The 54,943-nt window shown below is 65.9% G+C and carries 54 protein-coding genes and 1 tRNA gene (2 of these 55 cut by a window edge); 23 read left to right on the top strand and 32 right to left on the bottom strand.

Annotation, left to right across the window (positions count from 1 at the left end; translation table 11 throughout):
- A protein-coding gene (locus AC1DX2_RS11990; protein ID WP_477196568.1) for a YicC/YloC family endoribonuclease crosses the window boundary here: on the bottom strand, positions 1 to 542 show its 5' portion. 376 nt of this gene lie to the left of the window's left edge; 542 of the gene's 918 nt are visible here — the first part of the coding sequence; it begins with the start codon at positions 540 to 542; its stop codon lies beyond the left edge, outside the window.
- Between the two features lie 75 nt (positions 543 to 617).
- Here AC1DX2_RS11990 and AC1DX2_RS11985 point away from each other — a divergent pair, with 75 nt between their 5' ends.
- The 6 genes from AC1DX2_RS11985 (at position 618) to AC1DX2_RS11960 (ending at position 5,891) form a co-directional block, all read left to right on the top strand.
- Positions 618 to 1,628 carry a serine/threonine protein kinase gene (locus AC1DX2_RS11985; RefSeq protein WP_477196567.1) on the top strand — a complete coding sequence of 337 codons (1,011 nt, stop codon included), beginning with the start codon at positions 618 to 620 and terminating at the stop codon, positions 1,626 to 1,628.
- Complete coding sequence (locus AC1DX2_RS11980; RefSeq protein ID WP_477196566.1) at positions 1,625 to 2,542, top strand: PP2C family protein-serine/threonine phosphatase; 918 nt, start codon at positions 1,625 to 1,627, stop codon at positions 2,540 to 2,542. The genes AC1DX2_RS11985 and AC1DX2_RS11980 overlap by 4 nt, the downstream gene beginning before the upstream one ends.
- Positions 2,543 to 2,596: 54 nt before the next feature.
- Complete coding sequence (rph, locus tag AC1DX2_RS11975; protein WP_477196565.1) at positions 2,597 to 3,328, top strand: ribonuclease PH; 732 nt, start codon at positions 2,597 to 2,599, stop codon at positions 3,326 to 3,328.
- A 16-nt stretch (positions 3,329 to 3,344) separates the two neighbouring features.
- Positions 3,345 to 3,947 carry an RdgB/HAM1 family non-canonical purine NTP pyrophosphatase gene (gene rdgB / locus AC1DX2_RS11970; RefSeq protein WP_477196564.1) on the top strand — a complete coding sequence of 201 codons (603 nt, stop codon included), beginning with the start codon at positions 3,345 to 3,347 and terminating at the stop codon, positions 3,945 to 3,947.
- Positions 3,947 to 5,182, top strand: coding sequence for a radical SAM family heme chaperone HemW (gene hemW, locus AC1DX2_RS11965; RefSeq protein ID WP_477196676.1), 1,236 nt, complete (start codon positions 3,947 to 3,949; stop codon positions 5,180 to 5,182). Before rdgB ends, hemW begins: the two co-directional genes overlap by 1 nt.
- Before the next feature lie 97 nt (positions 5,183 to 5,279).
- Positions 5,280 to 5,891 (top strand): CBS domain-containing protein, encoded by a 612-nt coding sequence (locus AC1DX2_RS11960; protein ID WP_477196563.1) that lies wholly within the window; start codon positions 5,280 to 5,282, stop codon positions 5,889 to 5,891.
- 6 nt (positions 5,892 to 5,897) lie between these two features.
- Here AC1DX2_RS11960 and AC1DX2_RS11955 read toward each other — a convergent pair whose 3' ends face one another.
- The 11 genes from AC1DX2_RS11955 to ureE form a co-directional block, all read right to left on the bottom strand.
- A complete protein-coding gene (locus AC1DX2_RS11955; RefSeq protein WP_477196562.1) occupies positions 5,898 to 7,841 on the bottom strand; it encodes a M61 family metallopeptidase in 1,944 nt (647 codons plus the stop codon).
- 74 nt (positions 7,842 to 7,915) lie between these two features.
- Positions 7,916 to 8,284: a hypothetical protein gene (locus tag AC1DX2_RS11950; RefSeq protein ID WP_477196561.1), complete on the bottom strand. Its 369-nt coding sequence runs from the start codon at positions 8,282 to 8,284 to the stop codon at positions 7,916 to 7,918.
- Positions 8,285 to 8,427: 143 nt separating this feature from the next.
- Positions 8,428 to 9,612: a DUF2325 domain-containing protein gene (locus tag AC1DX2_RS11945; protein ID WP_477196560.1), complete on the bottom strand. Its 1,185-nt coding sequence runs from the start codon at positions 9,610 to 9,612 to the stop codon at positions 8,428 to 8,430.
- An 87-nt stretch (positions 9,613 to 9,699) separates the two neighbouring features.
- Positions 9,700 to 10,428: a class I SAM-dependent methyltransferase gene (locus AC1DX2_RS11940; protein ID WP_477196559.1), complete on the bottom strand. Its 729-nt coding sequence runs from the start codon at positions 10,426 to 10,428 to the stop codon at positions 9,700 to 9,702.
- Between the two features lie 12 nt (positions 10,429 to 10,440).
- On the bottom strand, positions 10,441 to 10,899 hold the full coding sequence (locus tag AC1DX2_RS11935; RefSeq protein ID WP_477196558.1) for an SRPBCC family protein: 459 nt from the start codon (positions 10,897 to 10,899) through the stop codon (positions 10,441 to 10,443).
- Positions 10,896 to 11,243: an ArsR/SmtB family transcription factor gene (locus tag AC1DX2_RS11930; protein WP_477196557.1), complete on the bottom strand. Its 348-nt coding sequence runs from the start codon at positions 11,241 to 11,243 to the stop codon at positions 10,896 to 10,898. Before AC1DX2_RS11930 ends, AC1DX2_RS11935 begins: the two co-directional genes overlap by 4 nt.
- Positions 11,240 to 11,929 (bottom strand): glutathione S-transferase family protein, encoded by a 690-nt coding sequence (locus AC1DX2_RS11925; protein ID WP_477196556.1) that lies wholly within the window; start codon positions 11,927 to 11,929, stop codon positions 11,240 to 11,242. Before AC1DX2_RS11925 ends, AC1DX2_RS11930 begins: the two co-directional genes overlap by 4 nt.
- Before the next feature lie 169 nt (positions 11,930 to 12,098).
- Positions 12,099 to 12,188 (bottom strand) — tRNA-Ser (locus AC1DX2_RS11920).
- Between the two features lie 65 nt (positions 12,189 to 12,253).
- Positions 12,254 to 12,913, bottom strand: coding sequence for an urease accessory protein UreG (gene ureG / locus AC1DX2_RS11915; RefSeq protein WP_477196555.1), 660 nt, complete (start codon positions 12,911 to 12,913; stop codon positions 12,254 to 12,256).
- A 30-nt stretch (positions 12,914 to 12,943) separates the two neighbouring features.
- Positions 12,944 to 13,651: an urease accessory protein UreF gene (locus AC1DX2_RS11910; RefSeq protein ID WP_477196554.1), complete on the bottom strand. Its 708-nt coding sequence runs from the start codon at positions 13,649 to 13,651 to the stop codon at positions 12,944 to 12,946.
- Between the two features lie 3 nt (positions 13,652 to 13,654).
- Complete coding sequence (gene ureE / locus AC1DX2_RS11905) at positions 13,655 to 14,263, bottom strand: urease accessory protein UreE (RefSeq protein WP_477196553.1); 609 nt, start codon at positions 14,261 to 14,263, stop codon at positions 13,655 to 13,657.
- A gap of 74 nt (positions 14,264 to 14,337) precedes the next feature.
- Here ureE and AC1DX2_RS11900 point away from each other — a divergent pair, with 74 nt between their 5' ends.
- Positions 14,338 to 14,562, top strand: a complete 225-nt coding sequence (locus AC1DX2_RS11900) for an AbrB/MazE/SpoVT family DNA-binding domain-containing protein (protein WP_477196552.1) — start codon at positions 14,338 to 14,340, stop codon at positions 14,560 to 14,562.
- Positions 14,559 to 14,951: a type II toxin-antitoxin system death-on-curing family toxin gene (locus AC1DX2_RS11895; RefSeq protein ID WP_477196551.1), complete on the top strand. Its 393-nt coding sequence runs from the start codon at positions 14,559 to 14,561 to the stop codon at positions 14,949 to 14,951. Before AC1DX2_RS11900 ends, AC1DX2_RS11895 begins: the two co-directional genes overlap by 4 nt.
- 4 nt (positions 14,952 to 14,955) lie before the next feature.
- On the opposite strand, the gene ureC is transcribed toward AC1DX2_RS11895, so the two are convergent.
- Genes ureC through AC1DX2_RS11875 form a run of 4 tightly spaced genes read right to left on the bottom strand, consistent with a single transcriptional unit; the run spans position 14,956 to position 18,026 of the window.
- Complete coding sequence (ureC, locus tag AC1DX2_RS11890; protein ID WP_477196550.1) at positions 14,956 to 16,674, bottom strand: urease subunit alpha; 1,719 nt, start codon at positions 16,672 to 16,674, stop codon at positions 14,956 to 14,958.
- Entirely contained in the window at positions 16,674 to 17,021 is a 348-nt protein-coding gene (locus AC1DX2_RS11885) for an urease subunit beta (RefSeq protein ID WP_477196549.1), read from the bottom strand. Before AC1DX2_RS11885 ends, ureC begins: the two co-directional genes overlap by 1 nt.
- Before the next feature lie 37 nt (positions 17,022 to 17,058).
- Positions 17,059 to 17,664, bottom strand: coding sequence for a HupE/UreJ family protein (locus tag AC1DX2_RS11880; RefSeq protein WP_477196548.1), 606 nt, complete (start codon positions 17,662 to 17,664; stop codon positions 17,059 to 17,061).
- 59 nt (positions 17,665 to 17,723) lie between these two features.
- Positions 17,724 to 18,026, bottom strand: a complete 303-nt coding sequence (locus AC1DX2_RS11875; RefSeq protein ID WP_477196547.1) for an urease subunit gamma — start codon at positions 18,024 to 18,026, stop codon at positions 17,724 to 17,726.
- A 139-nt stretch (positions 18,027 to 18,165) separates the two neighbouring features.
- Between AC1DX2_RS11875 and AC1DX2_RS11870 the strand changes: the two genes are divergently transcribed.
- Positions 18,166 to 19,275, top strand: coding sequence for an adenylate/guanylate cyclase domain-containing protein (locus AC1DX2_RS11870; protein WP_477196546.1), 1,110 nt, complete (start codon positions 18,166 to 18,168; stop codon positions 19,273 to 19,275).
- 191 nt (positions 19,276 to 19,466) lie between these two features.
- Positions 19,467 to 20,072 (top strand): PEP-CTERM sorting domain-containing protein, encoded by a 606-nt coding sequence (locus AC1DX2_RS11865; RefSeq protein ID WP_477196545.1) that lies wholly within the window; start codon positions 19,467 to 19,469, stop codon positions 20,070 to 20,072.
- Positions 20,073 to 20,120: 48 nt separating this feature from the next.
- Here the strand turns inward: AC1DX2_RS11865 and AC1DX2_RS11860 are convergent, their stop codons facing one another.
- The 6 genes from AC1DX2_RS11860 to puuE all read right to left on the bottom strand — a co-directional run bounded on the left by AC1DX2_RS11860 (position 20,121) and on the right by puuE (position 29,582).
- Complete coding sequence (locus AC1DX2_RS11860) at positions 20,121 to 22,931, bottom strand: ATP-binding protein (protein ID WP_477196544.1); 2,811 nt, start codon at positions 22,929 to 22,931, stop codon at positions 20,121 to 20,123.
- 80 nt (positions 22,932 to 23,011) lie between these two features.
- Positions 23,012 to 24,679, bottom strand: coding sequence for a response regulator (locus tag AC1DX2_RS11855; protein ID WP_477196543.1), 1,668 nt, complete (start codon positions 24,677 to 24,679; stop codon positions 23,012 to 23,014).
- 62 nt (positions 24,680 to 24,741) lie between these two features.
- Positions 24,742 to 25,581: an urease accessory protein UreD gene (locus AC1DX2_RS11850; protein WP_477196542.1), complete on the bottom strand. Its 840-nt coding sequence runs from the start codon at positions 25,579 to 25,581 to the stop codon at positions 24,742 to 24,744.
- Positions 25,582 to 25,628: 47 nt separating this feature from the next.
- On the bottom strand, positions 25,629 to 26,855 hold the full coding sequence (locus tag AC1DX2_RS11845; RefSeq protein WP_477196541.1) for a M20 family metallopeptidase: 1,227 nt from the start codon (positions 26,853 to 26,855) through the stop codon (positions 25,629 to 25,631).
- Between the two features lie 4 nt (positions 26,856 to 26,859).
- Positions 26,860 to 28,641: a 2-oxo-4-hydroxy-4-carboxy-5-ureidoimidazoline decarboxylase gene (gene uraD / locus AC1DX2_RS11840; protein ID WP_477196540.1), complete on the bottom strand. Its 1,782-nt coding sequence runs from the start codon at positions 28,639 to 28,641 to the stop codon at positions 26,860 to 26,862.
- 2 nt (positions 28,642 to 28,643) lie between these two features.
- Positions 28,644 to 29,582, bottom strand: coding sequence for an allantoinase PuuE (gene puuE / locus AC1DX2_RS11835; RefSeq protein ID WP_477196539.1), 939 nt, complete (start codon positions 29,580 to 29,582; stop codon positions 28,644 to 28,646).
- Positions 29,583 to 29,695: 113 nt separating this feature from the next.
- Between puuE and uraH the strand changes: the two genes are divergently transcribed.
- Positions 29,696 to 30,049 carry a hydroxyisourate hydrolase gene (gene uraH / locus AC1DX2_RS11830; RefSeq protein ID WP_477196538.1) on the top strand — a complete coding sequence of 118 codons (354 nt, stop codon included), beginning with the start codon at positions 29,696 to 29,698 and terminating at the stop codon, positions 30,047 to 30,049.
- A gap of 13 nt (positions 30,050 to 30,062) precedes the next feature.
- On the opposite strand, the gene AC1DX2_RS11825 is transcribed toward uraH, so the two are convergent.
- Together AC1DX2_RS11825 and AC1DX2_RS11820 are read right to left on the bottom strand one after the other, a co-directional pair.
- Entirely contained in the window at positions 30,063 to 31,202 is a 1,140-nt protein-coding gene (locus tag AC1DX2_RS11825; protein WP_477196537.1) for an AIR synthase-related protein, read from the bottom strand.
- 43 nt (positions 31,203 to 31,245) lie between these two features.
- Entirely contained in the window at positions 31,246 to 31,770 is a 525-nt protein-coding gene (locus tag AC1DX2_RS11820; protein WP_477196675.1) for a hypothetical protein, read from the bottom strand.
- Between the two features lie 342 nt (positions 31,771 to 32,112).
- Between AC1DX2_RS11820 and xdhC the strand changes: the two genes are divergently transcribed.
- The 3 genes from xdhC (at position 32,113) to AC1DX2_RS11805 (ending at position 35,286) form a co-directional block, all read left to right on the top strand.
- On the top strand, positions 32,113 to 32,874 hold the full coding sequence (gene xdhC, locus AC1DX2_RS11815; RefSeq protein ID WP_477196674.1) for a xanthine dehydrogenase accessory protein XdhC: 762 nt from the start codon (positions 32,113 to 32,115) through the stop codon (positions 32,872 to 32,874).
- A gap of 137 nt (positions 32,875 to 33,011) precedes the next feature.
- Positions 33,012 to 34,208 (top strand): urate hydroxylase PuuD, encoded by a 1,197-nt coding sequence (locus tag AC1DX2_RS11810; RefSeq protein WP_477196536.1) that lies wholly within the window; start codon positions 33,012 to 33,014, stop codon positions 34,206 to 34,208.
- A 61-nt stretch (positions 34,209 to 34,269) separates the two neighbouring features.
- Entirely contained in the window at positions 34,270 to 35,286 is a 1,017-nt protein-coding gene (locus AC1DX2_RS11805; protein WP_477196535.1) for a DUF2804 domain-containing protein, read from the top strand.
- 16 nt (positions 35,287 to 35,302) lie between these two features.
- Here AC1DX2_RS11805 and AC1DX2_RS11800 read toward each other — a convergent pair whose 3' ends face one another.
- A complete protein-coding gene (locus AC1DX2_RS11800; RefSeq protein ID WP_477196534.1) occupies positions 35,303 to 35,821 on the bottom strand; it encodes an SRPBCC family protein in 519 nt (172 codons plus the stop codon).
- A 102-nt stretch (positions 35,822 to 35,923) separates the two neighbouring features.
- On the opposite strand from AC1DX2_RS11800, the gene AC1DX2_RS11795 reads away from it, so the two are divergent.
- The gene (locus AC1DX2_RS11795; protein ID WP_477196533.1) at positions 35,924 to 36,160 is read left to right on the top strand and encodes a hypothetical protein; all 237 of its coding nucleotides are present in this window, start codon (positions 35,924 to 35,926) and stop codon (positions 36,158 to 36,160) included.
- Complete coding sequence (locus tag AC1DX2_RS11790; RefSeq protein ID WP_477196532.1) at positions 36,157 to 37,518, top strand: NHL repeat-containing protein; 1,362 nt, start codon at positions 36,157 to 36,159, stop codon at positions 37,516 to 37,518. The genes AC1DX2_RS11795 and AC1DX2_RS11790 overlap by 4 nt, the downstream gene beginning before the upstream one ends.
- Before the next feature lie 17 nt (positions 37,519 to 37,535).
- On the opposite strand, the gene AC1DX2_RS11785 is transcribed toward AC1DX2_RS11790, so the two are convergent.
- From AC1DX2_RS11785 to xdhA, 3 genes are read right to left on the bottom strand one after another with little or no spacing between them, the layout of a single operon-like run.
- A complete protein-coding gene (locus tag AC1DX2_RS11785) occupies positions 37,536 to 37,838 on the bottom strand; it encodes a putative signal transducing protein (RefSeq protein ID WP_477196531.1) in 303 nt (100 codons plus the stop codon).
- A gap of 8 nt (positions 37,839 to 37,846) precedes the next feature.
- Complete coding sequence (xdhB, locus tag AC1DX2_RS11780; protein ID WP_477196530.1) at positions 37,847 to 40,216, bottom strand: xanthine dehydrogenase molybdopterin binding subunit; 2,370 nt, start codon at positions 40,214 to 40,216, stop codon at positions 37,847 to 37,849.
- Positions 40,213 to 41,703: a xanthine dehydrogenase small subunit gene (gene xdhA / locus AC1DX2_RS11775; RefSeq protein WP_477196529.1), complete on the bottom strand. Its 1,491-nt coding sequence runs from the start codon at positions 41,701 to 41,703 to the stop codon at positions 40,213 to 40,215. Before xdhA ends, xdhB begins: the two co-directional genes overlap by 4 nt.
- 138 nt (positions 41,704 to 41,841) lie before the next feature.
- Here xdhA and AC1DX2_RS11770 point away from each other — a divergent pair, with 138 nt between their 5' ends.
- Together AC1DX2_RS11770 and guaD are read left to right on the top strand one after the other, a co-directional pair.
- Complete coding sequence (locus tag AC1DX2_RS11770; protein WP_477196528.1) at positions 41,842 to 42,888, top strand: adenosine deaminase; 1,047 nt, start codon at positions 41,842 to 41,844, stop codon at positions 42,886 to 42,888.
- Positions 42,889 to 42,899: 11 nt separating this feature from the next.
- A complete protein-coding gene (gene guaD, locus AC1DX2_RS11765) occupies positions 42,900 to 44,219 on the top strand; it encodes a guanine deaminase (protein ID WP_477196527.1) in 1,320 nt (439 codons plus the stop codon).
- Between the two features lies 1 nt (position 44,220).
- On the opposite strand, the gene AC1DX2_RS11760 is transcribed toward guaD, so the two are convergent.
- Positions 44,221 to 47,139: a sensor domain-containing protein gene (locus AC1DX2_RS11760; RefSeq protein ID WP_477196526.1), complete on the bottom strand. Its 2,919-nt coding sequence runs from the start codon at positions 47,137 to 47,139 to the stop codon at positions 44,221 to 44,223.
- Positions 47,140 to 47,216: 77 nt separating this feature from the next.
- On the opposite strand from AC1DX2_RS11760, the gene dcd reads away from it, so the two are divergent.
- On the top strand, positions 47,217 to 47,783 hold the full coding sequence (dcd, locus tag AC1DX2_RS11755; protein ID WP_477196525.1) for a dCTP deaminase: 567 nt from the start codon (positions 47,217 to 47,219) through the stop codon (positions 47,781 to 47,783).
- Between the two features lie 25 nt (positions 47,784 to 47,808).
- Here the strand turns inward: dcd and AC1DX2_RS11750 are convergent, their stop codons facing one another.
- Both AC1DX2_RS11750 and AC1DX2_RS11745 read right to left on the bottom strand, forming a co-directional pair.
- Positions 47,809 to 48,723, bottom strand: a complete 915-nt coding sequence (locus AC1DX2_RS11750) for a delta(1)-pyrroline-2-carboxylate reductase family protein (RefSeq protein ID WP_477196524.1) — start codon at positions 48,721 to 48,723, stop codon at positions 47,809 to 47,811.
- Between the two features lie 43 nt (positions 48,724 to 48,766).
- The gene (locus AC1DX2_RS11745; protein ID WP_477196523.1) at positions 48,767 to 50,467 is read right to left on the bottom strand and encodes a sensor domain-containing diguanylate cyclase; all 1,701 of its coding nucleotides are present in this window, start codon (positions 50,465 to 50,467) and stop codon (positions 48,767 to 48,769) included.
- A 96-nt stretch (positions 50,468 to 50,563) separates the two neighbouring features.
- Here AC1DX2_RS11745 and ypfJ point away from each other — a divergent pair, with 96 nt between their 5' ends.
- Together ypfJ and AC1DX2_RS11735 are read left to right on the top strand one after the other, a co-directional pair.
- Positions 50,564 to 51,445, top strand: coding sequence for a KPN_02809 family neutral zinc metallopeptidase (gene ypfJ, locus AC1DX2_RS11740; protein ID WP_477196522.1), 882 nt, complete (start codon positions 50,564 to 50,566; stop codon positions 51,443 to 51,445).
- A 131-nt stretch (positions 51,446 to 51,576) separates the two neighbouring features.
- Entirely contained in the window at positions 51,577 to 53,070 is a 1,494-nt protein-coding gene (locus tag AC1DX2_RS11735) for a DEAD/DEAH box helicase (protein ID WP_477196521.1), read from the top strand.
- A gap of 74 nt (positions 53,071 to 53,144) precedes the next feature.
- Here the strand turns inward: AC1DX2_RS11735 and AC1DX2_RS11730 are convergent, their stop codons facing one another.
- Positions 53,145 to 53,996 (bottom strand): symmetrical bis(5'-nucleosyl)-tetraphosphatase, encoded by an 852-nt coding sequence (locus AC1DX2_RS11730; RefSeq protein WP_477196520.1) that lies wholly within the window; start codon positions 53,994 to 53,996, stop codon positions 53,145 to 53,147.
- A gap of 130 nt (positions 53,997 to 54,126) precedes the next feature.
- On the opposite strand from AC1DX2_RS11730, the gene AC1DX2_RS11725 reads away from it, so the two are divergent.
- Both AC1DX2_RS11725 and AC1DX2_RS11720 read left to right on the top strand, forming a co-directional pair.
- Positions 54,127 to 54,423 (top strand): H-NS histone family protein, encoded by a 297-nt coding sequence (locus tag AC1DX2_RS11725; RefSeq protein WP_477196519.1) that lies wholly within the window; start codon positions 54,127 to 54,129, stop codon positions 54,421 to 54,423.
- Positions 54,424 to 54,566: 143 nt separating this feature from the next.
- Positions 54,567 to 54,943 carry the beginning of a hemolysin family protein gene (locus tag AC1DX2_RS11720; RefSeq protein WP_477196518.1) on the top strand. 922 nt of this gene lie beyond the right edge of the window, so only the first 377 of its 1,299 coding nucleotides appear in the window; it begins with the start codon at positions 54,567 to 54,569; its stop codon lies beyond the right edge, outside the window.

Below are 54,943 nucleotides of genomic sequence, written 5' to 3'. Positions count from 1 at the left end.
ACGGCTTGCCCGGCCAGCGCGCGCAGCTGAGCGGTGCGCTCCAGCAGCATGGTGACCAGGCGGGCACCTTCGCGCTCGCGCGCCTTCAGCAATTGCGCCAGCGCCTGTTCGGCCAGCGCGGCCACGGGTTGGCTCCAGTCACGGTTCGTGGTCTGCTCGGCACTGGACAGGCGCAGCACGTCGGCCACGCTCAAGGGGGTGGCTGCCGGCATCCAGGCCCTGACGCTGTCTTGCAGCGTGTTGAGTCGCTGCAGCAGCCGGGTGGACGGCTCGGGCACGGCGTGGGCGTTGGCGGTCTCGATGGTGGCGCGCACCTCCACCTTGCCGCGCTTGAGCTTGGCGATCAGCAGTTCGCGCAGCGCGGGCTCGTGCTGGCGCAGCTCTTCGGGCAGGCGAAAGGCCAGGTCCAGGAAGCGGCTGTTGACAGAGCGGATTTCCAGGCCCAGCTGGCTGGGCGGCGCGCCGCGTGTGTCGGCTTCGGGGGCGGCATCGGCCGTGCTGTGCTGGGCACTGGCGTAGCCGGTCATGCTGTAAACTGGCATGGAGACTTTGGGTTGCAAAAAACGTCCCAAGAATAACCCGGTTCACCCCCCTCAGCCGCAGGCACATTCCAAAATATGTCGAAGGTCAAACCCGCTCCCCTGCCGCCGGACACCGTCATCGGCGGCTACCGCATCGTCCGCAAGGTGGCTGCCGGCGGTTTCGGCGTGGTTTACCTGGCGCTGGATTCGGAAGGCCAGCAGGTGGCGGTGAAGGAATACCTGCCGTCTTCACTGGCCACGCGCGCGCCCGGCGAGCTGCTGCCGCAGGTGCCGTCCGAGAAGCTGTCGCTGTACCGGCTGGGGCTGAAGAGCTTCTTTGAAGAAGGGCGCTCGCTGGCGCAGATCTCCCACCCCTCGGTGGTCAGCGTGATGAACTTCTTCCGCGAGAACGAGACCGTCTACATGGTGATGAACTACCTGGAGGGCGCCGCCCTGCAGGACTTCATCATCACCGCGCGCGACCTGAAGCAGGCCAAGGTGTTCCGCGAGTCCACCATACGCTCTTTGTTCGACGAGATCCTGCGCGGCCTGCGCATCGTGCACCAGCACAAGATGCTGCACCTGGACATCAAGCCGGCCAACATCTTCATCACCGACGACAACAAGTCGGTGCTGATCGACTTCGGCGCCGCTCGCGAGGTGCTGAGCAAAGAGGGCAATTTCATCCGCCCCATGTACACCCCTGGCTTTGCCGCGCCCGAAATGTACCGGCGCGACTCCTCCATGGGCCCGTGGACCGACATCTACGCCATCGGTGCCTGCATGTACGCCTGCATGCAGGGCTACCCGCCCAACGAGGCGCCGCAGCGGCTGGAGAAAGACCGCATCGCCATCGCCCTGTCGCGCCTGCGCGGCATTTATTCGGACAACCTGATTGAAGTGGTGGAGTGGTGCATGGCGCTGGACCCGCTGTCGCGCCCGCAGTCGGTGTTTGCGCTGCAAAAGGAGCTCAGCCGCGAGGGCGAACGCCGCTACACCAAGCTGTCGGTCGGCGAGAAGGTGCGCATGCAGTTTGACACCATGGTCACCGACACCAAGAAGAACGTCAAAGGGGTGGTGACCAACATCGGGGCCAAGCCGAAATGAAGTTCTCGGTGTTCCAGGTCAGCCGCAGGGGCGGGCGCGAGAAGAACGAAGACCGCATGGGCTACTGCTACACGCGCGATTCGTGCATCCTGCTGCTGGCCGACGGCATGGGCGGCCACCCCGAGGGTGAAGTCGCCGCGCAGGTGGCCCTGCAGACCATGTCGGCGTTCTACCAGAAGGAAGCCAAGCTGGGCATCGTTGACGTGCCGGCCTTCCTGACGGCTGCCGTGCTGGCGGCGCACCGCCAGATCCTGCGCTATGCCATCGACAAGGGCATGATGGACACGCCGCGCACCACCGTGGTGGCCGCGCTGGTGCAGGACGGCGCCGCCACCTGGGCGCACTGCGGCGATTCGCGCCTGTACCTGATTCGCGGCACCGAGATGCTGACGCGCACGCGCGACCACTCCTACATGGAGCAAAAGCACATGACCGCCGCCGCCATGGCGCACCCTGCCATACGCGCCAACCGCAACATCCTGTTCACCTGCCTGGGCTCGCCCACCAAGCCGGTGTTCGACATTTCAGAAACCACGCCGTTGCAGCAGGGTGACAAGCTGATGCTGTGCTCGGACGGGCTGTGGAGCAACCTGCCCGATGACGTCATCACCCACGAGCTGGGCAGCCGCCCGGTGGCCGATGGCGTGCCCGAGATCGTGGAGCAGGCGTTGGTCAAGGGCGGGCGCACCAGCGACAACGTCACCGTGATCGCGCTGGAGTGGGAAACGCCCGACGGCTTCGAAACCACCCGCGCCAGCATCTCCACCGACACCATCAGCGACGGCGTGTTTGCCTCTACCGTGCAGGCCGGCTGGCTGGACCCCAACGAGGGCGACCTGGACGACGACGCCATCGAGCGCTCGATTGCCGAGATCAACGAAGCCATACGCCGTTCCGCCGCAAAACGTTCCTGACAACGGTGCCGGCGCGCCAGCGCCGGCTTTTCCTCCAATTTCTTAAGGTTTGACATGAGTGAATTTGTCCGAAGCGGCGGCCGTGCCGCTGACCAGTTGCGGCCGGTAACCATCACGCGCCGCTACACCATGCACGCCGAAGGCTCGGTGCTGATCGCCTTTGGCAACACCAAGGTGCTGTGCACCGCGTCGGTGGAGGAGAAAGTGCCGCCGCACAAGCGCGGCAGCGGCGAGGGCTGGGTCACCGCCGAATACGGCATGCTGCCGCGCGCCACCCACACCCGCAGCGACCGCGAGGCCGCGCGCGGCAAGCAAAGCGGGCGCACGCAGGAGATCCAGCGCCTGATAGGCCGTTCGCTGCGCAGCGTGTTTGACCTGGCCAAGCTGGGCGAGCGCACCATTCACCTGGATTGCGACGTGCTGCAGGCCGATGGCGGCACCCGCACCGCCGCCATCACCGGTGCCTTTGTCGCAGCGCAAGACGCGGTCAACGGCTTGCTGGCTTCGGCTAAGCTGACCGCCACGCCCATCCTCGGGCCGGTGGCTGCCATCTCGGTGGGCATCGTGCAGGGCACGCCGCTGCTGGACCTGGAATACACCGAAGACTCGGCCTGCGACACCGACATGAACGTGGTGATGACCGGTGCCGGCCACTATGTGGAAGTGCAGGGCACCGCCGAAGGCGTGGCCTTCACCAGGGCCGAGATGGACAAGCTGTTGGCGCTGGCCGAGAAGGGCATTGGCGAGTTGGTGCAGGCACAGGCCCGGGCGCTGAAAGAAGCTTGAGACCAGGGTGCGTGCCGTGAAGAAGATCGTGCTGGCCTCCAACAACCCCGGCAAGCTGCTGGAGCTGCAGGCCATGCTGGCGCCGCTGGGCCTGGAACTGGTGCGCCAGGGGGAGCTGGGCATCCCCGAGGCGCCTGAGCCCTTTCACACCTTTGTGGAAAACGCGCTGACCAAGGCGCGCCACGCGGCCAAATTGAGTGGCCTGCCGGCACTGGCCGACGATGCCGGCATCTGTGTGGACGCCTTTGGCGGCCTGCCCGGTGTGCAGACCGCCTACTACGCCACCCAGTTCGGCTACCCCAAGAGTGACGACAACAATGTGGTGGCGCTGCTGGAGCAGATGGCGGCGCTGGACAACCGCCGCGCCGCCATGGTCAGCACGCTGGTGGCGGTGCGCAGCGAGCTGGACCCCGAGCCGCTGATCGCGGTGGGCCGCGTCAGCGGCGAGATCAGCCGCGAGCCGCTGGGCAGCAACGGCTTCGGTTTCGACCCGGTGATGTTCATCCCTGAATTTGGCAAGACCTTCGCCCAGTTGCCGGTGGAGGTGAAAAACGCCAACAGCCACCGCGGTCGCGCCGCCCGCCAGATGGTTGAGTTGATGCGGGAGCGCTGGTTGTGATTCCGCTGCACAGCGAGCCGGCTACTGGCGCGGCGCCGGTGATCCAGGACATCCAGCACTACCTGCGGCCCGGCGCCCTGCAACTGTCATCGCTGCCACCTCTGTCGCTGTACGTGCACCTGCCCTGGTGCCTGAAGAAGTGTCCGTACTGCGACTTCAACTCGCACGAGATGGCGGACCGTGGTGCCCTGCCCGAGGCGCGCTACCTGGACGCACTGATGGCCGACCTGGAGGCCGCGTTGCCACTGGTGTGGGGGCGCACCATCCACAGCGTGTTCATCGGTGGCGGCACACCCAGCCTGTTTTCACCCGAGTCCATCGACCGGCTGATCAGCGACCTGCGCTCGCGCCTGCGGCTGGAGGCGCGCTGCGAGATCACGCTGGAGGCCAACCCCGGCACCTTCGAGCGGGACCGTTTCAAGGCCTTCCGCGCGGCCGGTGTCACTCGCCTGTCGGTGGGTGTGCAAAGCTTCAACGACGCGCACCTGTTGGCACTGGGCCGCGTGCACGACCGCGCGCAGGCGCTGGCGGCGGTAGAGGAAGCGGCCCATGCCTTTGACACCTTCAACCTGGACATCATGTACGCGCTGCCGGGCCAGACGCTGCAAGACCTGGAGACGGATGTGCGCACAGCCTTGCAGTTCGCGCCGCCGCACATCTCCATCTACCACCTGACGCTGGAGCCCAACACCTACTTCGCCAAGTACCCGCCAGCGCTGCCCGACGACGACAGCGCCTACCAGATGATGGACCGCATCACCGAGCTGACCGGTGAGGCCGGGCTGGAGCGCTACGAGGTGTCGGCCTACGCCCGGCGCGGCCACCGCTGCACCCACAACCTGAACTACTGGGGCTTTGGCGACTACCTGGGGATTGGCGCCGGCGCACACAGCAAACTCAGCTTTGCCCACCGCGTGATGCGCCAGGTGCGCAAGCGCGAGCCGCGCCTGTACATGGACAGCGCGCTGGCCGGCCAGCCGCTGGCGCTGGAGAACGAGGTGGGCCGCGACGAGCTGCCGTTCGAGTTCATGCTGAACGCGCTGCGGCTGAAAGAGGGCTTTGCCCTGCAGGATTTCTTCGAGCGCACCGGCCTGGCGCTTACCGCCATCCAGAAACCGCTGGAAGAGGCCGAGCGCAAGGGGCTGATCGCGCGCGATTTCCAGCGCGTGTGGCCGACGGACAAGGGGTTCGACTTCCTCAGCGATTTGCAGGGCCTGTTTCTTCCCGCTAGCTGAAGCCGACTTGCCCCCTCCGGCGGCGCATGTCGCCTTGCTCGACAAGGCCGGCTCCGATACCATGGGTTGGTAAACCTCCGAAGGAGCGCGTCCCCTCATGGCTGAGCTGAAGGTGAATTCGGTCACGCCGGTGCAACCCACCGAGCGCACGGTGGGCGTGCCGGAGATCGCCTTCAGCGCCGCCGACACCGGCCTGCCACAACAGCCGCCGCCCGTGACCGTGCGCGACGAGGCTTTGCACGCTTACGCGCAGGTGCAAAAGCCCGAGGGGCGCCACCGGCTGACCCGGGTGGACGAGCTGATGACCCGCGAAGTGGTGACGCTGCCGCTGGCCATGACCATCATCGAAGCCTGGCAGACGCTGGCTCAGCGCGGCGTGGGCCAGGCGCCGGTGGTCAATGAGCGCAATGTGCTGGTTGGCCTGTTGACGCGTGCCGACCTGTTGCAGGCCGAGCGCCTGCCGTCGCCCGAGGCCAGCGCGCTGGTGTGGCGCGCTTTCTTGCAGCAGGGGGTGGGCGACATCATGCTGGCGCCGGTGCCCACCGTGGCACCCGACACCGACATACGCCGCGTGGCCCGCAGGCTTCTGGACGCCGGGCTGCCGGGGCTACCCGTAGTGGACGAGCATGGACAGCTGCAGGGCTTCATCTCGCGCGCCGACATCCTGCGCGCGGTGGTGATGGAGCCGCCCCTCGATCTCTGGGGCTAGGCCTGGTTACTTTGCCGACAGCAGCGGCGTCAGCCCGTCGGGCTTGTCCGCCACGCGCTCCAGCTTGGGGTAGCGCACACCGTCGCGGTAGTCGATTCTGAACGTGCGGTAGCGGTTCTCGTACTTCACCAGCAGTTCCACGCCGCTGCCGTCCCGGGCTTTGGCGATGGCCTCGCGCAGCAGTTCAGGCTTGTAGGCAAAACCGTTGACGGCCAGCAACTGCATGGACGCCGTCATACCGGCCTTGAAGGCCGGGCCGCCCCATTGCAGGCTGGTCAGCTTGGCATCGCGGTCCAGGCTGAAGCCCAGCGAGTAGGCGAAATCAGTGCTGCGCCGCGTCACTTCCTGGGCTTTGGCCCATTCGCTTTGCTTGTCGGTGAAGACCAGCTTCCAGCCGTTGCGCGTGATGCCGTCCAGCAGGTTGGCGTTGCTGTGGCCGTCCACGCGCTGGCTGAGAAAGGCTGCCCAGTCGTGCGGCGCCACCGCGTTCAGCGCCTTCACGTAGTCGGCTAAGGTGTAGGTCAGCGTTGTCACGCGTCCATCTTCCACGCCGAAGAAGGCGCGGGCCACGTCGTCCAGGCTCCTGACGCCCTGGGTCAGCTCGCGGATTTTGCTGTCGGCGTCCAGCCAGATCATCTGGCCTTCGAAATAGTATTCCTCGCGACGCTGCCAGTCCGGCCAGTCGAGCAGCGCGCGCTGGCTGATGATGGGCTCGTTGGTGGTGTCCTGCAGGTTGCGCCAGGCGCGGCCGGCGCGCGCGTGCAGGCCGGCGGCAGTGGCGGCCAGTTCGTCCAGCGAATCGGCCAGCGGCACCAAGCCGGAACGGCCGGCCAGCACCCAGCCCCAGTACTGCGTCTGGCCTTCATAAATCCACAGCAGGCTGCCCTGCATGGGCACGTTGTAGTTGGGCGTGTACAGGTCGGCCGGGCGGCGGTACTTGCCGTTCCACGAATGCGACATTTCATGCGGCAACAGGCCGTGCGCGCCGGTACTCTTCTTCCATTCGGTGAAGTAACCAGGGCCGACGCCGTTCTCGCTGGATTCGGAGTGCTCCAGGCCAATGCCGGAGAAGTTCTCGCTCAGCGCCAGCAGGAACTCATAGCGCGCAAAGTGTCGCGACGCGAACACCTTGTCAGCCTGCCGCACAAGTTGCTTGTGCCACTCAATCTGCTCTGGCGTGGCCTCCAGGCTGGCAGGGCTGTCCGCAAACAGGTTCAGGTACACCGGCGCCTTGCCGGGCGTGGTGTCCAGCTCGATGCGGCGCGTGTACTTGCCGGCCCACATGGGCGAATCCACCAGACGCTCCAGGCTCAGCGGCTTGAAGGCGATCACGTCGCCGTCCCGCTGCGCCACATCCAGTGCGCTGGCGGTCTGCCAGCCGGTGGGCACACGCACGTTGGCCTGCACCTGGATGCCACTGACGGCATGACCGGCCGGGTACAGGGCCACGGTGTTCCATTGCAGGCCCACGATTTCCTGCGTCATCACCACGCGGCCGTTGCCAGTGGTCAACGGCGACAGGAACTGGTAGCTGATGTTCAGCACACTTGCACCGGCCGGTATGTCCAGCTGGAAGGCATGGGTGTCCAGTGTGTCGCGCTTCCATGCCAACGGCTGGCCGTTGGCACTGATCTGCAACCCAGCCAGCTTGTTGACGGGGCCGCCGGGTTGGTGGCTGCCGGCCAGCCAGCGCGGGTACAGCAGCGTCAACGGGCCCGGCTTCACCGGCAGGGTTTCGCGCACCTGCATCACGCGGTGGTCCAAGTCGGTCAGGTCCACCTCCAGCTTCAACGTGCCGGGGTAGGCCACGTCCCTCGGGGCGGGTATGGCGCGCGGTGACGTGGGGATGTCGTGGGCTGGCGCGGTGCCGCAGCACAGGGCCAGGGCAGCGGCCAGCAGGACAGGAATTCGACGATGGGAAGAGTGAAGGGAGGCTGGCAGCAGGCGCATATCTATTTTGTATACAAAATGTAAAGCGACGAAAAAAAGCCAACCGGATCGCGGTTGGCTTTCTGGGAAAGGGGTCAGCGCAGGTTGAACGGGTTCATCTTGGGCGCGTCGCCGACGAACTTTTCGTCGTGCAGCGTGGCCAGGCTCATCAGCGCGGAAGACACAGCCGGGCGGAAGCCCACGCGGGCCCGGCCGATGCCGTCGCCGCCGCTCATGATCAGGTTGGCGATGTAGTCACCGCATTCCTGGTGGCCCCAGATGGACGAGATGGTGGCGGAGATGCGCGGGTGGTACTGGGCGATCACGTTCAATGCCAATTCGTACTGCGCCGGCGCAGGCATTTCGTGCAGCCCCATAGGCCGGGTCTTGGAGTCTTGCTCAAAGTCCGGGAACAGGTTGCCGCTGCGCGTGTCCGGCGGTTTGTTGGGGTTGTCAGGCGTCATAAGGTGCACGGCAAGCGTGCTGATAGCAATACCAGGATTTTAGGCTATCCATCTGCAGCGTGCTTCCTGATTTGCACCGACTTGTGACAGTGTGGCGTTCGACCTACGCCAGGCCTGCGCCAGCGCCTACGCGTGGGGCAGGTTCAGGTGGCCATTTGCGCCAGGCCGCGCGCCAGCGAACTGGCGCTGGGATTCTCCACAAACACGCAGCGCTTGCCGGTGCGCTTGCAAAAGTCTTTCACCCGCCAATAGGCGTTGTGGCTGATGCAACCGGCCTGGCACACCACCAGGTCGGCAGCGGCCAGGCTGGCGTCCAGCGCGTTGGCGCTGTCTTCCAGCCCGCCGTCGTGGTGCATGAAGCGGCCGCCCACCCGCTCCACCACATCGCGGTAGCTGGCCAGGCTGCCACTGCGCCCGCCTACGCACAGCACCGTCTTCTCCCCCAGGTGCAGGCGAATGGGGGCGCTGTGCGCGGGCAGGCTGGGCTGTTGCGCGGCTTGCGGCGTGGGCCTTGCGGCCTGCGTCTCACGCTCCTTGTCGGCCGCTGCAAGCCGTTGGCGCAGTTCGGTGTTGTGCTGCTCCAGATCGGCCTGGCGTGCCGTCGATTGCTCCAATTTTTGTAGCATGCGCTGTTGGGCGTCGAGTTCCGGCACCGCAGCCTTCAGGCGCGCCATCTCCTGCGCCACGGCACTGAGCTGCGCGTCCTTGCCCTGGCATTCGGCGCGCAGCGCTATCAACTGCAAATGCGCCTGCTCCAGCTCGCGCGCCTTGTCGCCCAGCAGGCGGGTGCTGCGCTCCTGCACCTTGGCCAGTTCGCGCGTCAGCACGCCGTTCTCCAGCAGCAGGGCGTTGAAGCGGCTGATGTCCACCCGCACGCTGGCGCCGGCCTGGTGCTGCAGCATGTGCAGGTCGCGGCACAGCAGTTCCTGCAAGGCCGTGTCGCAACGTGGGTGGCTCAGCGCGGCCCAGAAGGCGCCGGCCACGTCGCCGCTGGCGACCGCCTGTGTCCAAAGTTCGGCCACGGCAGCGGCGCTCTTGGCCGGGCGAAAGGCCAGCAGCTCGCGCGCATAGCGCCTGTCCAGCTCGTCTTGCAGCAGCTCGCTCAAGCGGTTGCGGCGCACGCATTCGGCCACCGCGCCAACGTGGATCTCGTAGTCATCTGCCAGTGCATGGCCGCCCATCGCCTTGCCCACCAGCCGGCGCAGGCCGTCCAGCGGCAGGCACACGCCCACCACCGGGCAGTGGCAGTGGTGCGGCATGTCCCACAGGCGGCGCCGGCGGGAACCGCAAGGGGTGGAAGACGGGTCCGGGGTGTGACAGGTGTGCATGGCTCAAATAGTAAATGAGAATCATTCTCATTTAAACACAAAAGCCTGTTTATTTCCAGCCGGCCGGACTGCTGCCAATGATGCAGGCTACCCAGCCGGCTTTTGCCACTCCATGATGTGGAAGTAAGGTACCCGGCGGTACTGTTGGGCCTTGACCGGGTCGCCGCCCTGCGGCTCGGGTTCGGCGAAGTGGGTCAGCACCAGCCCATGCGCCAGAAAGGCCGCCATGTAGGTGCTCAGCGGGCGGTGCCAGTTGCGTATGCGCATGCCGCGCCACACCGACCAGTGCGCCTTCTCTTCCAGGTAGTGGTCGATGCAGAAGCGCCGCTGGCCATCGGCCCAGGTGATCCAGCTGCGCGGCAGGCCTGCGGTGTTGAAGCTGGTCAGGTTGGCCAGCAGCAGCGTGCCGCCGGGGCGCAGCGTGGCCACCATGTTGGCAATGGCGGGTTGCAGGTGCTCGATGTCGATCAACGACAGGTAACTGACCACCAGGTCGAAGCTGCCGGCTTCCAGCACCATGGCCTCGGCGGTGGTCTGCAGATAGTCGCCCTCAGGCTCCAGCTCGCGAGCGCGCGCCAGCAATGCGGCGGTGGGGTCGACGCCCACGGTGGCGATGCCCTGCGCGCGCAGCAGGCGACAAAACCGCCCCTCGCCGCAACCCACATCCAATGCGCGGCGAAAGCCACGGCCCTGCACGCGTGCCAGCATCGGTGCGTCCAGCACGTACTGGCGGCCGTAGTCGCCGTGCTCGCCCATCTCGGTCAGCCAGGCGGGGGCCGAACTGTTCCAGCCGTTGGGGTCGTCAGAGGATTGCATGCAGCAGCGCTTTCAGTGTTGTGACAGGTACAGGCCGAGCTGGTCCAGGCCCTCCTGCGTGCCGTGCAGGCGCTGGGAACGGTCTTCATGGCCGTTCATGTAGGCGAGTTGCTCGGTGTACACCATGCGCGTGCCGTTGCCGCTGGCAAAAAATTCGACCGTGACCAGTGATGCGGACAACGGCCGGCCGTCCACTTGCAGCGAGTAGGCAAACACGATGCGCTGCGCGGGCGCTATGTCGAGGAAGAATTTCTCCACCTGCTGCACGCGTCGGTCTGGATAGGTCACCTGGTGCGTTTCGCGCCCCAGCGGCCGAAAGTCCAGTTGGTAGAGCGTGGTGTGTTCCGGATGGCAGTCGGACCAGGCGCGTTTGGCGGCCGGATCGGCCCAGGCGCGGAACACCGCTTCGGGTGCAGCGGCATAGTTGCGCTCGATGACGAAATCGGTGTGCGTGCTGGAAACAGGGGTCATGGCGTGTTGTCTTTGTGTTCGGCCAGGTAGGCGGCCAGGCGGTCAAACTGCGCATTCAATTGCGCCTTGTGCGCCGCGAGCCAGGCGTCCATGGCGCCAAAGGCCTGGGGAGCGATCTGATAGGTGCGCACGCGCCCGGCCTTGCGCGAGGCGACGAAGCCGCCTTGCTGCAGCACGGCCAGGTGCTTGACGGCTGAAGGCAGCGCCATGTCGAGTGGCCCTGCCAGCTCAGACACCGATGCCGGTCCGCGGCTCAGCAGATCCAGCATGCCGCGGCGTTGCGTGTCAGCCAATGCAAAGAACATGCGGTCCAACTGCTCGGCTTCGACGCTGGTCAGCCTCATTGATCCGCCGGATCCAAAAATCGCTTGGACAAACCAGCGCGCCCAGGGTAGTACTTGAAGTAGGGCCGTGCGTGGTCAATGGTACGTGCTACGGGCGGGTGGTCCATCAGGCGGTCGAAGTAGTTTGTCAGATGGCGGTACTGTTGCGGCACCGGCATGTACGTCACTGCATAGAACAGGGCCGGCGCGGCGGCGCAGTCGGCCATGCTGAAGGCGTTGCCGGCCGCCCAGGTTCTGCCTTCGAGGTGTCGGTCGATGAGCGCGTAGGCCGAGGCCAGGCCCTCCTGTGCCTTGGCCACGCCATAGGCGTCGCGGTCGGCTTGTGGCCGCAGGATGTTGGCGGTGAAGGCCTGCATGGGCGTCATCACGTAGAGGTCAAACAGGCGGTCCCACAAGCGCACCTCCAGTGCCGCGTCCAGCTCTTGCGGGATCAGGGCGTGGCCGGGGCGCGCATGGTGCTGCTGCAAGTACTCGATGATGATGCTGGTTTCCGCGATCGCTCGCCCCTGGTCCACCAGCAGTGGCATTTTGCCCAAGGGCCACATGGCCAAGTAGGCCGAACGCTCGTGCGGGTCGCCCAGGTTCAGCAGGCGTTTGTCAACGGCCAGTTCCAGCGTATCCAGCGCAATCAGCACTTTCTGACAATAGGAGGACAGCGGGTGGTAGTGCAGTGTCAGTGCGGTCATGCCTGTATCAATGGTTTCTAATTTTAGAAACTATAGGCGTGGCGACATCCCGCGTCAAGTCGCGTCAGCCGAATAATCCAGTCAACTGGAGGTATTCACGTGCGAGCCGTTGGCAGATAACGTCGCACGCGAAAAGAAAACGGCCCCATCAAGGGGCCGTTTCTTTGTCTGGCGGAAGCTGTGAGATTCGAACTCACGGATGTCGTAAAACATCGCCGGTTTTCAAGACCGGTGCCTTAAACCGCTCGGCCAAGCTTCCTGTCTGGGGGATTACCTCGACAGCGCGAGGCGGCGCTATTTTACGCTGAAGCTTTGCGCGGTCGCTCAAGCCGCCTGCAGCATCCCCTTGGTCTCGATGAATGCAATCACCTGGTCCAGGCCGGTGAGGGTCTTCAGGTTGGTCATCACAAAGGGTTTCAACTGGCCGTTGGCGGGCGTGCGCATGCGCACGGTGTCGCTGCGCATCACCTCCAGGTTGGCGCCCACGTAGGGGGCCAGGTCGGTCTTGTTGATGACGAACAGGTCGCTCTTGGTGATGCCGGGGCCGCCCTTGCGTGGGATTTTCTCGCCGGCGGCGACGTCGATCACGTAGATGGTCAGGTCGCTGAGCTCGGGGCTGAAGGTGGCGGCCAGGTTGTCGCCGCCGCTTTCGATGAATACCACGTCGGCATTCGGAAAGTCTTCCAGCATGCGGTCTATGGCTTCCAGGTTGATGGAGGCGTCCTCGCGGATGGCGGTGTGTGGGCAGCCGCCGGTTTCCACGCCCATGATGCGTTCGGCCGGCAGCGCGCCGCTGATGGTCAGCAGGCGCTGGTCTTCCTTGGTGTAGATGTCGTTGGTGACGGCCACCAGGTCGTACTTGTCGCGCATGCCCTTGCACAGCATTTCCAGCAGGGTGGTCTTGCCCGAACCCACGGGGCCGCCTATGCCCACGCGCAGCGGCGGCAGTTTCTTGGTGCGGTTGGCGATCTGGTGCAGGCTCATGGTGGTGACTTCAATCAAGGACGGAAAAGTTCAGGACCGGAACAACCGGGAATATTGGGTCTCATGCCGCGCCGACAGGATGGCCAGCATGGGCGAGAAGGCCTGGCGTTCGCTGTCTTGCAGACCGATGGCGTGGTCCACGGCAGCAGGAATCTCGTCAGCCAGCCGCGCCAGGATACGCTGGCCGGCGCTTTGCCCCAGAGGCACGGATTTGATGGCGGCCTGCATCATGTTCTCGGCCCAGCCGAAGGCATAGGCCAGCAGGCACTCACGCAGGCTGGCCTGGGTGATGGCGGTGGCCAGCGCAAAAGCCACCGGGTAAGTGGCGCGCATGGCTGTTGCGGCTTGCAGCACGTCGGCCGGCGTGGCCGGGTGGTTGCGCAGCCAATCCAGCAGCGAGCGGCCCATCTGCTCGGTTTGCATGCGCAGCTCGTTGGTCTCGCGGGTCTGCAGCACCCAGTCGTTCAACTCGGCGACATGCGCACAGTCGCCGCGGCGCCAGGCCGGCACCGCCTTGGCCAGCACCGCCAGGTCGCCGCGTGCCTGCGTCAGGTGCAATTGGTCCGACAGCCAGTCGGCTGCGCCGGCTTCGGTGGCGCAGCCGGTCTTTTCTTCCACCCAGGCTTCCAGGCCTTCGGAATACGAGAAACCGCCCACCGGCAGCGCTGGCGAGGCCAGCATCATCAGCTGCAACAGGCTTGCCGCTGGCAACGGCTGGGCAGGGCGGGCAGAGCGCATCAGTCAGTGCTTGTGCGAGTGGCCATGGTGCTCGTGGTCGTGGCCATAGTCATCGGCGTGATCGTGCGCGTGCTGCTCGTGGCCGTGCGCCTCATGCCCGTGATCGTGATCGTGATCGTGTCCATGGTCATGGTGTGCATGCGCATGGCCATGCCCGCCTGCGCTGTAGGCGCCGCCTTCGGGCTCGAAGGCCTCATTGACTTCGCGCACGATCAGGTGCATGGCGCGCAGCATGTCGGCCAGCACGTGGTCGGGCTCTATCTTCAGGTGGTCGGGCTTCAGTTCAATAGGCACATGGCGGTTGCCCAGGTGGTAGGCGGCGCGCAACAGGTCAAACGGCGTGCCGTGTTCGCTGCAATGTGTGATGCGCAGCACCGCCTGGGGTGCCGCCAGCACGCGGATCAGCGAGCCGTCTTCACCCACCAGCACGTCGCCGCCGCGCACCACATTGCCGCGCGGCAGGAACACGCCCAGTTGGCGGCCAGCCGAATCAACGGCGTCAAAGCGGCTTTTCTGGCGCACGTCCCAGTCCAGCTCCACTGTGTGGGCACGTTTCAGCAGCACAGGGGCCAGGCCATGGCCGCCGGCTAACAGTTTGGAGACTTGCAGCATATGAATTGATGTGAGTTGCGTTGAAACTACTTCAGTCGGATAATATAACAATTGTTATAACTCGGGTGGACAGCATGGCTGCTTTGAAGCTTACGCAGATCGGTAATTCAGTGGGCGTGATTCTGCCCAAGGAAGTATTGGCCCGCCTGAAACTGGAAAAAGGAGACACTGTCTTTCTGACCGACGTGGCGCATGGGGTGACCTTGACACCTTACGACCCCGATCTTGAAGAACAATTGAAAGCAGGCCGCGAATTCATGCGAGAGTACCGCGATACCTTCCACCAACTTGCCAAATGAGTTCGTGGAGGTGGATCAATCGCAGGGCTGTGCTGCTGCTGCACGATGAGAGCCTGGCCGAGCACGGTGGTGCGGCGGGTTTGAGGGATGCGGGCCTGCTCGATTCTGCCCTGGCGCGCCCTCAGAATTTGCTGGCCTATGGCGAGCCTGACGTGGCGGATCTTGCCGCAGCTTATGGTTACGGGCTGGCGCAGAACCACCCCTTCGTGGATGGCAACAAGCGCGCTGCTTTTTTGGCCGTGGGTTTGTTCTTGGCCATCAACGGCCAGCGTTTGCAAGTGAGCCAAGCCGAAGCCACGCTGACTGTGCTTGAATTGGCTGCGGGCGGGTTGGAAGAGACCGAATTCGCGGCCTGGATACGCGCGCATCTGGCTCCTCGTTCCGAATAGTTCCTCAAAACAGAAAGTAGCGCTGCGCCATCGGCAGCACCGTTGCCGGCTCGCAAGTCAGCAATTGGCCGTCGGCGCGCACGGCGTAGGTCTGCGCGTCGATCTCCATTTTCGGCAGGTAGTCGTTGTGCACCATCTGCCGCTTGGTGACGCCACGTATGTTTTTCACCGCGCTCAGCGTCTTGGCCAGGCCAAAGCGCTCCTGGATGCCGGCGGCCAACCCGGCTTGCGACACGAAGGTCAGCGACCCCCGGGCAATGGCGCCGCCAAAGGCGCCGAACATAGGCCGGTAGTGCACCGGCTGTGGCGTGGGGATGGACGCATTGGGGTCGCCCATGGCCGCCATGGCGATGCTGCCGCCTTTCAGTATCAGCGCAGGTTTGACGCCGAAGAAGGCCGGCTTCCAGACCACGATGTCGGCCCACTTGCCCACTTCCAGCGAGCCCACCTCGTGCGAGATGCCGTGCGCGATGGCCGGGTTGATGGTGTATTTGGCGATGTAGCGCCTGGCGCGCGCGTTGTCGTTGCGCTCGTTGTCGCCGGGCAGCTTGCCGCGCTGCAGCTTCATCTTGTGCGCGGTCTGCCAGCAACGGATGATGACCTCGCCCACCCGGCCCATGGCCTGTGAGTCGGAGCTGAACATGCTGATGGCGCCCAAGTCGTGCAGGATGTCCTCGGCGGCGATGGTCTCCTTGCGGATGCGGCTTTCGGCAAAGGCCAGGTCCTCGGGGATGGAGGGGTCCAGGTGGTGGCACACCATCAGCATGTCCACATGCTCATCCAGCGTGTTCACCGTGTAGGGCATGGTGGGGTTGGTGGAGCTGGGCAGGAAGTTGGCCTCGCCCACCACGCGCAGGATGTCCGGCGCGTGGCCGCCGCCGGCCCCTTCGGTGTGGAAGGCGCACAGGCCGCGGCCCTTGGTGGCGGCGATGGTGTTTTCCACAAAGCCGGACTCGTTCAGCGTGTCGGAGTGGATGGCCACCTGCGTGTCGGTGGCATCGGCCACGTCCAGGCAGTTGCTGATGGCGGCTGGTGTGGTGCCCCAGTCCTCATGCAGCTTCAGGCCCATGGCACCGGCGTTGATCTGCTCGTGCAGCGCATCAGGCAGGGCAGCGTTGCCCTTGCCCAGGAAGCCCAGGTTCATGGGGAAGGCGTCAGCCGCCTGCAGCATGCGCTCCATGTGCCAGGCGCCGGGTGTGCAGGTGGTGGCCAGCGTGCCGGTGGCAGGGCCTGTGCCGCCGCCCAGCATGGTGGTGACGCCCGAGGCCAGCGCCTCTTCGATCTGCTGTGGGCAGATGAAGTGGATGTGCGAATCAATGCCGCCGGCGGTGACGATGTTGCCCTCGCAGCTGATGACCTCGGTGCCCGGGCCAATGACGATGTCCACGCCGGGCTGCGTGTCTGGGTTGCCGGCCTTGCCGATGGCCACGATGCGGCCGGCCTTCAAACCAATGTCGGCCTTGACGATGCCCCAGTGGTCCAATATCAGCGCGTTGGTCATCACCGTGTCCACTGCGCCTTGAAAGCGGGTGCGCTGGCTTTGCGCCATGCCGTCGCGAATGGTCTTGCCGCCGCCGAATTTCACCTCTTCGCCGTAGCCACCGGCGCGCAAGGTGTAGTCAGCCTCCACCTCGATCAGCAGCTCGGTGTCGGCCAGGCGTATGCGGTCGCCCACGGTGGGGCCGAACATTTCGGCGTAGGCGCGCCGTCCAATGTGGGCCATCAGGCTTCTCCTTGCGCGGCGGCTGTGGGTGAGGCGGTGCCGTTCAGCGGCCCCATGGTCAGGCCGCGAAAGCCGTAGACGGCACGCGCACCGGCGTAGTCGCACAGCTCCACCGTGCGCTGCTGGCCGGGCTCGAAGCGCACCGCCGTGCCGGAGGCGATGTTCAGCCGCATGCCTTGCGCTGCGGCGCGGTCAAAGCCCAAAGCGCCATTGGTTTCGGCAAAGTGGTAGTGCGAGCCCACCTGGATGGGCCGGTCGGCGGTATTGCGCACCACCAGGGTGACGGTGCGCCGGCCCGGGTTCAGCGGGTGGTCGGCACCGTCGGTGATCAGTTCGCCGGGGATCATGGGCGGGTTCCTTGTGCGGTGGCTTCTTGTACTTTTTTCAGAACATCTGCGCCAGCAGCGTGCCGCCCAGCAGCGCCACGGCCGCGCCGGCTGCGCGCGGCCACCCCACGCTGCGCCGGCGCATCAGCAGGCCCAGGCCCAGGCCCAGCGCATGCAACGCGCCGGTGGCCAGCAGCATGCCGGCCAGCGCCGGCACCGGGTTGCCGCCGATGGCGAATTCACCACCATGGGCCAGGCCGTGGAACAGCGCGAAGCCGCCCGCCAGCAGCGCGCCGGCCGCAGCCGGCAACTGCTGGCGCGTGGCCACCAGCAAGCCCAGCACAAGCAGCGAGGCGGCAATGGCCGGCTCCACGCCCGGCAGATTCACGCCGGCCAGCGCCGCCAAGGCGCCCAACAGCAGCATGGCCATGAAGGCCAGCGGCGCCAGCCACATCGCCCGGCCGCGCGCCGCCAGCGCGCTCCACAGGCCCACGGCCAGCATGGCGGCCAGGTGGTCTGGCCCGGTCAGCGGGTGCAGCAGGCCATCCAGGAAGCTGAAGCCGTGGTGGCTGCCGGCGTCTGCGCCGGGGTGGGCCAAGGCAGCCGTGCTGGCTGCCAGCACCAGGGCGGCGACGATCAGGGGGGTGGGGCGGATGGGCTTCATGGCGTAGCTTGGCTCCTGGGGTTTGTTATGGATGGGGGGTGATGCGCGTCTGGCCGCATTCACGCAATGGGCTGGTGGACGGTGACCAATTTGGTGCCATCGGGGAAGCTGGCCTCGACCTGGATGTCGGGCAGCATCTCGGGCACACCGTCCATCACGTCGGCACGGGTCAGCACCGTGCGGCCCTCGCTCATCAACTGGGCCACGGTCTTGCCGTCGCGCGCGCCCTCCATCACGGCGGCGCTGATCAGGGCCACCGACTCGGGGTAATTCAGCTTCAGCCCGCGGGCGCGGCGGCGCTCGGCCAGCAGCGCGGCGGTGAAGATCAGCAGCTTGTCTTTTTCGCGGGGGGTGAGTTCCATGGTGGGCGGGGTGTGGCTGTGCCGCCCATTGTGATGCAACTTGCGTGCCCGCTCAATGCGGGGTTGCCGTTGTGCCACTGCCATCCAGGGGTGCGATACTCTCGGCTCCAGCCAATTCTGGTGCCGGGGATAACGGGCAATGAACGACGAGAAAATCCAGGAGCTTGAAAAAATCGCGGTGTTCTCGCAGGTGCCGCACGCGCTGCTGGACCAGATCGCCCGCGACCTGGACGAGATCCAGGTGCCACCCGAGCACCTGCTGATACGCCAGGGCGACCAGCCCGATGCGCTGTACATCCTGAAGAGCGGCAAGCTTCGCGTGCACCTGGGCGACCTGGTGATACGCGAAATGGCCGCACCCACCATCATTGGTGAATTCGCGCTGCTGCTGGGCGAGCCGCGCACCGCCTCCATCACCACCATGGAGGCCTGCAGCCTGTACAAGCTGCCGGCCCAGGTGTTCAAGGACAAGCTGCTGGGCAACCTGGAAATCACGCTGGGCATCCTTAAATCGCTGGCCGGCCGGCTGATCCGGGAAGGCGAGAAAAACCAGCTGCTGATGCAGAACATCCTGCCCTACGAGATTGCCGAAGAGTTGCGCAACAAGGGCGAGGTGCAGGTGAAGACCTACAAGAAGGTCTCGGTGCTGTTCACCGACTTCAAAGGCTTCACCGCGCTGACCGAGACCATGACGCCCGAGCAGCTGATCCAGGAGCTGAACGACTGCTTCACCAACTTCGATGAGATCGTGGCCGGCTTCCGGCTGGAAAAGATCAAGACCATTGGCGACGCCTACATGTGCGCCGGCGGCATCCCGCACGCCAACAGCAGCAACCCGGTGGACGCCGTGCTGGCCGGGTTGGCCATGCAGCGCTTCATCCAGCGCCGGCTGAAGGAAAAGCAGATCACCGGCTCGCAATACTGGAACTGCCGCTTGGGGATCAGCACCGGCGAGGTGATCGCCGGCATCATCGGCAAGCACAAGTTCGCCTATGACATCTGGAGTGACACGGTGAACATCGCCAGCCGCATGGAGAGCAGCGGCGAACCGGGCCGGGTGAACATTTCGGCATCCACCTACGCCGAGGTGAAGGACTTCTTTGCCTGCACATATCGCGGCAAGGTGGAAGCCAAGGGCAAGGGCGAGATCGAGATGTATTTCGTCGACGGCATCAAGCCGGAACTGTCCAGGGACGGACTGGGCATAGAGCCCAATGAGGACTTTGCGGAGCGGCTGCTGAGCCTGTAGGCTGTCCTGCTGCAATCTGTGGGACTGTGTGTCGGTATTCCTTACATATCGGCAGGGGTGTCTGGAAAGTCAGACCGATTGGTCAGGATTTTTCCAATTTAAATCAGTAACTTACATTGTCCGGACGCGTATGGCATCACTTTTGCTTATAGTTGCGCGGACTTACAAATTTGTCAGCTGAAAGGAAAATCATGAACAACCGCATTGTGAAATCTGTGTTGGGCGCGATGGTAGTCATCGCGGGGTTGCTGGGTGCCGTTGGTTCAGCACAAGCCGGGATTGTCACGGGTGATTTTGATCCGCCTTTCACGGCGCCTCTGTCTCCCAACCAGTGGAACGGCAAAGCTACTTTCTTGATTCCCAATAACACGTGCTTCAGTCTTGCTGCGGGCCCTCACGCGGGCGGCGCGTGCGCAGGGACGGTACTTGGGGCGACCGTTTACTTTTACGACGGTTCCAACGTCCTTCAGGAGACCCTGAGCTTCAGTTGGACCTCGGATGCGATCACCTCGGTACTAATTTCGGGTTTAGCTGCGCCTAACGAGGTTGCGGGGGTGACTACGGGATTCAGTGATGTGCAAAGTAGCTCATACTTTTATTACTGGGACTTCCGGCTCGAGTTTGATTCGTCTCTTGGCGCTGTTCTGGAGGGGACGAATACTGTTTGCGAGTTTAGTTGCACCCAGCTCTTTTATGCAGATAAAACAGCTTACGAAACGCCGGAACCCGACTCCATGTTGTTAATGCTGGCTGCATTGGCGGGCGTGTTTGGTGTAAGCCGTCGTCGTCGCGCTTAAGAATCACATCGCGAAAGCGGTAAGGCTGCCTACCAGGCAGCCTTTTTTTTAGACGACGCTTTTGTCACGATATGAGGCCAACGCGTTCTTGATGGCATCGGTTACTTCCCAGGATTCTCCATCCTGCCAAGCGGCGTCAAAGACCTCATTGGTGAGTTCGCCGCGGAGCTTCAACACTTGTTTTTGCCAATGCTCCTCACTCTTTACCGGACGCTTCAGGTTGAAGCGTTGACGCAAGGTGGTCACGGACGCGGCCAGGCGGACCGCTGAATGGTTTTCGTGTGAGGCCAGCGCAAGCTCCACGTAATCGTCAAGGCAACTTAGCATTTGTTCTCGCATCTCAAAGGCGTTGAATGCGCTCAATGCATCGGCGAACCGTTCGCTTGCCAGATCAAGGCGGTTTTCCAGCACGTCGATCCTTCCCAGCCACAACAAGGCGGTCGCCGCGCCACGTCGATCATTGGCATCCAGGCAGATCTTCAAGGCTTTCTGCAAATGTTGCCGGGAGGACGCAACCTGGGTCAGCCCAAAATCCAGCTCACCTAGGGCCAACTCACAATCGCTTTCGGTTTCCGGGTGCTTGATGGCGCGTGCCACCGCCAGTGATTGCTCTACATGGACGCGCGCCTGCTCCAGATCTCCCACGTGCAGGTCGATCTGTCCCAGGTGAAGCAAAACAGTAGCTTCGCCGATGCGGTGGTTGCAGCCGCGGAACATTTGCAGGCTTTCTTCGTCGTCAGTGCGGGCCCGTTCGACATCACCCAGGCAAAAGCGAGCCATGGCCAAAGTGGACAAGGTCATGGCGATCTCTGCTGCGTTGCCGCCATGTTTCCTCAGTGCCAGGCATTTCTCCAGCAGATCTCTTGCTTCCGCGTAGTCGCCCTGAATTTGCGCCAAGGCTGCACCGACATACAAGGCATGTGCATGGCCCGCTTCGTGAGCCAGCACTTCCGGCAATTCCAGTGATGCGCGAATCGCGTTGCGGCCTTCCGTGGCGTAGCCGCGCAATATCCAGAACCCCTGCATGGCCACGGCGAACTTCACGCTGATGACGGGGTCCACCTGACCGCTGCGGGCCAGTTCCATCGCAGTGCGTAGGTTGTCGTTTTCGTGCTCCATGCGTGCCAACCAATGGCCTTGCTTGGCGCCTCGCAATCCCTTGTTGACCTCTTTGGCAAGTGTCAGAAAATGATCGCAATGCGCTGCCGCCACCGCATCGAGCTCACCACTGCCTTCCAACTTTTCTCTCGCATAGTCGCGAATCGTCTCCAGCATCTTGTAGCGCGTCTCGTCGCCACTCTCATCCATCATCACCAGCGACTTTTCCACCAGGAATGTCATCAGGTCCAGCACGTCCATGGGATCCAGCGGATCGGTGCCGCAAATGGCCTCGGCCGCTTCCATGTCCCAGCCGCCCTTGAACACCGCCAGCCGGTTCAACAGCGTCTTTTCGTTGTCCGGCAGCATGTCGTAAGACCAGTCCACCAGTGCGCGCAGCGTCTGCTGGCGCTCCTGGTGCACACGGGCACCACCGGTCAGCAGCTTGTAGCGGTCGCTCAGCCGCTTGTTGATGTCGGCAATGGACAGCGCGCGCACGCGCGCTGCGGCCAGCTCCAGCGCTAATGGGATGCCTTCCAGCCGGGCCACCAGTGTGGCCACGTCGGCTGCGTTGTCTTCGTCCAGCTCGAACGAAGGCTTGTGCGCCTGGGCACGCTCCACGAACAGCGCGACGGCGGTGGACTGTTTCAGCGTGGCCAGGCTGTCGCCCGGGCTGGGCACCGGCAGCGGCAGGATGGGGTAGGCCCGTTCGCCGGGGATGCGCAAGGCCTCGCGGCTGCTGGCGGCCATGCGCACATGGGGCGCGGCCTTGGCCACCGCGTGGGTCATGTCCGCCGCGGGCTTGATCAGGTGCTCGCAGTTGTCGAAGATCAGCAGCGCGTGCTTGTCCTTCAGGTGGGCGCACACGGTCTGTATCAACGGCCGGTCTGGCTCCTCGCGCACGCCCAGCACCTGGGCCACTTCGCTCAAGGCCAGGGCGGGGTCGCTGATGGGTGACAGGTCCAGGAACCAGACGCCATCGGGGAACTTGTGGATCAGCTCCGTCGCCGCCTGCAGAGACAGGCGCGTCTTGCCCAGCCCTCCCATGCCCAGCAGCGTGACCAGCCGCGCGCTGCCCAGCAGGGTCTTGACGTCGTCGATCTCCTTCTCGCGGCCGACAAAGGATGTGGCCTGGTGCGGCAGGTTGTTGGGGATGTCCTTCACCGGCATCCACCAGTCGCCCTTGCGGATCACGCGGAACACCTTTTCGCTGTCCGGCGGCGCCGTCATGCGCCGGCCTTCCTCGCCGACCTCGAACAGCTCCAGCGGGTCGGACACGCCCTTCATCATCCAGTGCCCGTGCGACTCCAGCTTCAACTCGGTCTTGCCCAAGCCCTGGCGCGCCTCTTCGGTGATCAGCGTCTGCCCACCCTGGGCCAGCGACATCACCCGCGCTGCCGTGGGCTTGACCAGACCATCCACCTCCAGCGGCTTGGCGCCACGCGCCACGTCGTCGGCGCTGTTCTCGCGCAGGATGACCGCGCCCAGGTGCAGGCCCGCGCGCGCCTTCAGCGGCACCGGCAGGTTTTCCAGGGCCTGGTGGTAGGCCAAAGCGTAGTGGATGGCGTCGCTGGACTCGTCAAACAGCAGCAGCATGCCGTCGGTCTTGTCGATCTCGCGGCCGCGCCAGGTCGGCAGCAGGTCACGTGCCACGCGGTCGTGGTTGGCCCACACCTCGGCCATGGCGTCATCGCCCAGGCGCTCGGACAGCTTGGTGCTGTCCACCACATCGGTCAACAGCAGCGCTCGAAGTTCACTCATGAAATTTTGTCAAGACCCGTATCCGGGGCGTCCCTGGCGCGCCCTTATGTCACCCTATGGCCAAATGGTACCGGAAAGTATCAGCCCGGCGTGGCAGTCGGCTTTGTGGCCTTGGGTTTGACGCCGGTGCGCAACGTCAGTCCACCGGCCTGGCGCTTGGTGTCCGCCATGCCGGGGCGGCTGGCGTGGCCGCTGTACTGGTTGCGCAGCGCCTGCACCTTGGCGATCAGATCGGCCGCATCGCTGATCTTGGCGGTGTAACGCTGCAGCACCAGGAAAGCGGTTTCCAGCATCTTGGTGTTCAGCGTGGCCTTGCCGTGCTGCAGCAGGTCCATGGCGGCGGCGCGCGGGTCGCCGGCCAGGCTGAGTGCCACGGCGGCCTCGGTCAGCTTCAGCACCTGGGCGTTGCCGTTGCGCACGCGTTCGGCATACGGGGGGTGGATGGCGCAGGCGCCCGCCAGCAACTCGGCCAGCGGGCGGCTGGTGCAAAAGCGCAGGGCCAGCGTGTCCACGCTGGCCTCCACGTCGTCGAGCTGGATGGCGTGCTGGGCCAGTTGCGCCAGCAGGGCCAGCAGGTTGCTGGCCGATTCAAAATCGAAATCGGGCTGGGAGATGGCCCGCGTCTGCTGGCGCACCGCCTCCACCGCCTTGGCGAACTGGGCACTTTGTATCAGCGACAGCGTCTCCACGATGCCGGCCAGCCGCTGCAGGCGCGTGCTGTCGGGGTTGCGTTCCAGCAGGCGCACGAAGTCCTCGCGGCAGCGCTGCAAGCCCTTGCGGTCGCCGTTCTCCAGTCGGGCAAAGGCCAGCAGCACCAGCGACTGGCAGTCAAACAGCTTGGAGCCCAGGCCCAGCGTGGTGGCGCGTTCCAGCACTTTCTCGGCCTGTTGGCGGTCACCGGCATAGAAGCTGATCATGCCCAGGTTCTGCAGGCGGCTGACGGAGGCGGGCGTCAGTTCGGCGGCCATCTTGTAGGTGGCCAGCGCCTGGTCGAAGCGACCCAGTTCGAACTGGGCCCGGCCCAGCACGTCGTAGGCGTCGGCAAAGCTGGGGTCCTCGCTGATCAGGTTTTCCAGCAGGCCGACGGCAGACACCGCCTGGCCGGAGTCCAGTTGCGCGCGCGCAATGCCCAGCCGGGCCCAGGGCAGCGTCTTGGCGGCCACCACGGCCTCGTACATGGCCTGCGCCTGCTCGAATTCGCCCAGCCGCAGCAGCAGCTCGGCGCCCACGCGCGCGGCGTACAGCCAGAAGCGGCCACGCGACGCGAAGCGCTGTTGGCACAGGCCGGCGGCGGTCTCAAATTCTTCCGCCTCGATGGCGGCGAAGATGTCCTGCAGGGATATCTTGCGTGCGCGTGCCTGGCGCAGCCGCTCGCCCAGGTTGCTGGCGGTGTGGGGCTTGAGCAGGTAGCCGTCCAGCGCGGACTCGGCCGCCTCCGCCACCTTGGCATAGGTGGCTTCGGCGGTGATCATGATGAAGATGGTGGAAAACGGCAGCAACTGGTTGCGCCGCAGGTCGTCCAGCAGGTCCTGGCCGGTGCTGCGTTCATGCTCGAAGTGGTGTTCGCACAGCACGACGTCAAACTTGCGGTTTTCCAGGTGGCGCCGGGCGTCGAACAGGCGCGAGCACTGCACCACGCTGCTGACGCCGAAGTCACGCAGTTGCGACACCAGGATGGAGCGGGTGATGGGGTTGCCGTCCACCACCAGCGCCATGCTGGCGAACAAGTCTTCTTCCTTGTCGATCATGAAAGTTTGGGCGAGGCTGGCAAATCAAAAATGGTAGCACCAAGCGCCCGCAAAATCGCCACTTACAGCGCCCAGATGCGCGGCGGCGTGCCGGCAATGGCCCACAACTCGGTGCGCCACGCGGCCCAGACCTGGCGCAGCAACTGCATGGCCGGCTCCACCACCGGGCTGAGCGCGCGCAACACCAGCACCTGGTCATTGGGGCTGGTGGCCGCCGTGGTGACCTCGGCCCCTGTGCCGCCATGGTCGTTGATGCACTGGCGTGCCAGTTCCAGAGCCTGGGCGCGCCGCGCCCGGGTCAGTGGGCTGCCGCTGGCAAAAAACAGCGTGGCCATGCAGCGGTGGCCGGCCAGGCCGCAGGCGCCGTCCATCAGCCGCTTGTCGGTGGCGTCCAGCAGGCCGCGCTCCAGCCAACGGCCTTGCAGCGCGATGTGCTGGGTGAAGCGGCCGCGGGTGAAAGGCTGGTTGGCGTGGGGCAGGCCCAGCGCGGTGATGTCCCAGCCCAGCAGCTCGGCGCCGGGCGCCAGGTCCATCAGCAACTGGTTTTCTGCCAGGCAGCCGTTGTAGAGGAGGGTCTCCATGGGCAGCCATTCCAGGCGCGCGCCGTGCTCCAGTTTGATGGCGGTGTGCTGGCGAGCGGGGAGCCCGTCAGACAGGTAGAAGCGCGCCGCGCCTGGCGTGCTGATCAACCCATGTGAGCCCTGTGCGCCGGTGACGCGTATGTCCAGCGTGTCGCCACCCACCAGGCCGCTGGGCGGGTGCACCAGCACGTTGTGGCAGATCGCAGGGCCCTGCGGGTACAGGCTGCGCAGGATGCGCAGCGGCCCGTCGTGCGCGAAATGCGCCACAGTACGGCCGTCTTGCTGGGTGTAGTCCAGCGCCAGCTTGGCGTGCCACACCATGGTTCAGAGGCCCTTCACGCAGATGAAGCCGGGTTGGACAGCGCGCATCAGCCCAGCAGGTCGCGCAGCGTGCGGGCGATCACTTGGGTGGCGCGGCGCAGGTCTTCCAGCACCAGCCGTTCGTCGTTGCGCTTGGCATGTGATTCCAGCACCGTGCGTGGGCCGGCGCCGTAGATCACACCGGGAATGCCGGCGGCGGCATACAGGCGCACGTCGGTGTACAGCGGCGTGCCCATGGCGGGGATGGGCTCGCCGAAAACGGCCTGGCCATGCTTCTGGATCGCATCCACCAAAGGCCGGTTGCCCGGCAACGGCCGCATGGACTGGGCCAGCAGCAACCGGCGTATCTCCACCGTGATGCCTGGGCATTGCGCGGCAGCGTCTGCAATCACCTGGCGCACGCTGGCCTCCACGGCCACCGGGTCTTCTTCGGGGATCATGCGGCGGTCCAGCTTGAACACCACCTTGCCGGGCACCACGTTGGTGTTGGTGCCGCCGTCGATGCGCCCCACATTCAGGTAGGGGTGCTTGATGCCCGCCACCTGGGAGGTGACGGACTGGTACAGCGTGTTTTGCGCGTACAGCGCGCTGAGGATTTTGGTCGTGGCCTGCAGCGCGTCCACGCCGGTGTGCGGGATGGCCGCGTGCGCCATCTTGCCGTGCACCGTCACCTCCATCTGCAGGCAGCCGTTGTGGGCGGTGACCACCTCGTAGCTGAAGCCGGCGGCGATCATCAGATCGGGCTTGGTCAGCCCCTGGCGCAGCAGCCAACCGGGGCCCAGCTCGCCGCCGAACTCCTCGTCGTAGGTGAAGTGCAGCTCGACGCCGCCCTTCAGCGGCGCGTTCAGCGACTCCAGCGCGCGCAAGGCAAAGGTGAAGGTGGCGAAGTCGGATTTGCTGACCGCCGATGCGCGGCCGTACAGGCAACCGCCTTCGATCTCGCCGCCATACGGGTCATGCTGCCAGCCTTCGCCGGGCGGCACCACGTCGCCATGCGCGTTCAACGCCACCGTGGGGCCGCCGTCGCCGTACTTTCGGCGCGCGATCAGGTTGGTGATGGACTGCATGCCGTAGGCGGCCACCTCGGCGGCCGGCACCGGATGCTTCTCCGCCGCAATGCCCATCTCTGCCAGCAGTTCGGCGGTGCGCTCGGCATGCGGCGCGTTGTTGCCCGGTGGCGTATCTGTGGGCACGCGCACCAGCGCTTGCAGGAAGCGCACCTGCTCGTCGAAGTGGGCGTCTATCCACGCATCCAGTTTGTCGTAGTCGCTCATGAGGTCAGGGTTGTTGTTCTTGGGACAGCTGGTTCAGCAGCGCCGTGAAGGTGTCTACCGCCAGTTGCATGTCGTCGCTGGTGGTGGACTCCAGCGGGTTGTGGCTGATGCCGGAATTCAAGCCGCGCACGAACAGCATGGCCTGCGGCATCACGTTGTGCAGCTTCATGGCGTCGTGCCCGGCGCCGCTGGGCATGCGGTGCAAGGGCACGCCCACAGAGGCCACGGCGGTCTCCCAGCGCTGCTGCCAGGCGGGCGCGCTGGGGGCGGCGCTGGCGCGCAGGGTTTCCTGCAGCGTGTGGCGCACACAGCGTTTGTCGCAGATGGCCCTCAGTTCGGCCAGTACATCCTCTGCCAACGCGTCGCGCTGCGCGTCGTTGGGCGCGCGCAGGTCCAGGCTGAAGCGTGCTCGCCCAGGCACCACGTTGATGGAGCCGTTGGGCACCTGCAGCATGCCCATGGTGCCCACCGAGTCGCCGTCGTGGGCGGCGCGGCGCTCCACATACAGCGCCAGCTCGGCGGCGGCCAGCGCGGCGTCGTGCCGCTGGCCCATGGGCGTGGTGCCGGCGTGACTGGCGGTGCCTATGAACTCACCTGCATAGCGCAGGCTGCCGTTGATGGAGGTGACGATGCCCAGCGGGATATCCAACGCGTTCAGCACCGGCCCTTGCTCGATGTGCACCTCCACAAAGCCGAGGTAGCGCGCCGGGTCGCGCTTCAACGAAGCCAACGTCGTCAAGTCGAAGCCGGCATCGCGCATGGCGTCGCGCAGCGTGATGCCTTCGGCGTCCTGCTGGTCCAGCCAGTCCTGCTTGAACTCGCCTGTCAGCGCGCTGGAACCCAGGAAGGTGACCGGGTAGCGCTGGCCCTCTTCTTCCGAGAAGCCCACCACCTCGATGGCGAATGGCAGGCGCTTGCCGGCCCGGTGCAGCGCCTGCACGGAAGCGATCGGCACATAGATGCCCAGGCGGCCGTCGTACTTGCCGGCGTTGCGCACGGTATCAAAATGGCTGCCGGTCAGCAGCGCCTTGGCATCTGGCGTCGCGCCGTGGTAGCGGCCCACCACGTTGCCTACGGCGTCCACGGCCACGTCGTCAAAGCCGCAGTCCTTCATGGTTTGGGCAATGTCGGCGGCACACGCGCGGTGCGCGGCCGTCAGGTAGGTGACGGTGAGCTGGCCTTGCTCGGCAAAGCCAGGGTCGCTGTGGCGGGCCAGGTCTTCCTGCCAGTCCCACACCTGGTTGCCGGCCTCGGGCACATGGCCGAATTTCTCATTCAGCCGGATTTCAGCGATGCGGTGGATGTTGCGCAGGCACTCGGCGAACTCGAACGCCTCGGGGTTGTGCAGGCGGCGCTCAAACGTGGCGGTGATCTCGCCCTTGGCCAGGCCCGTGCCGCGCGGCCCGCGCACCGCCAGGATGAAGGGGAAGCCGAACTTGGCGTTGTAGTCGGCATTCAGCGCGTGCAGTTTGGCGAACTCTTCCGGCGTGCAGCGCGTGAGGCCAGCTTTGCTTTGCTCCAGCGTGGACTCGGCGGTCAGCGTGTTGTCCACCATCGCCTTGCCGGCCAATTCGGGGTGGGCGCGTATCAGCGCCAGCTTCGCGTCGCGGCTGCCGGCGGCCAGCGCCTGCACGCAGGCGTGCTTGAAGGCGGCCAGCGACACGAAGGGGCGCTGGGCCAGCGCCTGCTCGACGATCCACGGCGAATGCTCGTACAGGCCGTCCAGCGCCTGCGCGGCCTCGTTGGGCGGCGCGGTGTTCAGGAAATCCAGCGTCAATGCGGCCATGTTCATTCCTGGAATGGGTGTGTCTGGCGCCAGTGCCGGGCGATGTCCAGCCGCTTGCAGACCCACACGCGGTCGTGCTGGGCGATGTGGTCCAGGAAGCGCTGCAGCGCGGTGATGCGCCCGGGCCGGCCCAGCAGGCGGCAGTGCATGCCCACGCTCATCATCTTGGGCGCCTCGTCACCCTCTGCATAGAGCGCATCAAACGTGTCTTTCAGGTACTGGAAGAACGGGTCTGCATGCGAATAGCCCTGCGGCAGCGCAAAGCGCATGTCGTTGCAGTCCAGCGTGTAGGGCACGATCAGCTGCGGCACCACCTGGCCATCGGTGCGCTGCACCTTCATCCAGAACGGCAGGTCGTCGCCGTAGTAGTCGCTGTCGTACTCGAAGCCGCCGTAGTCGGCCACTAGGCGGCGCGTGTTGGGGCTGTCGCGGCCGGTGTACCAGCCCAGGGGGCGCTGGCCGGTCATCTGCTCGATGATCAGCATGCCGATGCGCATGTGCTCGCGCTCGGTGCTTTCGTCCAGGCCCTGGTAGTGGATCCAACGCCAGCCGTGGCAGGCGATCTCGTGGCCCAGCTCCACAAAGGCGGCCGTCACCTCCGGACAGCGCTGCAGGGCCATGCTGACGCCGAACACCGTCAGCGGCAGTTGGCGCTTTTCGAACTCGCGCAGGATGCGCCACACGCCGGCGCGCGCGCCGTACTCGTAAATGCCCTCCATGCTGATGTGGCGGGCCGGGTAGCTGGCGGGGTTGAACATTTCGGACAGGAACTGCTCCGAGCCGGCGTCGCCATGCAGCACGCTGTTCTCGCCGCCTTCTTCAAAGTTCAGCACGAACTGCACCGCCACCCGGGCCTTGCCCGGCCATTGGGCATGCGGCGGGTGCTTGCCATGGCCTTTCAGGTCGCGCGGATAGGGTGCTGTGCTGTCGTAGCTGCTCATGGGAGGATGATACCGGCGTGGCGGCGGTGGTGGGTTCGCTAAACTGGGCACGAGCAACAGTCATGCCACCCGGCACAGATGCAGCTTGTCAACAGCAGGAAGGATGGATCGCCATGGGCTTGAGCACACACGTACTGGACACCATGCACGGCACACCGGCGGCGGGCATGGCCGTGGCCTTGTACACCACGGTGGGCGAGCAGGCCACGCTGGTGAAGCAGTTCGTGCTGAATGCCGACGGCCGCAACCCCGATGGCCCGTTGTACGACAACGCCAGCCTGAAGGTGGGCACCTACCGGCTGGTGTTCGATGTGGCCGCGTATTTCGCCGGCTGCGGTGTCAGCCTGCCGGAGCCGAATTTCCTGAACCGCGTCAGCATCGATTTCGGCGTCGCTCACACCGACCAGCACTACCATGTGCCGCTGGTGGTCAGCCCGTGGAGCTATTCGACCTATCGGGGTTCGTGAGGCCGCAACGGGTTCAACGCAGCTGCAGCTCTTCGGCGCCGTAGCGCAGGTTCAGCGGTTCGATGACGACCTGCTTCGGGCCGTCTTCCACCCGCCCGGCCACCAGCGCCGGTATGCCCAGGCCCTGGGCAATTTGTACCGTGCGCTCGGCATCCTCGGCCTTTAGATAGAGCGCAAAGCCGGCACCCATGTTCAGCGTGCCGTAGGCCTCGGCATCGTCCAGCTGGCATTCGCGCTGCATGAAGGCCAGCACGGCGGGCACTTCGGGCAGCGCGGTGATGCGGTAGGTCAGCGCCTTGGGGTGGCGCAACAGCTTGCGCCAGCCGTGGCCGGTGACGTTGGCGCAGTAGTGCGGGTGAATGCCGGCCTGGGCCAGCGCCTCGGTCACCGGTGAATACAGCGTGGTGGGGGCCAGCAGCGCTTCGCCGTAGGTCTGGCCCTTGGGGTCATTCGGCAATGGCGTCAGGTAGCCTTGCGGCAGCCGCTCGGCCAGCTTGCGCGCCAGCGACAGGCCGTTGGCATGGATGCCGCTGGAAGCCAGCAGCACGATGGCGTCGCCCGCCGCCAGTTTGTCGCCCACCGACAGGCGGCTCTTGGGGCTGATGATGCCGGTGCACGAGGCCGCCAGATCCACCCGGCCGTCGGCCACGATGCCGGCCAGCGCCGGCGTTTCGCCACCGCCCCAGGCCACCTGGCAGATGTCGCAAGCCTTCTTCCAGCCGGCCACCAGGGCCTGGGCCCGCTGGGCGTCGCCAAACCAGTCGGAGCCGCCGGCGGCCCAGTAGGCCTGCACCACCAGCGGCGTGGCGCCGACGGTGATGAGGTCGTTCACCGCCATGGCGATGGTGTCCTGGGCAATGCCGTCGTAATAGCTGTTGCCGGTCAGCTTGGCCATGTCGTCGGCCACCAGCGTCTTGGTACCCAGGCATTCGACAATGCTGGCCAGGTACATGGGGCCTACGTCCACCACATAGGCCGACTCGCCGCGCGAGGCGGCCACTTCGGCAAAGCCGTGGCTGGCCAGGTGGGCGCCGGTCTGCGCGGCGGCACGCTGCGCGGCCACTTTCAGCGGGTCGATCAGGTCGTAGTTGACGCCAGCCTGGTCGTAGGTCAGCGGGGTGGCGGTGTTCTGAGAGGCGGACGGCTGGGACATCTCGCCATTATCGGCGAGTGCGCATGGCGCCCCGCCTTCTGGCTTAGAGTTGCCCCTCGGTCAGCGTGTCCAGCTGGAACTTGCCGCTCTTGTGCCACAGCCAGGTGTCCGTGTAGGTGACCTTGCCCATGCGTATGGGCACCGGGTAGGGCGCGGCCTGGCGCACCATCTGCTCGATCTCGGCGACCACTTGCGGTGCATGGCTGGGTGCGCGCATCCAACTGGTGCCGGTGACCTGGCCTTGGGCATTCACGTCCACCTGCAGCACGCCAATGGCATACAGCATGGGCGGCAGCTTGCCGCGGAAGATCCGGCCGTCATAGCGCTGGTACAGGTGGCTGGCCGCGTCCAGCCGGTAGGCGCGCGGCGTGGCAGCGGTGGACAGGCTGGGCGCCGGCTTTGTGGCCGGCGCGGGCGTGGGCGCGGGGGATGGCACGACGGTTGGGTTGGCGGTTGGGGCAGGGGCGGGCGCCGGCGGCGCCTTGGGGTTGATGGTACACGCCGACAGGGCGGCCAGCAGGCCAGCGCGCAGGCCCAGGCGCCAGCCCAGGTGCAACGGCTGGCGCAGGCGCGCTGAAGCGGGTGGGCGCAGACCCGCCTGGTGTCCTTCTGGATGGCTCAAGTGTCTCCTCCGGGTCCGGGCTGCCGGGTGGCAAGCACAGGCTCAGGTTGTTGTTGCCCGCACAATGTGCAAGCAGTGTAAAACTGGGGGTTGAAAAAAGAAATGCTTGTGCGGCCTTGGCTGCCAGCCCATGCGGGCTGGGGGCAGTCCGCATGAGCCGGCGCCGCGGCTCTGCAGGGGCGATTCTGGTGGCTTGCGGCGCTGCTGTCTGCGAGCATTGGTGAGAAAAGGTATCCGCGTGTGAGATTGGAAGCGTTTTTGTTGCAGCGCCTGACGCGCGAATCGGCCATGCTGGTCAGCGTGGTGCAGGTGGGCGGCTCCGCGCCGCGTGAGGTGGGTGCCTGGATGGCCGTGCTCGCAGATGGCGAGGTGCTGGGCACGGTGGGCGGCGGCCAGGTGGAGTTTGCCGCCATCGGGGAGGCGCGGCGGCGGCTGGCAGGCCACGCAGGCGAACCGGTGCTGCGCTATGCACTGGGGCCCAGCCTGGGCCAGTGCTGCGGTGGTGAGATGTTCCTGCGTTACGAGCGGGTTGATGCGGCGGACCTGCCGGCGCTGCGTCAGCGACTGCTGCGCCCGTTGCAGCCGGTGGCCTTGTTCGGCGGCGGTCACGTGGGCAAGGCCTTGGTCAACGTGCTGGGCAACCTGCCCATGCAGGTGCTGTGGGTGGACAGCCGCGACGAGATCTTTCCGCAGCAGGTGCCTCCGCATGTGCTGTGCGAGCATTCCGACCCGGTGCAGGCGGCCGTGCCTGGGCTGGTGCCGGGTTCGCAGGTGCTGGTGATGAGCTTCAGCCACGCCGAGGACCTGGACGTGGTGGCCGCCTGCCTGCTGCGCCAGCGCCTGCACGGCGACCTGCCCTTCATCGGCCTGATTGGCAGCAAGACCAAGTGGGCCACCTTCAAGAGCCGGTTGCGCGCGCGCGGCTTCAGCGAGCCCGAACTGGCGCAGGTGACCTGCCCGATAGGCCTGCCCGGCATAGCCGGCAAACAGCCGGAGGTGATTGCCGTGGCGGTGGCGGCGCAGTTGTTGAGCTTGCCGCTGGCGAAATAAACCTCCGCCGGGCCGCTCCACGCAGTGGGCAACCGTGGGGGCAAGGACTGGCACGGAATCTGCCTGTCCTGCTGCGGACGCTGGGCTTGTCCCTACACTTGGGCTGTTGCGAGAAAAACCTGACCACACGATAAAAAATGGAAAGCTACCTCCTCGACTGGGCCAACCTGCTGCTGCGCTGGCTGCACGTCATCACCGCCATCGCCTGGATAGGCGCGTCGTTCTATTTCGTCATGCTGGACAGCAGCCTGGAGCCGCCCAAGGACAAGGAATCGAAAGACAAGGGCGTGGGCGGCGAGCTGTGGGCAGTGCATGGTGGCGGCTTCTACAACTCGCAAAAATACCTGCTGGGCCCCAAAGTGCTGCCCGAGCACCTGCACTGGTCCTACTGGGAGAGCTATTCCACCTGGCTCAGCGGTTTTGCGCTGCTGTCGGTCAGCTACCTGTGGAACCCGAGCACCTACCTGATCGACAAATCGCGCATGGACTGGTCCGGCCCGGCCGCCGTGGTGGCGGCGCTGGCCTTCCTGGCGGTGTTCTGGCTGCTGTACGACGGCATCTGCCGCCTGTTTGGCCAGCGTGACCGGGTGGTGGGCGCGCTGGTGGCCCTGCTGGTGGCCGGGGCGGCCTGGCTGGCCTGCCAGTTGTTTGCCGGCCGCGCCGCTTTCGTGCTGGTGGGGGCGATGATGGCCACGTCCATGAGCCTGAACGTGTTCGCGTGGATCATCCCCGGCCAGCGCAAGAACGTGGCGGCCCTGCGCGCCGGCCAGCCGCTGGACCCGGTGCACGGCATACGCGGCAAGCAGCGCAGCGTGCACAACACCTACTTCACGCTGCCGGTGCTGTTTTCCATGCTCAGCGGCCATTACAGCTTCACCTACAGCCACCCGCACAACTGGCTGGTGCTGCTGGCCATGATGGCCGCCGGCGCGGCGATACGCCAGTTCTTCGTCGCCCGGCACCGCTACAAGCTGGGTCTGCTGCCCAACCCGCTGCCGTATGCGCTGGTCGGGGTGGCGTTGCTGGCGGTCGTTGTGGTGGCGCTGGCGCCCAGGGGTGAAGGGGTAGCGGTCAGCACCGCCAAGGCCGCCCCGGTGACTTACGCCAGCGTGCAGCCCATCCTGGCCCAGCGTTGCTACATGTGCCACGGCGAACAGGTGCAGATGAAGAACGTGCGGCTGGACACGCCCGCTGGCGTGACGACGCATGCGCAGGCGCTGTACCAGCAGGTGGTGGTGACCAAGGTCATGCCCTTGAACAACGCCACCGGCATCACCGATGCAGAGCGGGTGCAGATCAAGCGCTGGTTTGAGGCGGGGGCCCCTGCGGACTAGTACCCGTACGCCAAGGCATCCGCTACCATGGCGCGAATTACAAGGCAAATGAGGAGGGCGGGTGTACGAGAATTCAACCCAGGTGCTTGGCGCGCCGCCAGCGGCCAATGTGCTGGACGGTCAGCCGGCCACCGGCTGCTACGCCGGGTTGCTGCCCGTGTTCGACTGGCGCGGCATGACGGGGGAATTCCAGCGCTCGGCGCTGTGGCACCGGTTCCATCACAAGCGTTGGCAGTATGTGGCCGTGGGCAACGACGAGGTTTTCGTCGGCGTGGCCATCGTGGACCTGGGCTGGACCAGCACGGCGTTCGCTTACGCGTTCGACCGTGGCGCGCGACGGCTGCTGGCCAATGTCAGCCGCACCGGCTGGCCGGGTTGGGGCGCCCGCGTGGCCGATGGCCTGGGTGAGGGCAGCGCATCACGTTTTGGCGCGCCGGGTCTGCACATGGCGTTCACCGTCACCGGGCCAAAGCGGTACCAGTTGACGGTGACGGCCCGCAAACTCAGGCTTGACGCCGAACTGGACGCCAGCGACGCCGCGCCCATGCTGCTGGCGTTAGGCCCGATAGGGCGGGGCGGCTGCGCGCACGGCACGCAAAAGTCGTCGGCATTGCGCGTCAGCGGCAGCCTGCAAGCGCGTGGACGGGTGTTTGACCTGGCCGGTGCCACGGCGTCGCTGGACTACTCCAACGGCCTGCTGGCCCGCCATACGGCCTGGAAATGGGCCAGCGCGCACAGCCCGGAACTGGGCTTCAACCTGCAGCAGGGCTACTTTGCCGAACATGAGAACGTGCTGTGGCTGGACGGCCGGTTGATCAAGCTGGGCGCCGCACTGTTCGAATACGACCGGGCCCGTCCGCTGGCGTCGTGGCGGGTGTCCACCGACGACGGCCTGCTGAGCCTGAACTTCGTCCCCGAAGGCCTGCGCGCCGAGACCAAGAACCTGCTGGTGGCGTCCAGCCACTACGTGCAGCCCATAGGCCACTTTTCCGGCTGGGTGAAGGCGTCGCCGGACGCACCTGAAAGGCCGGTGACGCGGCTGCTGGGGGTGACCGAGGACCATCGGTCCAGGTGGTGACGCGGGTCGGACCCGGCTATTTGGGCTTGAACTTTGCCGCCAGCTTGTCCAGCGTGTACTGGTTGCCGCGCAGGAAGAATTCACGCATCTTTTGTGATTCCTCGTCGTCGGTGTAACCCAGCATGTGGATGGACACCTTGGTGCTGTTGGGCCCCAGCGGTTCGAAATAAACCACCGACCACACCGGCTTCCACGCCGTCGGGAACGGAAAACCCTTGGGTGGCTTGGCGATGCGCATGGAATACATCTTCAGCGGGTCATAGCTCAGCAGCTGGTTGTCGATGGTGGCGTCGTCGCCTATTGGGCCATCGGCCGCGTAGCGGGTGCGCAGCAAGCCGCCCAGGCGGAAATCCACCTCGGCCTTGGCCACCATCCAAGACTCCATGCCCTCCTTGGTGGTGAAGGCGTTCCAGGCGTCCTGGGCCGAGGCTGGCACCACCGCTTCGCTGTAGGCGCTGTTGGGCGCGGCCCGCGCCAGCGTTACGCCAAGCAGGATGGCCAGCGCCAGCAACAGGCGGTTGATTGGCGATTTCATCTAAGACTCCTCAGGGCAAAGTGAGTGCGGTGGCCGAAGTGGCGCCGCTGTTTTCGCTGCCGCTATTCTCGCGGCTTCGGCGATGCGGGCACAATGGGGGCGATGAAATCCAAACCCCGCTCCAGCGACTGGGCGCCCAAGGTCATGGCACTGATCAAGGGCGGCAACGTGGACGCGGCTTTGGCCCAGATCAAGGTGGCCCCCAGCGTCAAGGATTTGCAGCAGTTGCAAAAGGCGATGCTGGCCGCACCCATGCCGCCTGGCGCGCGGCATCTGGTGCCCTTGATCGAGGAACACCTGGCGCTGCTGTCAGCGCCGCGCTTGCACCGATCGCCATGAACCATCCCGGGCAGCGCGGGCGGCAGGCGCCGGCCAGCCGGCGTGGCGGTGGTAAAGCCGTGCTGGTGGGCGCCATGCTGGCCGTTGTAGCGGTATTGGCGGCGGTGGTGGGCGCGGGCTTCCTGTTTTACCGCGGTGTCACCGGCTCGCCGCCAGCGATGTCGGCCAGTGGGGGCGCGCCGTTGCGGACCATGGATTTGCGCACCGGCAGCCGCTACCTGCCGCCACCCAAGAATCCCTTCCAGGCTCCGCTGGTGCGCGAACTCCAACTGCCCCCGTTCGCCGACGCCACCAGTGTGTGGGGCGCGACCGGACGGGATGACGCCGGTGCCATTTGGGTGGGTGTCTCGGCGTCCCACGACGGTATGAGCGCGCATTTGATGCGCTATGACCCGGCAAAGGACCAATGGCAGGACCAGGGTGCGGTGGTGCAGCAGTTGCAGTCAGCAGGCTTGCACACGGCCGGTGCGGGCCAGGACAAGATCCATTCGAAAATCGTGCCGGCCGACGATGGCAAGCTGTATTTCACCTCCATGGACGAGGAGGGGGAAAGTGCCAGCAACGGGGTCAATCCGCGCTGGGGCGGCCACCTTTGGCGGGTGGATCCGCAAGGCGGTGCCTGGCAGCATCTGCTGGCCGCGCCTGAGGCGCTGGTCGCCGTGGCGGCCGGCGGCCGGTACATCTACGCGCTGGGCTATTGGGGGCACATGCTGTACCAATACGACAGCCAAACCGGCACCATCCGCAAGCTGGCGGTGGGCGCACCGGCCGGCCACATCTCGCGCAACCTGCTGGCCGACGGCAACGGCCACGTTTACGTGCCGCGTGTGCTGGGGCCGGAGCAGGGCGGTCCGCGCGCCGATCTGGTCGAGTATGACGAACGGCTGCAAGTGGTGGCCGCTACGCCCATGGAGCACTACTTTGGCAAGGAAAAACCGGCCGGCAACCACGGCATCGTCGGTCTGGCGTATCTGGCCGACGGCCGCATCGTTTTCACGACCCATACCGGCTACCTGTACGCCATCCAGCCAGCGCCGGCGGGCGCTGCCAAGCTGATGCCGGTGGGCTGGTTCCACCCGGACGGGGAGTCTTATGCCTCGTCTCTGTTCACTTTCACCGGCGGCAACTTGCTGGCCGGCGTGGCTTCGCGCGACGGCCAGTTCAAGTGGGTGGTGTTTGACCTGGCCACCCGCCATGCGTCGGCTTTCGACCTGGATCTGAAGGACTTGCGCAACGTGTTGTTGTACGGTTCGGTCACCCGCGACAATGCCGGCCGCTTCTACGTGGGGGGCTGGGCCAGCAAACCCGGTGGTGGTGGCAAACGCCCGCTGGTCTTACAGGTCAGCGCTACGCCCTGAACCGGCGCACCGCAGGGTCAGCGCGGCATCCAGGCGCCGCACTGCCAACACTGCTCGAAACCGCCTTCCACCAGCTCGCCGCAAACGCAGAACCAGCGGTGCTGAGGCACGTGCTGCAGGTCATGCAACAGCGTGCGCGCCCGCTCTTCCTGCTCCTGGTGGGTGATCCACACCTCGGGCAGGCACTGGTCGGGTGGCAGTTGGCCGGCCGCGCTGCCCAGGTACTGCCGCTGCACGCTGGCAGCAATGCCCTGCTGGGCCAGCGCGTCAGCCCACAGCGTGGCAATCACCAGATTGGGGGCTTGGGTCAGGCGCGGCATGGCCACCATCATGCCGCATGGATGGCGTGCAGCAGGTTTTCCGCCGTGGCCGGTGCCGTCAGGTGCGCCGGGGTGCGCGCGGCCGACGTGCCGGCGCTGGCCGCACGCGCATGGCTGACGGCGTCGCGCAGCGCCTCATAGACGCTGATGGCCAGCATCAGCGGCGGCTCGCCCACCGCCTTGCTGCCAAACACGTTGTCTTCGCGGTTGGGCTCGGGCCACAGGCTGACCTTGAAATGCGCCGGCGTGTCGCCGGTGGCGGGAATCTTGTAGGTGCTGGGGGCGTGGGTGGTCAGCAGGCCCTGGTCGTTCCACACCAGTTGTTCGGTGGTCAGCCAACCCATGCCCTGGATGAAGCCGCCTTCGATCTGGCCGACGTCCAGCGCCGGGTTGATGGAGCGGCCGACGTCGTGCAGGATGTCCACTTTCAGCACCCGGCTCTCGCCGGTCAGCGTGTCCACCACCACCTCGGTGCAGGCGGCGCCATAGGCGAAATAGTAGAACGGCCGGCCGGTCAGCGTGGTCTTGTCGTAGTGGATCTTGGGCGTGCGGTAAAAACCGTCGCTCCACAGCTGGATGCGGTTGGCATAGGCGGCCTGCACCACGGCGTCAAAGTTGCGCACGCTCTTGGGCGTGGTCACCTGGCCGTTGGCAAACGTCACCGCGCCGGCGCCGCAGCCGTCCAGCCCGCAGACGAACTGCGCCAGGTTGTCGCGCACGTGGCGGGCGGCAAACTGTGCGGCGCGGGCGTTCAGGTCGGTGCCGGCCGACGCGGCAGTGGCCGAGGCATTGGGCACCTTGCTGGTGTCGCTGGCGGTGGACAGCACGCGCGACAAGGGGATGCCCAGCTCGTCGGCCACGATCTGCGCCACCTTGGTGTGCAGGCCCTGGCCCATCTCGGTGCCGCCGTGGTTGACCTGCACGCTGCCGTCCAGGTACACGTGCACCAGCGCGCCGGCCTGGTTGAACAGCGTGGCGGTGAACGAGATGCCGAACTTCACCGGCGTGATGGCCATGCCGCGCTTGAGCACGCTGCTGCCAGCGTTCCACAGCGCCAGTGCACGTTGGCGTTCACGGTAGTCGCTGCTTTCCTCCAGTCGGTGCAGCAACGGCTGCAGGATGTTGTCTTCCACCCGCATCTGGTAGTGGGTGGTGTTGCGCGGCTGGGCCGGCGCGCCGCTGCGTGCGGCGGTCAACTCTTCGCTGTAGAGGTTGCGCTGGCGCACATCCAGCGGGTCCAGGCCCAGGTGGCGGGCGATGTCGCCCATGATGGTCTCTATCACCATCATGCCCTGCGGGCCGCCGAAGCCACGAAAGGCGGTGTGGCTCTGCGTGTTGGTCTTGCAGCGGTACGAGGTGATGGCCACGTCTTCCAGGAAGTAGGCGTTGTCGCTGTGGAAGATGGCGCGGTCGGCCACCGGGCCGCTCAAGTCGGCGCTGAAACCGCAGTTCACCGCCATGGTCAGGTCCAGGCCGCTGAGCAGTCCGCTGTTGTCAAAGCCCACGCGGTAGCGGTAGTGGAACGGGTGGCGTTTGCCGGTGACCATGAAGTCGTCGTCACGGTCCAGCCGCAGCTTCACTGGCCGGCCCAGCTTGGCCGCCGCCACGGCGGCCCACACTGCCAGGTGGCCGGCCTGGGTTTCCTTGCCGCCAAAGCCGCCGCCCATGCGCCGGCATTCCACCCGCACCGCGTGGTTGTCCACGCCCAGCGCGTGCGCCACCCAGTGCTGCACCTCGCCCGGGTGCTGGGTGCTGGAATACACCAGCCACTGGTTCTGCTCCTGCGGCAGCGCATAGGCCACCTGGCCTTCCAGGTAGAAATGCTCCTGGCCGCCGACGTCCAGCTCGCCGCTCAGGGTGTGGGGGGCGCGTTGGAGCGCCTGGGTGGCGTCGCCGCGTTTCACCACCACCGGCGCCAGCACGAAGTTTTTGGCCGCCAGCGCTTCTTGCGGCGTCAGGATGGCCGGCAGGCGCTCTATGTCGAGCTTCACCTTGCGGGCGGCGCGGCGTGCCTGCATCACGCTGTCGGCCACCACCAGGCCCACCACCTGGCCGACGAACTGCACGGTGCCACGGGCGAAGATGGGCTCGTCGCCAATGAAGCTGGCCAGCATGGCGTGGCCGGGAATGTCTGCTGCCAGCACCACGCCACGCACACCGGGAAGGGCCAGCGCGGGGGCCGCATCCACGCCCAGCAGCTTGCCGTGCGCCACGTTGGACAGGATGGGCGCCGCATGCAGCGTGCCCTTGACCTCGGGGATGTCGTCCACATACACCGCATTGCCGGTGACGTGGGCCACCGCGCTCTCGTGCGGCGTGGAGATGCCGGCGGCCTGCTTGGCCGTCTCGGTGGAGGTTGGGGTGAGGGGATCTCTCATGCGGCCTCCCGTTCCAGGTGGAAGGATTCCAGGTTGATGCCCTGCTGGCCCTGGCTTTCCAGCCAGAAGCGCTGCCATAGGTTGCCCAGCACCTGCTGGCGGTAGCCGGCGCTGGCGCGCATGTCGGAAATCGGCTGGAATTCGGCGCGCAAGGCGGCCATGGCGCGCTGCACCGCAGCGGGGTTCCAGGCCTGGCCGCGCAGCGCGGCTTCGGTCTTGCGGGCACGCACTGGCGTGGCGGCCACGCCACCCACACCGATGGAAGCCTCCACCACCTGCTGGCCGTCCAGCTGCAGGCGGATGGCCAGACAGATGGCGGAGATGTCGTCATCGAAACGCTTGGACAGCTTGTAGACGCGGCTGAACTCGCCCGCTGTGGGCTTGGGCACCTTGATCCAGGCCAGCACCTCGTCGGCGGCGATGATGTTCTTGCGGTAGCCGGTGTACAGCGCATCCAGCGGCAACTCGCGGTGGCCGCGCTGGCTCATCAGCACCACGTTGGCGCCCAGCGAGATCAGCAGCGGCATGGAGTCGCCAATCGGCGAGCCGTTGGCCACGTTGCCGCCCATCGTGCCGGCGTTGCGCACCGGCAGGCCGGCAAAGCGGGCGGCAAAGGCGTGCAATTGCGGCCGGTCGTGCTCCAGCGCGGCGAAGGCCTGGGTCAGCGACACCGCCGCGCCAATGGCGATGTGGTGCGGGTAGCGTTCCACCCGGCGCAACTCGCGCACCTTGGTCACGTCCAGCACCTTGGCGAACTGCATGTGCTGCTTGGTCACCCACAGGCCCACATCGGTGCAGCCGGCCACCAGCTGGGCGTCGGGGTGGGTGGCGCGGGCCGACAGCAGGCCGCTCAGCGTGCGCGGCGCCAGGTAGGCACCATTGCCGTCGGACGCCCGGGGGCCGGCGAGGCTGCCCGGGTTGATGCCGGGATTGATGCGCTTGAGCTTGTGCAGCAGGTCAGTCTCATTCACCTGCGCCGGCGGCAGGCTGGCCATGGTTTGCGCGGCGTCCAGGATGGGGCGATAGCCGGTGCAGCGGCACAGGTTGCCCGACAGTTCCTCTTGCGCCAGCTCGCGCGTGATGGCGCGGCCCTGGCAGACATGGTTCTGGTACATGCCGAACAGGCTCATGACAAAGCCTGGCGTGCAAAAGCCGCATTGGCCGCCGTGGCACTGCACCATGGCGGCCTGGGCCGGGTGCAGGCGGCCATTGGCGCCGGCCAGGTCCTGCACCGTCCACAGCGCCAGGCCGTCCACCGCATGCGCCATGCTGATGCAGGCGTTGACGGCGCGAAAGCGTAACTGGCCATCCACCGCTTCGCCCAGCACCACGGTGCAGGCGCCGCAATCCCCCTCGCCGCAGCCCTCTTTGGTGCCTGTGCAACCCAGGTCCTCGCGCAACAGCTCCAACAAGGTGCGCTCGGGCGGTACCTGGTCCAGTGCCACGATGTCTCCGCGACGTATGAATTGAATGGTATGGCTGGTCATGCTGTATTGTCGCGCGCTTGGGTTGTGCGTCTCAAGGGTAAACTAAAGCGAGGTCTGGTGGCGGTGGCCTGGTATTTGCGAGCAAGAACGATACCAATAGGATGCCGGCCGACCGTTTCACAGCAGGAGAGAACACGCATGCAACGCAACTTAGTCAAACCCGTGGCGGCAGACCGCCTGCCCGAACTGCTCAAACGCATGCCCAAGGCCGAACTGCACATGCACATAGAGGGCTCACTGGAGCCCGAGCTGATCTTCGAGGCCGGCCGGCGCAATGGCGTGCAACTGGCCTATCCCAGCGTGGAGGCGTTGCGCGGCGCCTATGTGTTCAACAACCTGCAAAGCTTCCTGGATATCTACCACATCGGCACCACGGTGCTGCGCACCGAGCAGGATTTCTACGACATGACGCACGCCTACCTGGCGCGCGCCGCCGCCGACAACGTGCTGCACACCGAGATTTTCTTCGACACCCAGACCCACACCGCCCACGGCCTGTCCGTGGACACGGTGATCAATGGCCTGCACCGCGCCTGCGCCGACGCCCCCCGGGACTTCGGCATGACGGCCTCGCTGATCCTGTGCTTCCTGCGCCATCTGAGCGAGGAGGAGGCTTTTGAGGTGTTGGAGCAGGCGCTGCCGTTTCGCGACAAGATCGTGGGCATCGGCCTGGCCTCCAGCGAGGTGGGCCACCCGCCGGAGAAATTCCAGCGCGTGTTCGCGCGCTGCAAGGAGCTGGGTTTCCGCCTGGTTGCGCACGCCGGCGAAGAGGGGCCGCCTTCCTACATCTGGGGCGCGCTGGACCTGTTGAAGGTGGAGCGCATCGACCATGGCGTGCAGGCCATCAAAGACGCCGCGCTGATGCAGCGCCTGGCCCAGGACCAGATTGCACTGACGGTGTGCCCGCTGTCCAACCTGAAGCTCAAGGTGTTCCCCACGCTGGCGCAGCACACCATTGGCCGCATGCTGGAAGCCGGGATCAAGGTGACCATCAATTCCGACGATCCGGCCTATTTCGGCGGCTACATGAACGAGAACTTCACTCAGACCTTTGCCGCCCTGGGCCTGGGTGCGCAGCAGGCCTACGACATGGCGTTCAACAGCTTCGATGCCAGCTTCATCGATGCCGCCGCCAAGCGGGCCTATATGGACCGGCTCAACGAGGTGTTCGAGACCTTTCACTGATTGCGCACAGCATGAGCAGCCTGAAGGCGTATTCGGCCGCATTGCTGCGCTTCGCGCCGGACCGGCCACCGGCTTCCTCGGCGATTTACGACCAGGACGGTCTGCTGGTGGTGGGGCCGGGACCCGATGGCCGTCAACTGGTGCAGGCCGCTGGCCCGGCGCGCGAGATCGCGCCGCTGTACCCCGGCGTGCCCGTCACGGCACTGCCCGGGCGCATCATCGCGCCCGGCTTTGTCGATCTGCACATCCACTTCCCGCAAACCGACGTCATCGGTTCGCCGGCCGACGGCCTGCTGCCCTGGCTCGAGAACTACACCTTCCCGCAGGAAACCCGTTTTGCCTCCGCCGAGCACAGCGCGCAGACCGCTGCCTTCTTCCTCGACGAGCTGCTGCGCCATGGCGTTACCACCGCGTTGACTTTTGCCACCTCGCATGTGGAGTCCGTCAATGCCTTGTTTGCCGAAGCGCAAGCCCGCCGCCTGCGGCTGATCACCGGCAAGTGCCTGATGGACCGCCATGCCCCCGATGGCGTGCGCGACGACACTGAACAAAGCCTGATCGACACCGAAGCGCTGTTGCAGCGTTGGCACGGTGTGGACCGCCTGGGCTATGCCATCACGCCGCGCTTTGCACCCAGCTGCACCGAAGCACAGTTGCGCGGAGCCGGGGAACTGGCGGCCAAATACCCCGATGTGTGGATACAGTCCCACGTGGCCGAGAACAAGGACGAAATCGCCTGGGCGCGCGAATTGTTCCCCGCTTCGCGCAGTTACCTGGCCACCTATGCCGACTTCGGCCTGATGCGCGAGCGCGCCATTTACGCCCACTGCATCCATTTCGACGACGACGACCGTGCGCTGATGCGCGCCACCGGCGCTGCCGCCGCCGTCAGCCCCACCAGCAACCTGTTTCTGGGCAGCGGCTTTTTCGACTATGCCGGTGCCGAGCGCATGGGCTTCAAATTTGGCCTGGCCAGCGATGTGGGTGGCGGCACCAGCTTCTCGCCCTTCCACACCATGTTGGCGGCCTATTACGTGGGCCGCGAAGGGCAGACCAAGACCGGGCTGTCGTTGCCGCCGCAACACCTGTGGTGGCAGCACACGCTGGGCGCGGCGCAGGCGCTGGGGCTGGATGGGCGTGGTGGCCGGCCCGCCATAGGCAGCCTGCAACCCGGCAGCGAGGCCGACTTCGTGGTGCTGAACCCTGCCGCCACGCCGCTGCTGGCGCGCAAGACGGCGCAAGCCAGCAGCCTGGACGAACTGCTGTTCGCGCTCATCGTGCTGGGTGACGACCGGCTGATAGAGCAGACGGTGGTGTCGCAGGCGCTGTAACTCAGTGCAGCGTGGTGGTGGACGCCAGCGCAATGCTGTCCAACGGCCCGGGCCGGCTGAACAGGTAGCCCTGGAACGCCTTGCAACCCGCACGCTGCAGAAAGTCGCGCTGGCCGGTGGTTTCGACGCCCTCGGCCACCACGGCCAGGTCCAGGCTGTTGGCCAGCGTCAGGATGGTGCGGGCGATGGCCGCATCGTTGGGGTCGGTCAGCACATCGCGCACGAACGACTGGTCGATTTTCAGCTGGTCCAGCGGCAGGCGCTTGAGGTAGCTCAGCGACGAGTAGCCGGTGCCGAAGTCGTCCAGCGCGAAGCTCACGCCTATGGAGCGCAACTCGGTCATCTTCTGGATGGCGTCATTGATGTCGGCCAGCAACAGGCTTTCGGTCAGCTCCAGCTTCAGGCGGTAGGGGTTGGCGCCGGTCTGGCGCAGCAGCGCCAGGATCTGGCGCGCGAACTCGGGGTGGCGGAACTGGCGCGCACTGACATTGACGGCAATGCTCAGGGAGCGCGTGGCCGGCGAGCCGTTCCAGCCCACCAGCTGTGCGCAGGCCGTCTCCAGCACCCATTGGCCCAGGCCCAGGATCAGGCCGGACTGCTCGGCCAGCGCGATGAACTCGCCCGGCGACACCAGGCCGCGTTGCGGGTGCCGCCAGCGCAGCAAGGCCTCCACGCCGGTGACGCGGCTGTGTTCGTCCACCACCGACTGGTAATACAGCAGCAGTTCCTGGCGCTGCAGGCACTGGCGCAGGTCGGCCTCCATGGCGGCGCGCGCGCTGGCGGCGGCCTGCATGTCGGGGTCGAAGAAGCGCAGCGTGTTGCGCCCCGCCGCCTTGGCCTGGTACATGGCCAGGTCGGCGCGCTTGAGCAACTCGTCCACACCCTGCGCCTGGTCGTTGAACAGCGTCATGCCTATGCTGGGTGAACTGTGGTGCTCTTGGCCGGCCAGCTCGAAATGCTGGTTCAACGCGCTGAGGATCTTCTTGCCCACGCTCTCGGCCTGCTGCCCGGCCTCCAGTGGTGAGCTGCTGAGCTCTTCCAGCATCACCACGAACTCATCACCGCCCAGCCGCGCCACCGTGTCGACCTCGCGCACACAGCCGCCCAGCCGCTGTGCCACCTGGCGCAGCAGTTGGTCGCCCATGTCGTGGCCCAGGGTGTCGTTCAGCGTCTTGAAGTTGTCCAGGTCGATGAACAACAGCGCACCATGGCTGGCGCGACGGCTGCTTCCCGCCAGCGCGGTCTTCAACCTGTCTATCAGCAGGCGGCGGTTGGGCAGGCCGGTCAGCGCATCGTAGAACGCCAGGCGCTCGATCTCGCGTTCGGCGCGCTTGCGCTCGGTGATGTTGCGCCCGACGCCGCGGTAGCCGCCAAAAACCCCCTGCTCGTCGAAGATGGGTGTGCCGCTGAGCGCGATCCACAGTTGCTGTTCGCCCTGGCCCTGGATGTGCAGCTCCAGTTCCCGAAACGGCTTGCGCGCCTGCAGGTCCAGGCGGTGCAGGGTCCAGTCTGTTTCGGCCATGTTCAGCGCGCGAATTTCCCAGGGCGTCTTGCCCAGGTAGGGCCGCATGGGCTCGCCAGGGACCTGGAAGCCACTGTTGTCCACCGGCAAGAAGCGGTGTTCGGGGTCCTGCTCCCAATACCAGTCTGAGGACAGCTCGGTCAGGCTGCGAAAGCGCGCCTCGCTGTGCTGCAAGGCCTGCTGGGCCTTGAAGTAGTCGCTCATGTCGGTGTAGGTGCGCACCATGCCGCCCGAGGGCAATTGCAGGGTTTTCACCTCCAGCACGCTGCCTGAACGGGTCTGGCGCACATAGCTCTGGGGCGGCGGGTCACTGCCGCCCAACTCGCTGGAGTTGCGTACCCGCTCTTCGAACCACCCCAGCTTGTCGCCAAAGTCGCCGCGCTGCAGCTGGAAGGCGACGACCTGCTCCATGGTGGGGTTGTCCACAAACAGCGACTCCGGCAGTTCCAGCAACTCCAGGAAGCGGTTGTTGGCCACGTTCAGGTGGCCGTCGGCGTCCACGCGGATGATGCCCTGGCTGATGCTGTCCAGCGTGATGCGCAGGTCCTGCGTCCTTTGCTCCAGCAGTTCGCTGGTTTTGGTCAGCTCCAGCTCAATGCGCTTGTGCTCGCTGATGTCCTGGATGGTGCCCCAGATGCGCACGCGCCGGCCGCTGCGGAATTCGGTCTGTCCCTGCACCTTGGTCCACACCCGTCGCCCCTTGCCGGTGACCAGTTCCACCTCGCGGCTCCAGGCGTGGCCCTGCTGGTTGAAGCGGGCGATGTCCGTCTTCACTTCCTCGCGCGTCTCTTCGGCGTAGAAGTTGCTGACATTCTTGATCGTTGGCGTGAAATCGTCCGGCACCTCATGGATGCGCCGCGTCTCGGCGTCCCAGAACACCTCATGCGTCTCCATGTCCAGCAGCCAGCCGCCCACGCTGGCCATCTGACAGACACGCTCGGCCACCACCAGGCTGCCGCGCAGACGCTTCATGTGCCAGGCGCGCCGCCGCACTTGGGCCAGCAGCGCCGGCAGCAGCCGCAGGTAGCTGCCTTGCGCATCCAGCGCCAGGCAGCCGCCCAGGTCCAGTGCCAGCGCCTGGCCCATGGCGCCTTCTTGGCCGGGTGGGAACACGGCCACTAGCGTTTCCGGCGCCACCAGCGCGGCCAAGTCGACCAGTGGGGTCAGGAAAGCGTCGCTGTCGCCAGCCACCAGCGGTGGCAGCGCCAGCACCGCATCGGCCGACCGGGAGGCCAGCTGCAGGCGTGCAGCGGCCACATAAGGCGCCTGGCTGATGTGCCAGGCTGGCAAGGGCAGCAGCGCCAGCGCCTGTGCCACTTGCTGGCGCACCGCGTCATCACCTCCCACCACCAACAGGTGGGCGTGGACCGGCGAGGCGGGCGGTGTCTGGGGCGGCATAGGGTGAGCCGTGAGGTTGGCCTATTATGCTGTCCGCCCTGCCTACAATGCGCAAGATTCAGGAAGAAAGCAGCACCATGACCATCAAGAGCGACAAATGGATACGCCGCATGGCCGAAAGCACCGGGATGATAGAGCCCTTCGAGCCGGGGCAGATCCGCGAGCGCGAAGGCAACCGCATCATCAGCTACGGCACCAGCAGCTACGGCTATGACATCCGCTGCGCGCCAGAGTTCAAGGTCTTCACCAACATCCACAGCACCGTGGTGGATCCGAAGAATTTTGATGAAAAGAGCTTCGTCGACTTCCATGATGACGTCTGCATCATCCCGCCCAACAGTTTTGCGCTGGCGCGCACGATGGAGTACTTCCGCATCCCGCGCAATGTGCTGACCATCTGCCTGGGCAAGAGCACCTATGCGCGTTGCGGCATCATCGTCAACGTGACGCCGTTCGAGCCCGAGTGGGAAGGCTATGTGACGCTGGAGTTTTCCAACACCACGCCGCTGCCGGCCAAGATCTACGCTGGTGAGGGCTGCGCCCAGGTGCTGTTCTTCGAGAGCGACGAGGTCTGCGAAACCTCCTACAAGGACCGCGGTGGCAAGTACCAGGGCCAGCGCGGCGTGACGCTGCCCAAGGCCTGAGGGCTGTACGCACCTCGGTGCTGACCTAGATCAGCCCTTGCATGGCGAGTCGTGCGGCCGCCAGGTCCCAGCCGGCCCAGCCGCAGCTCTTGAACAGCACCGGGCCGGTCTTCCCCTGCTGACTTTGGCGCAGCACGTCGCCCAGCGTGGGATAGGACCGCACGTCCAGGCCGGCTTGCAGCAGGTCGCCAGCCTCATGCGTTGCATCCTCGGTGTCCAGCACGATGCGACCCTGCTGGTCAACGTGCCGGCACAGGGCTGGAGCGAGTTCCACCATGGCAGGTGTGAAGGCACCCACGGCCACCAGCAAGCCATGCTCGCCCGGTGGCGCGTGCAGCACCACGCCGTTGGCGGGTGTGCAGGTGACCACCAGCGGGCAGTGTGGTACCCACGCGTTGGCGTCTGGCACGCCCTCGGCCCGCAGGCCCAGTGCCTGTGCGTGCTGCACCAGGCGCTTGGCACTGGCCGCGCTGCGCGAGGCGACGAAGACCTCGCGCACGCCCAGGCCCTGGGCGAAGGCTTCCAGATGCGCCAGCCCCTGCACGCCGGCACCCACGATGAGCAGCGGCCCCGCCGGCCGGGTCGCCAGATTCCGTGCCGCCAACAGCGACACCGCCGCCGTGCGCCGGGCCGTGACCGTGGGGCCGTGCAGCAGCAGCCGGCGCTCGCCGCTGGCAACGTCGAACACCACCACGTCACCCTGTATCGTGGGCCGGCCGCTGCCGGTATTGGCGGGGGTGAAAGAGATCAGCTTGGCCATGGCCACGCGCGCATCGGCGGCCGGCATCACGAACAGGCTGGCATTACCGGCCAGCGGCTGTACCAGGCGCGGGGGCACCTGCACCGAATCGTCGGCCAGCAGGCGGGCGATTTCGTCAGCCAGCGCCGGGTAGGGCAGCAGCGCGGCAGTCGCCGCCGCGTCCAGCACACGGCCGCTCATGCGCTGCCGCTCCTGGCGGTCCAGTTGCTCCTGGCTTGGGCGTTCATTCCAGCGGCGCCACGCAGACGCGGTTGCGGCCTGAGCCCTTGGCCTGGTACAGCGCCTCGTCGGCATGCCGCAGCAGCGCCGCCGCATCGCTCATGCCCGGTGCCGTGGTGGCCACGCCGGCGCTGATGGTGAAGCTGCCGTACGCCGGGTCGCTGTGTGCGGCCACGGTCTGGATCAGCGCGGTGGCGGTGGCCAACGCGCCCTCGGGGCCGGTGTCGGGCAGCATCACCACGAATTCCTCGCCGCCCAGGCGGCCCACCACGTCGGATGTGCGCAGCCGCTCGGGGAGCATCCTGCCCAGGTATTTCAACACCTCGTCACCGACATCGTGGCCGAAGTTGTCGTTGATGCGCTTGAAATGGTCCACGTCCAGCATGACGACGCTCAGCGGGCGGCCGCTGCGCAGCGCCAGCGGCATGGCCGCCTTCAGGTGGGCACCAAAGCCGCGCCGGTTCAGCAGGCCGGTCAGCGGGTCGCTGCGTGCCAGCACATCCAGTTCGCGGTTGGCGGCCTCCAGCTCGCGCGTGCGCTCACGCACCTGGGCTTCCATCTCCTCGTTGGCCTGCAACAGGTGGCGGGTGGTGCTTTGCAGCGCCGAGGACAGTGCGCGCACTTCCGGGCTGCTGTCGTAGACCGGAATGTCGGCGCCCTTGCCAGTGTCGGTCCGCACCCCGCGCACCGCGCCGGTGATGGCACGCAAGTCGCTGGAGAGGCGGCCCGCCGCCAGCAGGGCCAGCACGGCCGCCAGCAACGCCATCACCAGGCCCACCCCTGTCGCCTGGGCCACCGCCAGGTTGGCGCTCTGGAACGCCTTGTCCTCCGGTTGGCGCACCACCACGTACCAGCCCAGGTCGCTGGCCAGGCTGCGCGCCTCCATGCGCACCACCGCGGTCAGGTACCGCTGGCCGTCCTGCCAGGCCACCACTGTGGCCAGCGGGCCGCCAGGCAGCTCGGCGTTGTTGGGTCGGAAGGGCAGTTGCTGGCCGGCGCTGTTGAGCCTGTCCATCTCGCCCTGCGGCGCATAGATGACCTTGCCGGCGCGGTCGAAGATGTAGGCGGCCTGCTGCTGTTCGCTGGCGTTCACGGGCAGCATCGCCTGGGCCACCTGATGGGCCCAATCCCAGCCGCCATGGATGCCCAGCACACCTTGCAGCTTGCCATCCACCACGATGGGGGCGGCGAAATCCACGAAGCGCAGCGGCTCGCCGGTAACCGAGGGCGGCAGGATGGCAGCCAGCAGCTTGGCCGGGTGCACGTCGCCCACCCACAGGCCCTTCTGGGCGGCGACAAACCAGGGGCGTTCGTGCACATCCTGGTTCAGCAGCACATCGTTGACGGCCAGGCGCACCTTGCCTTGCAGATCGGCCACGCCTATCCAGGCGCTGTTGGGCTGCACCGCGTGGGTGCGCGCCAGCGCCTGCCTGGCCGCAGGGGAATCCAGGCCGTTCTCCCACAGTGCCTTGGCCTCTGCCAGCACCTGGACTTCCCGGCTGCCGTCGAACAGCCCGTCGGCCATCATCTTGGCGGTGTTGCGGGCCACCACGTGCAGCGACTCGGCCGCGCGCAACTGGATCTGCTGTTTCAGCATCTCCCCCAGCACCACCGACAACGCGGCCGTCAGCACCACCACCAGGCCACCGAACACCAGCGCGATCTGGGTGCGCAGGCTGAATGCGGAAAATTTCGGAAAACGCATACCGGGAAGATAACCGCAAAAGCCGGTAGGTGTCGCCCGTCCACGCGGAGTACCATGGGCGCAACCCGGCCAGCCCCTGGCCGTGAGGAGCAGCGCATGAAATGGGAAGGCAACCGCGAGTCGGACAATGTGGAAGACCGCCGAGGCTCGTCCGGCGGTGGTGGCGGCATGGGGGTGGGCCGCGTCGGCATCGGCACGGTGCTGGTGGCGCTGGTGGCCTCGTATTTCCTGGGCATCAACCCGATGACCGTGCTCAACCTGCTCAGCGGCGGTGGCGGCGACGCCACTCAGGTGCAGACCCAGCGTCCCGACCCCGCTCCCGCACCGCCCGCCAACGACCAGCAGGCGCGCTTCGTGCGTACCATCCTGGCCAGCACCGAAGACGTGTGGACGGACATTTTCACCAAGGGCGGCGGCACCTACCGCGAGCCCAAGCTGGATCTGTTTCGCGGCAGCTACCCCACTGCTTGCGGCCAGGGGCAGGCGGCGATGGGACCGTTCTACTGCCCCGGCGACCAGAAGGTCTACATCGACCTGGCGTTTTATGACACCCTGAGGGACCGGCTGGGCGCCCCCGGCGAATTCGCCCAGGCCTATGTGATCGCCCACGAGGTCGGCCACCATGTGCAAAACCTGCTGGGTGTCAGCGCCCGCATGGAGCAGATGCGCCAGAAGGTTTCCAGGGTGGAATACAACGCGCTCAGCGTCAAGCTGGAGCTGCAGGCCGACTGCCTCGCCGGCGTCTGGGCCAAGCACGCCCAGCAGCGGCTGAACTGGCTGGAGCAGGGCGACATCGCCTCGGCCATGAACGCCGCCGCCAAGATCGGTGACGACGCCTTGCAGCGCGCGGCCACCGGCCAAGTCGTGCCGGAGAGCTTCACCCACGGCTCCAGCGCCCAGCGCACCCGCTGGTTCAACAACGGCCTCCAGAACGGCAGTGTCAAGGGTTGCGACACCTTTTCGGCAGCGCAACTCTAGTTGGGGGATAATAGGGGTTTGCCCTGAACACCAGGGCAACCGCCGCTTTGCCCTGAATCGCCCTGCATGGGCTGGTGGGCAGGCGGCTCCGGCTACCCGATTTGGTAGCGATATTTCCCGTAGAGCTACTGATGAGTGACACAGCGACCGAACCGCAACTGAATTCCGAACTGAATTCCTTCTCCCAACTCAATCTGGCCGAACCGCTGATGCGCGCCGTGGCCGAGTTGGGCTACACCGAAATGACGCCCATCCAGGCGCAGGCCATTCCCGTGGTGGTGCAGGGCCGCGACGTCATGGGCGCCGCCCAGACCGGCACCGGCAAGACCGCCGCTTTCACGCTGCCGCTGCTGCAGCGCATGCTGAAGCACGAAAACTCCTCCACCTCACCCGCGCGTCACCCGGTGCGCGCGCTGGTGCTGCTGCCCACGCGTGAACTGGCCGACCAGGTGGCCAAGGCGGCCAAGGCCTACGCCAAGTACACCAACCTGCGCACCGCCGTGGTGTTCGGCGGCATGGACATGAAGCCCCAGGTGGCCGAACTGAAGCAGGGCGTGGAGATCCTGGTGGCCACCCCCGGCCGCCTGCTGGATCACATCGAGGCCAAGACGGCGGTGCTCAACCAGGTCGAGTACGTGGTGCTGGACGAGGCCGACCGCATGCTGGACATCGGCTTTTTGCCCGACCTGCAACGCATCCTCAGCTACCTGCCCAAGCAGCGCACCACGCTGCTGTTTTCGGCCACCTTCTCGCCCGAAATCAAGCGCCTGGCCAACAGCTACCTGCAAGACCCGGTGACCATCGAGGTGGCGCGCTCCAACGCCACCGCCTCCACCGTGGAGCAGCATTTCTACAGCGTGAACGACGACGACAAGCGCCGTGCGCTGCACCAGATCCTGCGCCAGCGCGGCATGAAGCAGGCGTTCGTGTTCGTCAACAGCAAGCTGGGCTGCGCCCGGCTGGCACGCTCGCTGGAGCGCGAAGGCCTGAAGACCACCGCGTTGCACGGCGACAAGAGCCAGGACGAGCGCCTGAAGGCGCTGGAAGCCTTCAAGAAGGGCGAAGTCGACCTGCTGGTGTGTACCGACGTGGCCGCCCGCGGTCTGGACATCAAGGACGTGCCAGCGGTGTTCAATTTCGACGTCCCGTTCAATGCCGAAGACTATGTGCACCGCATTGGCCGCACCGGTCGTGCCGGTGCCTCCGGCCTGGCGGTGACCTTCGTGACTGGCAGCGATGCCCGCCTGGTGGCCGACGTGGAAAAACTGATCAAGACCAAGATCGAGCTGGAACCGGTCGAGTTCGACGAGGACCAACCCAACATCCGCAAGCAGGGCCGCATCAACGATGGCCGGCGCATGTACAGCGGCGACGAAGGCGGTGACCCGGCCCGCGGCGAGCGCCGCGTCGAGCCCCGCTTCACACGGACCGAAGGTGCGCCGCGCCGCGATTTCAGCCGCCCGGCGCCGGCGTCGCGTGACCCGTTCTTCGACAAACCCTACGAGCCCACGCCGGCGAGCGAAGCCACGCCGACCTGGGAGGCCAGCGTCAAGCCGGGCCACCGCAGCATTTCCGCCAACATCAAGCCCAAGCGCAAGGTGGCGGCGCTGTTCAAATCCGAATAATTGTGGCCCCCACGGTCGCTCACTTCGTGTAGCGCCCGCAAATTCCCCTGGGGCGGCCCGGCGGGAATTTAGCCTCAGGCGCCGGGTTGCTGGGCCATCTCGCAGGGTACCTGCAACAGTTCACGCTGCTGCCGCTGCGCCGCTGTGCCCAGGCGCAGCGCGCTGAGCTGGCCGCCCCAGACGCAGCCGCTGTCCATGGACAACAGGTTGTCCCGCTCCAGCCAACCCAATGTGGACCAATGGCCAAAGGCCACGGTGACGTTGGCCGTGCGGCGCCCCGGCACCTCGAACCAGGGCATGTAGCCGGCCGGCGCGGTGGCCACACCCTCCTTGGCGGCAAACTCCATCTCACCTGCGGCGCTGCAAAAGCGCAACCGGGTGAGCGCATTGACGATGCAGCGCAGCCGCTCGGTGCCGCGCAGGTCGTCACGCCATTGCGCCGGTGTGTTGCCGTACATGTGGTGCAGAAAATCCAGCCAGTCGGCGCCGCGCAGCACCGCCTGCACCTCGCCGGCCAGCGCCAGCGTCTGGGCCGCGTCCCAGGCGGGCAGCACGCCGGCATGCACCATCAGCAACTCCTCGCCGGCCACGCTGTGGCGCAGGGCTAGATGCTGCTGGCGCAGCCATTCCAGCATGGCTGGCCGCTCGGGTGATTGCAGGATGCCGTCCAGGGTGTCCTTGGCGTGCGTGGGGCGCACGCCGTGCGCCACCGCCAGCAGGTGCAGGTCGTGGTTGCCCAGCAGGCTGCTGGCCGAGCCGCCCAGGGCCATCACGCGGCGCAGCACGGCCGCCGAATCGGGGCCCCGGTTGACCAGGTCGCCCAGCAGCACCACGTGGTCGCGGCTGGCGGAAAAACCGCAGACCTCCAGCAGCCGGCCGAGTGCCGCGTCGCAGCCTTGAATATCGCCTATCAGGTAAATACTCATGAAAATAGTATTTTGAAAATCACGTTAAAAATGCAAGATAATGCAAATCAGAAACTAGTAGCAAGCCGGTTTGATAATCGGTAATTTCAAATTCCGGTCATTTTTTTGATTAACTCGATAATATCCCGCCATGACATCCTACAAAGAGCTGATCAAGCAGCGTGAATCCCTGGAACTGCAAATCGCAGAAGCACGGCGCAAGGAATTGGCCCAGGCCATCGCCCAGGCACGTGCCCTGGTGGCCGAATTTGGCCTGACCGCGCAGGATATTTTCCCATCCACCCGGGCAGCGGCCAAACGCAGCGGCGCCAAGGTGGCGGCCAAATACCGCAACCCCAGCAGCGGTGAGACCTGGACCGGTCGCGGCAAGGCGCCCAAGTGGATTGCCGGCCAGGACCGCCAGAAGTTCGCCATTGCCGCGAAATAGCCCCCACGTCCGGCACTGCGTGTCCGTCCTGCCCCCCAAAGGGGGCCGCAAATTCCCTTGGGGCGGCCCGGCGGGAATTTAGCCCTGCGCCAATCCGGTACAGTGCGCATGCGTCCACCTGATGCGCGCGCTGCCTTGCCCCCATGGATTTTCTTCTTATTGTTTTCCTGACGCTGCTCAACGGCGTCTTCGCCATGTCCGAAATGGCACTGACCGCCAGCCGTAAGGCCCGGTTGGTGGCCATGGCCGAGGAGCATGACGCCGGCGCGCGCGCGGCCCTGCACCTGATGGAGCACCCGACGCAGTTCCTCTCCACCGTGCAGGTGGGCATCACCTCGATAGGCATGCTCAACGGCATTGTGGGCGAGGCGGCGTACAGCGAGGGTGTGGCCACTTGGCTGCATGGCTGGGGGCTGACGGACAAGGTCTCGGGCATCGCCGCCACCGCCTTTGTGGTGACCGTCATCACCTTCATCACCATCATCTTTGGCGAGCTGGTGCCCAAGCGCATAGGCCAGCT

It is taken from the genome of Hylemonella sp. P2_B10 (genome assembly GCF_056404875.1).
This window is presented reverse-complemented; position numbering and strand designations above follow the sequence as displayed.

Coding starts and splice junctions, on each gene's coding strand:
- AC1DX2_RS11770 (WP_477196528.1), top strand. CDS start 41,842: ATGCAACGCAACTTAGTCAAACCCGTGGCGGCAGACCGCCTGCCCGAA.
- AC1DX2_RS11955 (WP_477196562.1), bottom strand. CDS start 7,841: ATGCGCCTGCTGCCAGCCTCCCTTCACTCTTCCCATCGTCGAATTCCT.
- AC1DX2_RS11875 (WP_477196547.1), bottom strand. CDS start 18,026: ATGGAACTCACCCCCCGCGAAAAAGACAAGCTGCTGATCTTCACCGCC.
- AC1DX2_RS11730 (WP_477196520.1), bottom strand. CDS start 53,996: ATGAGTATTTACCTGATAGGCGATATTCAAGGCTGCGACGCGGCACTC.
- AC1DX2_RS11950 (WP_477196561.1), bottom strand. CDS start 8,284: ATGACGCCTGACAACCCCAACAAACCGCCGGACACGCGCAGCGGCAAC.
- xdhC (WP_477196674.1), top strand. CDS start 32,113: ATGCTGGTCAGCGTGGTGCAGGTGGGCGGCTCCGCGCCGCGTGAGGTG.
- AC1DX2_RS11790 (WP_477196532.1), top strand. CDS start 36,157: ATGAACCATCCCGGGCAGCGCGGGCGGCAGGCGCCGGCCAGCCGGCGT.
- xdhA (WP_477196529.1), bottom strand. CDS start 41,703: ATGACCAGCCATACCATTCAATTCATACGTCGCGGAGACATCGTGGCA.
- uraD (WP_477196540.1), bottom strand. CDS start 28,641: ATGGCCGCATTGACGCTGGATTTCCTGAACACCGCGCCGCCCAACGAG.
- rph (WP_477196565.1), top strand. CDS start 2,597: ATGAGTGAATTTGTCCGAAGCGGCGGCCGTGCCGCTGACCAGTTGCGG.
- AC1DX2_RS11910 (WP_477196554.1), bottom strand. CDS start 13,651: ATGCGCTCTGCCCGCCCTGCCCAGCCGTTGCCAGCGGCAAGCCTGTTG.
- AC1DX2_RS11735 (WP_477196521.1), top strand. CDS start 51,577: ATGAGTGACACAGCGACCGAACCGCAACTGAATTCCGAACTGAATTCC.
- AC1DX2_RS11745 (WP_477196523.1), bottom strand. CDS start 50,467: ATGCGTTTTCCGAAATTTTCCGCATTCAGCCTGCGCACCCAGATCGCG.
- AC1DX2_RS11885 (WP_477196549.1), bottom strand. CDS start 17,021: ATGATCCCCGGCGAACTGATCACCGACGGTGCCGACCACCCGCTGAAC.
- dcd (WP_477196525.1), top strand. CDS start 47,217: ATGACCATCAAGAGCGACAAATGGATACGCCGCATGGCCGAAAGCACC.
- AC1DX2_RS11825 (WP_477196537.1), bottom strand. CDS start 31,202: ATGTCCCAGCCGTCCGCCTCTCAGAACACCGCCACCCCGCTGACCTAC.
- ureC (WP_477196550.1), bottom strand. CDS start 16,674: ATGGCCCACATTGGACGGCGCGCCTACGCCGAAATGTTCGGCCCCACC.
- AC1DX2_RS11880 (WP_477196548.1), bottom strand. CDS start 17,664: ATGAAGCCCATCCGCCCCACCCCCCTGATCGTCGCCGCCCTGGTGCTG.
- ureE (WP_477196553.1), bottom strand. CDS start 14,263: ATGCTGCAAGTCTCCAAACTGTTAGCCGGCGGCCATGGCCTGGCCCCT.
- uraH (WP_477196538.1), top strand. CDS start 29,696: ATGGGCTTGAGCACACACGTACTGGACACCATGCACGGCACACCGGCG.
- AC1DX2_RS11900 (WP_477196552.1), top strand. CDS start 14,338: ATGGCTGCTTTGAAGCTTACGCAGATCGGTAATTCAGTGGGCGTGATT.
- AC1DX2_RS11845 (WP_477196541.1), bottom strand. CDS start 26,855: ATGAGCGACTACGACAAACTGGATGCGTGGATAGACGCCCACTTCGAC.
- AC1DX2_RS11945 (WP_477196560.1), bottom strand. CDS start 9,612: ATGCACACCTGTCACACCCCGGACCCGTCTTCCACCCCTTGCGGTTCC.
- AC1DX2_RS11960 (WP_477196563.1), top strand. CDS start 5,280: ATGGCTGAGCTGAAGGTGAATTCGGTCACGCCGGTGCAACCCACCGAG.
- AC1DX2_RS11940 (WP_477196559.1), bottom strand. CDS start 10,428: ATGCAATCCTCTGACGACCCCAACGGCTGGAACAGTTCGGCCCCCGCC.
- AC1DX2_RS11725 (WP_477196519.1), top strand. CDS start 54,127: ATGACATCCTACAAAGAGCTGATCAAGCAGCGTGAATCCCTGGAACTG.
- AC1DX2_RS11785 (WP_477196531.1), bottom strand. CDS start 37,838: ATGCCGCGCCTGACCCAAGCCCCCAATCTGGTGATTGCCACGCTGTGG.
- AC1DX2_RS11895 (WP_477196551.1), top strand. CDS start 14,559: ATGAGTTCGTGGAGGTGGATCAATCGCAGGGCTGTGCTGCTGCTGCAC.
- xdhB (WP_477196530.1), bottom strand. CDS start 40,216: ATGAGAGATCCCCTCACCCCAACCTCCACCGAGACGGCCAAGCAGGCC.
- AC1DX2_RS11925 (WP_477196556.1), bottom strand. CDS start 11,929: ATGACCGCACTGACACTGCACTACCACCCGCTGTCCTCCTATTGTCAG.
- puuE (WP_477196539.1), bottom strand. CDS start 29,582: ATGAGCAGCTACGACAGCACAGCACCCTATCCGCGCGACCTGAAAGGC.
- AC1DX2_RS11935 (WP_477196558.1), bottom strand. CDS start 10,899: ATGACCCCTGTTTCCAGCACGCACACCGATTTCGTCATCGAGCGCAAC.
- AC1DX2_RS11760 (WP_477196526.1), bottom strand. CDS start 47,139: ATGCCGCCCCAGACACCGCCCGCCTCGCCGGTCCACGCCCACCTGTTG.
- AC1DX2_RS11870 (WP_477196546.1), top strand. CDS start 18,166: ATGAACGACGAGAAAATCCAGGAGCTTGAAAAAATCGCGGTGTTCTCG.
- ureG (WP_477196555.1), bottom strand. CDS start 12,913: ATGAGCCTGCACCAGATCGCCAACCGCACCAAGAAACTGCCGCCGCTG.
- AC1DX2_RS11795 (WP_477196533.1), top strand. CDS start 35,924: ATGAAATCCAAACCCCGCTCCAGCGACTGGGCGCCCAAGGTCATGGCA.
- AC1DX2_RS11810 (WP_477196536.1), top strand. CDS start 33,012: ATGGAAAGCTACCTCCTCGACTGGGCCAACCTGCTGCTGCGCTGGCTG.
- AC1DX2_RS11750 (WP_477196524.1), bottom strand. CDS start 48,723: ATGAGCGGCCGTGTGCTGGACGCGGCGGCGACTGCCGCGCTGCTGCCC.
- AC1DX2_RS11855 (WP_477196543.1), bottom strand. CDS start 24,679: ATGATCGACAAGGAAGAAGACTTGTTCGCCAGCATGGCGCTGGTGGTG.
- AC1DX2_RS11980 (WP_477196566.1), top strand. CDS start 1,625: ATGAAGTTCTCGGTGTTCCAGGTCAGCCGCAGGGGCGGGCGCGAGAAG.
- AC1DX2_RS11865 (WP_477196545.1), top strand. CDS start 19,467: ATGAACAACCGCATTGTGAAATCTGTGTTGGGCGCGATGGTAGTCATC.
- AC1DX2_RS11985 (WP_477196567.1), top strand. CDS start 618: ATGTCGAAGGTCAAACCCGCTCCCCTGCCGCCGGACACCGTCATCGGC.
- AC1DX2_RS11860 (WP_477196544.1), bottom strand. CDS start 22,931: ATGAGTGAACTTCGAGCGCTGCTGTTGACCGATGTGGTGGACAGCACC.
- AC1DX2_RS11930 (WP_477196557.1), bottom strand. CDS start 11,243: ATGAGGCTGACCAGCGTCGAAGCCGAGCAGTTGGACCGCATGTTCTTT.
- guaD (WP_477196527.1), top strand. CDS start 42,900: ATGAGCAGCCTGAAGGCGTATTCGGCCGCATTGCTGCGCTTCGCGCCG.
- AC1DX2_RS11850 (WP_477196542.1), bottom strand. CDS start 25,581: ATGGTGTGGCACGCCAAGCTGGCGCTGGACTACACCCAGCAAGACGGC.
- AC1DX2_RS11800 (WP_477196534.1), bottom strand. CDS start 35,821: ATGAAATCGCCAATCAACCGCCTGTTGCTGGCGCTGGCCATCCTGCTT.
- ypfJ (WP_477196522.1), top strand. CDS start 50,564: ATGAAATGGGAAGGCAACCGCGAGTCGGACAATGTGGAAGACCGCCGA.